Raw genomic sequence first — 57,671 nt, 5'->3', positions numbered from 1 at the left:
CCAGATTATGTTTTAGAGCAGTTATTTCGACACATAAACAATCTTCATAAAGATGTTATACCTATAGTGTGGGTTATGTATAAAACAGGGCTTCGTATTTCAGATGTATTAGGATTAAAACAAGATTGTCTAGTAAAACTAAACGGAAAGTATTGGATAGTAACTGATATTGAAAAAACATATGTAGAAAGACATAGAATGCCTATTGATGATGAACTTGCCAATATACTTGCTGTACTTATTGATAAAGCAAAGAAAAATAGTAATATAGATAATAACCCTGATAACTTAATATTTGTAAGATATACAGGTTCAAGAAAAGGTAAACCTTATTCTCAAAGATGGATACGAAAAAATCTTAATATTTTTGCAAGGGAATATAATATTACAGATGAAAGTGGAAAACTTTATCATTTTAAAAATCATTCCTTTCGTCATACTTATGGAGTTAAAATGCTAAATAACGGTGCTGATATATTAACTGTCCAAGAATTATTAGCCCATGCATCACCAGAAATGACACTTAGATATGCTAAAATACTTGATGATAGAAAAAGAAAAGTACATGATGAAGTAATGAAAAGTGGAGTTTTTACTTTTAATGTTCATGGAGAAATAGAGCAAGAAATAACTGGCGAAATATCACAAGATATATTAGATATGCTTTGGTTAAATCATAAATTAAATGCTATTGATACTCCTTATGGAACTTGCTTACAAAGGAATAAAGGTAAATGTGAGTATGCAAAACAACCTCCATGCCTTACTTGTAATGGCGGAAAACCTTGTAAAAATCTAGGTATTGGAATATTTGAAGGTGATATTAAAAAATATGAAATCCATATAAATTCTGTAAAAGCACTTATTAAACAGGCTAAAGAGTATAACAGATTAGAAATGGTTAAAGAAAATGAAGAACTACTAAAGATATATGAAGAAATATATAACACCATTAAAGATGGAAATATCATTTATGGTAGAATAGATAAATTAATGAAGTAGGTGATACATATGTCTAATTTTAATCGAAAAGAGTTTTTAAAACAATTACATGAACAAAGAAAGGCTGAAACAAGACGAAAAGTAGATGAAGCAATAAAAAGGCTTTTAAAGGCAAATAAAAGCATAAATTTTAATAGTGTGGCTAATGAGGCTGGTGTATCTAAAAAAACTTTATATAACAATCCAGATATTAAAGAAAGAATCGAAACTTTAAGATACCAACAATCACAAGTACCAACTCCAGCCCAAATTAAACGAGAAATGGATGAAAATAATAAAGATGCTTTAATAGCATCTCTAAAGCGTAAAATTAAAAAACTTGAAGAAGAAAATAAACATTTAAGAAAGCAGTTAAAAATTGCTTATTCTGACGTTTATGAAAAATTTAAAAATTATTTAACACAAAATTAATAAGGTTAACTATATATAACACACATAAAATTGTAAGAATTTTCAATTTAAAATATAATTGAAAGTAAAATAAGATCTTTGAGGAGGAATTTTATGGCTAAAAAATATACAGTAATTATAATAATTATTTTATTTATTTCCAGTATAGTTTTAATGGGTAGAAACAATAAAGATAAATATTATCCAGAAATGTCTTATGAAATACTTTCTTGTGAAAAAGTTCCAGAATTTATAAAAGACAGAATTGATGAAAATATAGAACCAAACAGTAGTAGGTTTATTCTAGGAGATGGTGAATCATATATTGTATTAATACCTCCTGAAAATAAATCAGTTGAAGTTTTAACAGTAGAAAAAAATGAGAATGTAGTTAATGGGATAGTTTATAGATATAGATATGTAGATAAAGTTAGTGACAATATATTAGATAATATCAAGATAATAAAAGTAAGTAATTTTAATGGTAGTTTTACTGGTAAACGTGTTGATAATTAAAAAATAAGATATCAATTGTATAGTAAATATTTTTTGTACTTTAATTTATGTTTAAAAAATTTAAAGTAGAATTTAATAAAGGTATACTACACATGTGTAGTATACCTTTTTACTTATTTTTTAACGATTTTATAAATTTACTCTTGACAATGATACATCAAGGGTTAATACTTATATACTACATTTACATTTGCTCTTATTTCAAGTTCTCCTTGTGAAATAGGTGTACTTACAGCATCTTCTTTTAGGTATGCAAATGAATCTCTATATCCTCCTACTACAGAATAATTCATATTAGATAACTCATTAACTTTATATGGTTTATCTAATTTAACTCCAAAAGTACTAGCAATAGCAGCCCCTTTATTTTTTGCATTTTCCATAGCCATTTTTAAAGCTTCTAAATAATATTTTTCTTTATCTTTTACACTAAAAGTAATATTAGTTATATAGTTTGCTCCAACTTCAGAAACTCTATCAATTATTTTGCCTACATTTTCTATGTCTTTTATAGTAATTTGTACAACATTTCTAACCATATATCCAGTTATAATACTCTTACCTTTTTCTCTGTCATATTCTCTCATTGCTATAATATTATATTCTATAGTTTTTATATCATCGTCTTTTATTTTGAAGCTTTTGATTTTGCTCATTATACTTGTCATTTTATTCTTGTTTTCTTTCTGTGCATCCTGACTATTCTTACCAATAGTTTCAACTCCAATATTAATATAAGCAATATCTGGTTTTACCTTAATTATACCCTCTCCACTTACTGTAATTGTATTTTCCAAATCATTTTTTTCATCAGCTAATACATTATCTACAGTTTGAGAAGTAGAACCTAAAATATAGCCTCCAATTAAAATTAAAGCAAATAATATACTCAATACAGCAATCTTATTTCTCATATTTATCCCTCCTAAAATTATATTTGTATAAAAAGTAAGCTATTGTAAACAAGATAGATATTAAAATAATTATCGGTAATATAGTTATTAAAAATATAATTATTTTTTCAAACAACTTAATTATATTATTTACTGTTGTAATAAAACCTTCCTTAGATTTCTCAAATATACTTTTATCTACATTTTTTATTTCCTTATTTAAAACTTCAACTTCATTTAAACTTATATTAATCGTAGCTAAAGCTACTAAACTATCCCATTTCTTTAACATACCTGTATTTTGATCTATTTCAGTCCTTATTCTTCTTAATTCATTTTCAATCATAAGTATTTCTTCTACTTTTTCAGCTTTTCTCAAAATCTCTCTTAATCTTTCTTCTTGTATTTTCAAATTCTTAACTCTATTTTCAATATCATAATACTGCTCTGTTACATCTCTTCCAGTTAAATTTTTCCTCTTCATGATACCTAAGCTTTCAATATATTTAATAGTATCTTCAAATTTATCAGATGGCACTCTAATCCTTAAATAACCTCTTTTTAACGGTTCTTTCTCTTCTCTAGAATTATTATACTGATATCCTGACTCTGAATTTTCTACAAAACCTCCTAAGAATTTTACATAATCCATTATTTCATTGAAAACTTTATCATAATCTTCTACATCTAATTCTATATAAGCTTCATCAATTATCTTTCTATTTTCCAATTTACTTTGTTTATTTCCATCTTTAAGTGTAAACGACGCTGATTCATTAGAATCTGCACTATAGTTAGAATTATTATAATCAGTAACTTCTTCTCTACCTAATTCTGGTTGGCTTGGTTCAAGTCCTTTAGCCATTTGATTTTCCATAGGTGCTTCTTGTGTATCATATTGCATTCTTTCTTCCATTTTAAAATTATTACCAAAAAAATCCATTGACATTGAAATAGCAATTATTACTATAAAAAAAACAGCAACTATTGTAGATAATACCTTGAATTTATTTTTATAACCTTTTGGTTTCTTAATTTCTTTAAGTCTTATTCTAAGCTTTTCATTAAAGTCTTTAGGCAATTCTATTTCTTCACATACACTAGCATAATTAACAATACTATTCATGTTTTTAAATAAGATTTGGCATTTTTTGCACTCATTTAAATGCTGTTCAAACTCCTTTTTTTGCACTTCATCTAGCATATCATCTATATAAAGAGACATTCTTTCTTCAAAGCTTTTACAATCCATAGTCTCCCTCCTTTCATTTTTTTTGACTTAAATTCACTTCTTCAAGTTCCATTTCTTTTAAAATAATTTCTTTTAAAGCAATTCTTCCTCTACTTATCCTAGATTTAACAGTTCCAAGTGAACAACCTAATATCTCTGAAATTTCGTCATAACTAAACCCCTGTATATCTCTCAATATTATAACTATCCTATGTATATCATCTAATTTATCTATTGATTTTTGTACTAATTCTCTAGTAAGCTTTCTTTCTAACTCAATTTCAGGAGTATTTTGATAATCTGCAATTTCTCTTTTTATATCGCCTTTTTCAGATTTAATATTTTCATCAAGTGAATAAATTGCTTTTTTACTTCTTGTAAAATCAATTGAAGCATTAACTACAATCCTGTAAACCCAAGTTGAAAAGCTAGATTTAAACTGAAATTCTTTTATTGATTTGTAAATTTTGATAAAAGCTTCTTGCACAACGTCCATCGCATCTTCAGAATTTCTTAATAATCTATAAGCTATATTGTAAGCCCTTTTTTCATAGTCTTTAATCAACTCTTCAAAAGCATCAACATTCCCTGATGCACTCTTTTTAATTAAAATACGTTCAGATTTTTTCACAGATTCACCCCTTTCTACTACACTTATACAATATAGACGAAAAATATATAAAAAAGTTCCCAAAAATAAAATCTTAAATCTAAAAATTTAAAGAGCTTCCCAAATACAAAGAAGCTCTTTAATATATTCAATTCAATATATTAAATATCCTTTTATATAAAACAATCTTAGTCCCATAATCATTCATTATTAAGTTAAACATATTTTTAACTTTCTCAAAAGGTATATACTTAGTATCTTCTAAATATATAACAGGTATCCTCTCAAAATTTACAAAAATATTATTTGCATCATTTAGATTGTAATCATCTTTCATTAAAACATTTAGTGGTATGTACATCTCATTATTATATAAAATACTTTCATAAATAAATCCATCAAATATTATCATCGGACTTTTAGTTATTGTTAATTGATTTTTAAATGTTGATATATTTAATATTAATTCAGTATTTTCCTTTAAGTAGTTTACATCTACATAAGGTATTCCTTCATAAAGTTCATATGATAATTCTTTTCCATTTTTTAAATAATACTTAATTTCATTTTGCTTAAACTGAATACTAATATCTAAATATTTATTGATAACTGATAGGCGTATTTTGGGATTTGTAGTTATATTCAAAACTTGATTACTTAAATATTTGTTGTTAAGAAATATTGTATCTGCGTTTAATTCAATCAAATTAGCGTCTTTATCTATAACTAATTGCCCTCCTAAAAGTTTCTGTATATCTGCTAAAGCTATATAGTATTTATTATCTACATATACTGTTTTAATAAAGCTTCCCATTACATAAGCATAGTTTTCATTGTACATAATTGGTACATTTATATTTAACCATTTTTCGAACTTATTTAAGTTTATATAATATATTCCTTCTATATTTTTTATATCATTAGTTATATATTTTTTATTTATAAAAAAAATTAAATTATTAGAAAAAATTATTTTTTCATTCTTAGCTAGGTTAGCCACTTCTTCTAACCTTTTCTCTGACATCTCATTATATAAATTCAAGTCTTCTAACTTCTGTTTAATTAATTCTTTTAAATTGCGTACTTTATTATAATAATCTGGATAAATAATTAAAATAGGCTCTTCTCCATCTATATCATCTACTTTTTCTATTAAGTCATATTTTATCTGAACAGGTGTTCCTAAAGGTACTATCTGGAATATTTCTTGAATGTCTCTTTCGTACATTCTGATACATCCACCTGAGGCAAAAGTACCAATTGAACTAGGATCACTATTTCCATGTATTCCATAATGTATCTTAAAACCCATCCATCTGCTTCCTAATGGATTTTTCGGACTTCCACCAGGTATTTTTTTCTTAGCATAATAAGGATTTATAACTTTATTTATTATTTTAAATTCACCAATAGGGGTTTGAGATTTTGATTTTCCTACAGCAATTGGATATTCTTTAATAATCATGTCATTTTTAAATAGAGTTAATTTTCTAGAAGGTATATTAATAACTATTTTATACTGAGCTTCAGTACTCTCAGCATAGCCATTAACATTTAGTGTAAAAAATAATATCACCAATATTATAAGTATTAGCTTTTTGCGCAATAATCTCAGCCTCCTTAATTTTAGTCTCAATCTATAATATTTGTGTTGTAAATTATTTATGCAAATTATAATATTTACCAATACAACTCAAAAAATACAAAAAATTAGAGCTGCATTTGCAGCTCTACGCAATCTCTCTTTCTTCCACTAATATTTCTCTTTTTAAACTGTATGGGTGAAATATAGTTTTAACTATTTTCTTTTCAAAATTATAAACAGCCGTAGCATGATGCATAAATTCATCTCTTAAATAATATCTCAAGTCTATTACTCTTAATATAATTTCTTCTCCCTTATCTATAACTTTAATATGCTTGATAGGTGTAAATTCTGAGAAATATCTGCCAAGTTCAGTTTTATCGAATTGCTTAATAAGTTTATGGTTAGTTTTCTTAAATTTCTTTCTTATTGTGATATTTTTATTTAAATAATAAACTTGTCCCACAATATTCGAGCCTTTAGTTTCTACAATAAAATCCCATTTCAAAGGATTGAAAAACGAAGGTAAAATATTGATTCTTTTAATACTATTTTTATCTTTAAAGCTATTGTAAAGTACTTTGGTAACACTACTTCTCATATGAATTCTAAACAATAAATAAACTACAAAAATTAATGAAAATACAATTCCTTTAATAACTGTGTCTTTAAATAAGAATACCATCCCTACTGGTAAAAATATTATAAAAGGATCAAATAACATTAATAAACTTGCTGAAAATTTTCTCTTTGTAAATGGTAACAAAAACCTCGCACCATAAGAATTAAGCATATCAAATACAGAGTGTGATAAGCTACCTAAAAAAGTCCAAATAAATATTCTAAAAAATGAATAGTCTCTGAATATTAAACTTAAAGCTGCAGATATCACTAAAGAAATAAAGCCTATACCAAAAATCGAATGTGTCATTCCTCTATGATGTTTCAAATATTCATATTGCCCTTTTAATCTAAATACTATGTCAATATCAGGCGACATCGCCCCTATAACGCTACCTAACATTAAGGGGTTTGTAATATTAATTGGCTCTCCACTTAAAGTAGATAACCCTAATCCTATTATTCCATGTGTAATTGGATCCATTTAAGCACCTCCAAACCATCTACGTATAAAATTATAACACAAATTACTCATATATTTCTTTGGTATATAATAGTATTTGTAACTAAAAATTTAACAAAACAACTTGACTTTTATATGTTTTTTTGGTAACATACAATCTGTAGCTAATATGCCGAAGTGGTGGAATTGGCAGACGCGCCGGACTCAAAATCCGGTGGTAGCAATACCGTGTGGGTTCGAGTCCCACCTTCGGCACCAGAAAAAAAGAGGGCTAAAGCCCTCTTTTTTATTTGTAAAGTCCAGCTAATTGGCTGGACTTTATTTATTTGTTGAAAAAATCACGTCCAAAGTATTAGCTTTGTATCTCCCATAAAATATTTCATAAACAAATTTTGCACATATTGTTGCTAATAAATATCCTCCTACAACGTCTATTACATAATGCTGCTTTATAGTTATTGTAGACAATATAACCATTGTAGAGAATATATAAGAGAAAATTTTTGTTGATTTCTTTATATCTTTTATATTTAAAATGGCCATATGAGTTAATACTGACTGTAAAACATGAATGCTTGGAAAAGCATTTACTGGATTATCGTTTGTATATATTAAAATTATTAGCTTGCTAAAAATATCATTGCCAACTACTTCAGGTCTAATAACATATGTCGGATATAATAAAAATATTATTAACGAAATAGTTTGTCCCAAAATAACCGCTATTGAATGTGTAACAAATAGCTTTTTGTCTTTAATTAATAAATATAATAATGTAATCCATATATATAAATACCATAACACATAAGGTATAACCATCCAACTAATAAAAGGAATATAATTATCCAAATGGCTTACTAAATGATGTTTTCTCATATTTAATGTGTTTATTACTAGATACAAAAATTTAAGCATTATCAATACTAATATAAGTAATATATATTTATTTTTTTTAAAAAATTTCATCATTTGTGCTCACTCCTTCTTTAATATTCTAAATAAGCTTAAAAATAAAATCAAGTTTAAAACAATTTATTGACAAATTGTAATTTATTAATTACGATAATTAAAGAATATGAAAGTGGTGATATTATGGATTTTAGACAACTCGAAACTTTTGTTGAAGTAGTTAAATTAAAAAGTTTTTCTAAAGCTGCTGAAAAACTATATTTAACTCAACCAACTGTTACAAATCATATTCAGAATCTAGAAAATGAATTGGGTACTTTATTATTAAATAGAACTGAAAGAAAAATAACTCCAACAGAAGCAGGTAATATTTTGTATAAATATGCAATTGATATTCTAAACATCAGGGACATGGCTTGTTTTAATTTAGGGGCATATAGAGGTAAAATAGAAGGACATCTAGAAATCAGCGCTAGCTCTATACCAAAGTTATATATTCTTCCACAATTAATAAAAAGTTTTTCTAAAAAGTTTCCTAATGTAACATTCTCAATAAATAATAAAGATTCAAAAGAAGTTGTAAAAAATATATTAGATGGAATAACAGACTTCGGTATAATTGGAGCTAAATATTATTCTAAACATCTAGAATATATAGAACTAATAGATGATAATATAGTCTTAATTACTCCTAATAATGAAAAATATTCATGGGAAAATAACAAAGAAATAGACCCTAAAATATTATTAAATGAAAGAATAATTCTTAGAGAACTAGGCTCTGGTACAAGACATGTAGTTGAAAAGGCTCTAAAAGAAAATAATTATAACTTAAACAATTTCAATATTGTAGCTTGTGTTGAAGATAATGAAACTATTAAAAAGTTTACAGAATTAGGAATTGGAATTAGTTTTATATCTGAAAAGGCTATTGAAAAGGAAGTAATTAATGGTACAATAAAAAAGTTTAAATTGAAAGGTATAAACTTAACAAGAAAATTCTACTTAATTTATCATAAAAATAGACAACTTTCCCCTTTAAATCTAACTTTTAAGGAGTTTATTCTCAATTATATTAATGGAGAAAAATAGGTACTGGGTACTTGGTACTAGGTACTGGGTGCTTGGCACTAGAATTGAAAATGTAAAAAAGATGGCGGCATCAATTGCCGCCTGTCTTTTATGCATTAAAGAAAGCTTTATAACCTTTATATGTCATATATACATCTGATTTACTTACAAGTTCATATGGAGCATGCATGCTTAATACCGGCACACCGCAGTCAACAACTTCCATTCCATAATTAGCTAGAATGAAAGCAATTGTTCCTCCACCACCTTGGTCTACTTTACCTAGTTCACCCATTTGCCAAACAACATTGTTTTCATTAAATATTCTTCTAATTTCACTAATGTATTCAGCATTAGCATCATTACAGCCTGCTTTTCCTCTTACTCCTGTATACTTAACTAAAGTTACCCCTTTTCCGATAAATGGTGCATTCCTCTTATCTAGTACTTCAGGATAGTTAGGATCAAAAGCTGCACACACATCAGCAGAAAGAACTCTTGAATTAGCTAAAGCTCTCTTTGTTTTTAATTCACTATAGCTTTTAGTTGTAAGCTCTATTAATTCTGACACTATGTTCTCAAAGAACATTGAATGCATTCCAGTATTACCATAACTTCCTACCTCTTCTTTATCTACAAATAGAGCTACAGCTGTTTTTTGTGGCTTATCAATTTCTAATATTGCTTTTAGTGATGCATAAGCACAAACTCTATCATCATGTCCATGAGCAGCAATTAACCCTCTATCTATACCAACATCTCTAGCTTTTCCCGCTGGAACTACTTCTAATTCAGCAGTAGTAAAATCTTCTTCTTTTATATCGTACTTTTCATTTAATAACTTAAGTACATTTAATTTAATTTTTTCATTTAACTCTTTATCCCTATATGGAATACTTCCTATTATTATGTTTAAACCTTCACCAGTTATACCTTCACCTAACTTTTTAGCTACTTGATCTTTCGCTAAATGAGGAAGTAGATCTGTAATAAAGAATACAGGATCATTTTCATCTTCACCAATAACTATATTCATTTTCTCACCATTTGATTTAATTACAACCCCATGTAAAGCTAAAGGTATTGAAACCCACTGATATTTCTTTATTCCTCCATAATAATGAGTTTTAAGTAATGCTAACTGTCCATCTTCATAAAGAGGATTAGGTTTTAAATCAATTCTAGGTGCATCTATATGTGAACCTATTATATTCATCCCTTTAGTTAAACATTCTTTACCAATAACAAACATTACTACTGCCTTTTCTTTGTTAACAGCATAAATTTTCGTACCAGGCTCAATTTTAGTACCTTTTTCAATAATCTCTTCTAAAGATATGTAACCATTTTCTCTAGCTATTCTAACTATTTCTAATGCTGATTCTCTTTCAGTTTTTCCTTTGTCTAAAAATTCTTTATACCCCTCAGCAAATTTGAAAACCTTTTCCTCTTCATCAGTTTCTATAACTTCCCAAATATTATTCCATTTATGTGTTAATTTTTCTTGTAAAATTTTACCTTGTAACTTTTCGCTCATCTTATCCCTCCCATTTAGTTTTGCCTATAAATATTATCTTACTTTTTGTCTACAATTGTCAATAAAATAGATTTTTTTCTTAGTATTATTACTAAAAATTAAAATTTTATTTGTTTTTAAAGCTTTTTAATATTATTTTTATAAGCGTATATTGCTGCTTGTATTCTATCGTTTACATTTATTTTTTTAAAAATATTTGAAACGTGATTTTTAACTGTCTTCTCACTTATATATAATCTTTCAGCTATCTCCTTATTATTCAAACCTTCAGCAACTAAAGTCAATACTTCGTATTCCCTTCTAGTTAATACGTCCTTAACTGTACTTTTATCGCTATCTTTTTTTGCAGTTTTATACTCCTTTGCTAAATATATAGCAAGACTTGGTTGAATAAAAGATTTTCCTCTATAAACATCTCGTATCGCTTTTATTAAAGTTTCTGAGTCTGCATCTTTTAATACATATCCATCTGCACCTATATTTAAAGTTTCATATAAATACTCTCTATCATCATGAATAGTAAGCATAACTACTTTCGAATCTACTCCTATATCTTTTAACCTTCTTAAAGTCTCTATACCATTTATCAATGGCATATTTATATCCAATAATACAACATCAGGTTTGCATTCAAGAGTCATATGAATTGCATCTTCACCATTAGAAGCTTGTCCTATTACTTTAATGTCGCTTTCTAGCTCTAATATTTGCTTTAATCCCTGTCTCATTAAAGAATGGTCATCAACTATTAGTACTTTTATCTGTTTTTGCAATTTAATCATCCTTCCCATCTATTGGTATTCTAAAAATAATATTAGTTCCTCTTCCAATCGAAGAAATTATTTGAAACTCTCCCTTAAGTAGGTCTACTCTTTCTTTCATACCTAAAATTCCAAACCCACCTTCAAACATATCAGTATCATTTAATTTTTTCTCTACATCAAATCCAATACCATCATCCTTTACAACTATATTAATACTTTTTAAAGTAGTTTCGATTTTTATCTGTACATTTTTAGCTTTTGAATGTTTTTTTATATTATTCAGAGCTTCTTGTATAATTCTAAATAGCGTAATTTCAACAATGGACTCCATACTTTTAAACTGTCCTATTACTAAAACTTCTGCATTTATACCTGTTTCTTCAGAAAAATTATACGCATATCGTTTTATAGTTGGAATAAATCCTAAATCATCAATTGACATAGGCCTTAAATCATATATTATTTTTCTTATATCCTTAAGACTTTCTCTAACTATATGTTTTAAGTTCTTTAACTCATTTCTAGCTTTATTCACATCAATATCTAAAAGTCTTTCACATACTTCTGTTTTAATTACAACATTTGCAAGTGACTGTGCTGGACCATCATGAATATCTCTTGCCACTCTTTGTCGTTCTTCTTCCTGAGCTTTCAAAATTTTTATTCCTAGCAATTGTTTCTTCTGCATATCTTCAATAGTTTCGCTTAAATCATTTAAATTGCCACTTAAGTACTCTAAAGCTACGCCAACTTGTGTAACTAACCTTTCTGCCTTTTTAAGAACTTTTTCAGCATTAATTAACCTTATTTCTAGCTCTTTTCTTTTATTTATAAGATCTTTTTCTTCCTGCCTCTTTAACATTAGTAGTACCTGTAAGTTTTTCGCATTATCATATGCCTTTTTAATATCTTCTTCTGTATAATGCTTAAAATTCTTACTTACAGCCATTAATTTTTTTCTACTATTTTTTTCTTCAATTTCCAAGACATCTACTTCTTTTACTAATTTTGCAACTCTTTCTTTTAATACAGCTAATTCTCTTTTTATAGATTCACATTCTTTTCTAGCACTTTCTGCTATATCAAATATTTCTTCTTTCCCCTTGTTAATTGATTCTATAGTTTTTTTTAGGACTTCATTTATACGATTAATATCAACTACATTTTTTTTCATAATTACACCTCAAATATTTGCTTTATATGTAATATTACATATTTCGATTTTATTTTACTTATATCCTGCTTTTTTATCTTTGTAATATATGGTACTTTTGTACTATTTTTTACATAAAAAAAGCCGATAATTTATCGGCAATATTAACTAAGTGGCTTAAATTTTGTTAATAAAAATTTATTATCTGACTTTAACAGCTCTATTTTATACTTAACCACCTCTGTTAAATCATTTTCATAAAATTTTATATCCCACTCAATTTCAGCTATAAAGCTAATTTTTTTTATATCATTATCAATTAAAGATATATTTAGTATTCTCAAATCATTTACAAATTCAAAATCTGTTGAATTCTCTTTTAAATAAGTTAGATATTCTAAATCATCTTTTACTAGAGTACCGTCTTCAATTTTTATTAGCTTCTCTTTTACTATATCTAAATCTAAACCTTCATAAATACATGAATTCATTATATCCATTCTATTTAACAATATTGTTCTAATTGTTTTTATTATAAAATCCTCATTAATTATATTATTAGAATTTTGAGCCTGTCCAACGCTAAAAAACAAAATAATGACTATTAAAGCAACCATAATAATTAAATTTTTTTTCATCCCTATCCCCCTAACTTTACTTTCCATAATTCTAGTATAGAGGAATAGGACTGAAAATTTTATCATATGTTGGCAGTATTAAAAATTTTCGTAATACACATTACTACATCTTAATATCCATTTCGTCAAAAAATCTACACTTGCATAGATTCTATTTTTTGCTTTTCCTCTTCTGTTAATATTTTTTCTAAATCAACTAAAATTATCAGTCTTTCATCAAGTTTACCAACGCCTGTAATATACTTACTATCTACTCCTGCTACAATATCAGGTGCTGGGTCTACATCTTTATCATCTAGTCTAATAGTTTGAGAAGCTTCATCTACTATAAAGCCTATTTGCTTATCTTTCAAATTTATTACAATAATTCTTGTATTACTATCAATTTCTTTTTGTTCAATGTTAAATCTTTTATGAAGGCTTATTATCGGTATAACATTCCCTCTATAGTTTATTATTCCTTCAACAAAAACTGGTGCATTAGGCACTTTGACACTTTTTTGATATGGTCCTATTTCTTTAACATTCATAATATCTATACCATACTCTTCATTACCTATTTTAAAAACTACATATTGCTTCTCAGCCATATAGAATACCCCCTATTTTTTTACTTACTATTCATTTATTCTACATATTTTTCATTTATCCTCTATTCTTTTTCTTCTACAAACTTAATTGAGTTTAACTGTTTTCTAAAACTTTCTCTAAAATTCTTTAGATATTCTTCTCTTAGAGCTTTCTGTTCTTTTTTCTCTTCTTCTGTTAAACCTTCTATTTTAGATTTTCTAGCTAAATAGTTTATTCTATTTAATTTTTCCTTTGATAACATAATAACTCTCCCTCCAATTAAATAGATAACAATAATTTATAAGAATAAAACTACCTATATACATAGTCTCAAATTGATTATAAAGAAAAAACATATGTAAGTCAAAAACTTACATATGTTTGGCTATTGGCTGTTAGTCTATTTTTATTCTAATTCACCTATATATGATTCTACTTCTCTTAAAATATCGCCTGAACTAATTAATTCAAAACTCTTATTAATATCTTTATATAAAATCCTATCTTTATCTACATAAGATATATTTTCTCTAATTTTATTATATGCAGCTTTCGTACCTTTTCCTAATTTCTCACTTTCATTAAAATCTATAGCTTGAACAGCTGTTATCATTTCAATTGCCAGCACATTTTGTACGTTAAATAATATTTCTTTTGCCTTTCTTGCTGCTATAGTACCCATACTAACGTGATCTTCTTGATTTGCAGAAGAAGGTATTGAATCCACACTAGCAGGATGCGCTAAGACTTTATTTTCCGATACTAGCGAAGCAGCTGTATACTGAGCTATCATAAATCCAGAATTCAAGCCTCCCTTTTCGGCTAAAAATGCTGGTAACCCACTTAACTGTGGATTTACTAGTCGTTCAATTCTTCTTTCTGAAGAATTAGCTATTTCAGATAAAGCAATTCCTAGGAAATCCATGGCCAAAGCAATTGGTTGCCCATGAAAATTACCTCCTGAAACTACAAATTCATCTTCACTAAAAATCAAAGGATTGTCTGTCGCTGAATTTATCTCTATACTTATTTTTTCTTCTACATATTTTATGGCATCTTTACTTGCACCATGAATTTGTGGTATACATCTTAAAGTGTATGCATCTTGAACTCTTATCTCGCCTTGTCTTGTTATATTTCTGCTATCTTCACATAATCTTCTAATATTACTAGCTGTTTTAATTTGTCCTAAATGAGGTCTAACTTTATGAACTCTTTCATCAAAAGCATCTATTATCCCGTTAAGCGCCTCAATTGTCAACGCTGCAGATATATCTGCAATCTTCATTAATTGTTTTGAGTCATAAACTGCTAAAGCCCCAATAGCTGTCATAATTTGAGTACCATTGATTAATGCTAAACCTTCTTTTGATGTCAACTCAACTATTGGTATGCCAGCTTTGCTCATCGCTTCTTTTCCGCTCAATCTTTCGCCTTTATATATTGCTTCTCCTTCGCCTAAAAGAACTAAAACCATATGTGACAGAGGTGCTAAATCACCACTTGCACCTAAAGAACCTTTTTCTGGTATTATCGGATGTACTCCTTTGTTCAACATATCTATTAAGGTTTGAAGAGTGCTTAGCCTAATACCTGAATTTCCTTTAGCTAAAGCATTTGCTCTTAGAAGCATTACAGCCCTAACTACATCTTCGTTTAAAGAATTTCCTACTCCACACGAATGGCTCATAATCAAATTTTTCTGCAATTGTTTTGTTTCTTCTTTTGAAATAACCATTTCACTAAACTTCCCGAATCCAGTTGTAATCCCATATACAACCTTTTCATTTTCAACAAACTTATCTACAAGCTCTCTAGCTTTTTTAACTCTTAAAACCGCATCATCAGATAACTCTACAATGTATCCTTTTCTTGCAACATTCATTACGTCATCAATCGTTAAGCTGTAGCCATCTATAATCACTTTCCCCATTTTTTCAACCCCTTCTAAAATTTTTACTCATTTTTTCACTCCTTTCTTATTCTTCAATACTTAATATTTTTCCTTCAAATAAGTTTAAATTTTAAGAAATATTCAAAATTTTAACAATTTAATGTTTTATTGCACTAAACTCTTATAGTTAACCTAAACGGAAATTTCCTATAGGGGTGTATATTCTCTTGCCACCTATTAATTCACTATTCATTAATGTCAAATTTTTTAATGTAAAACTATAATCTAAATCCTTCTCTATTAAATCATCTACAAAGTGCTTTCTTGATTCAAACACTACATCTCTTGCTAAAGTTATATGAGGTGTATATTTTCTTTTTTCTTTTGGAAAACCATACTTTATTAATTCTTTATCAACTGCAAGTTTTATTTGTTTAACCTTTTCTACTTCTCCTGAAACACCTAGCCACACAACTCTCATCATATCCTTTCCTGGAAAATAATCTAACTTGTCCAATTTAAGCTTAATTTCATCAAAATTAGAAGCGATTTTTCTAAGACTTTTGTTTATGTCTCCAACATAGTTTTTATCAACACTACCTAAGAATTTCAAAGTTAAATGAAAATTGTCAATATATACCCACCTTCCCTTTGATGAGTTATTCTTTACCTTCTTTTGTATTTTCCCTAATCTTTCTTTTAATTCTCTATCAAAAGATAAAGCAATAAACAATCTCATTTTAAAAACCTCCTTCTGTAAGAACGAAATCTTCGATTAAAATAAAAGCAGCTTAAAGCTGCTTTTATTTAAGTAATCCCTTTAATTGATTATATACATCTTGAGGTGATTTCCCAGTAGCATCTATAACAGGTTTTTTAGTAATACTATCATGTATCCCCATAAAATTACTATCTTGACCTGAAACTACAATAGCATCATAGTTATCTATATTATTTATACTTTTACTTAAACTTTCTACATCATAACCTCTACTTGAAAGGAAATCCCTCATATTTTTTAATCCTTCTTCAACTGCAATTTTCTTTTTCATAGTATCCACCTCCAAATACTCTCATATTTATTATGAGTATCTGGAGATGCATTTATTCCTATTTATTTAACTTTATTGTACTATCTCTCTTCTGTAGATGAAATGGTAATAATGTACGTTTTTCTTCTAGTGGTTCTTTTTTAAGCTCTTTAATTATTCTCCTTATTGCAACAGCTCCTATGTCATAAAATGGAATTTTAATTGTTGTTAATCTAGGTCTTAAATTAGAAACAATACTAATATCTCCAAATCCTACAACCGAAATATCATCTGGTATTCTTATTTTATTATCATAACAATAATTCATAACACCAATAGCTAATTCATCATTACTGCAATATATAGCTGTTAAATCGTCATGATCTTTAAAAATTTGTTTGGCAGCTTCATATCCATCTTCTATCTTATATCCATTTGCAAAATAAATATTGCTATTTATATCCTCTTCTGCCGAAGCTTTTTCAAATCCTTTTATTTTCATATTTTCCAATGAGTTAACATCTTCCTTTAATCCTAGATATAATATATTTCTATGACCTAAATTAATTAAATACTTAGTCATTTCATAAGAAGCATCAATATAATCTATAGTTACTGTTGCATATTCATCTTGATGTGAAAATCTACTTAAAAATACAAAAGGTATATCATATTTATCAATTTGTTCTTTAGTTTCTGAATTTAAAACGTCGGACACTAAAATTATACCTTCAACCTGTTTTCTATTAAGCAACTGCATATATTTTAGCTCTGCTGTCTTGTCGCCATACGTACTACATAAAAGAATATCATAATTGTACATTTTCCCAACTTCTTCAATACCTCTTACCATATCTGCTATATATGAATTGCCGATATCTGTTACTATTACACCAATTAAAAATGATTTTTTTGTAACTAAAGTTCTAGCAATTTCATTTGGCTTATATCCAATTTCTTCTATTACATCTAGAACTTTTTTTCTAATTTCTGGGCTAACAGGCTTAGAATTATTAATAACTCTTGATACTGTTGATATAGATACACCAGCTATCCTGGCTACATCTTTAATAGTAACTGACAATAAATCACCTCCAAAATATCTTCTTTAGTATTTACAAACAAATATATGATATTATATTCTGTTCATTAATTCAAATAATAGCTGCAATTATATCTGCTATTTTACTAATAAAATTATATGAATTGTAATCAAATTCCTTTTCCTTTATTGGCACTGAAAGATATAAAATACCCTTAATCTTTCCATTTATAATTGAAGGTACAGCAATCACTGACTGCCAATCTGGTTTGCCTGTTACAGGATCAATTTTGCCTATATCTTCCCAATCTATTAAAAATTCACCCTTACCACTATCTATTACTTTATTTATAATATTTTTATTATATCTAGGGTTATTGTCCCATTTTTGTTCCATTCTTTTTCTGGCATACATTTTATTTATACTTAAATCTTCCTCAATTGTAAATAATATTGCCTGATAAATTTCCATAACTTCAATTAGTCTACCTAAAATTTCAAATATCTTGTATTCTGTTTCTATATCTAATTTTAATAGATTTAAAACATCAATCATTAAAGAAACACTGCGTTGATCCTGTACTGTATTTCCAGTTACTATACCAGCAAGCTTATCAAACCTTGCTACTTTATCTCTAATAGAACTATCCCAAAGGACAGACTTATTCCTTCCTGTATTTTTTGCATGATATAAAGCTTTATCAGCATTTTCTATAAGTTCATCTTTAAATTTCCCATGTTGTGGATAATTTGATACTCCTAAACTAATAGTAACCGGATAATCTTTACTTATTAAGTTAGCACTTTCTACTTCTTTTCTTATCTTTTCTGCAACTTTTAATCCTTCATCTCCTTCAGTATCATGTAATATAATTATAAATTCTTCACCACCATATCTCCCAACAATATCAGTATTCCTAATATTATTCTGTATTATTTGTGCAACTCTGCTTAAAATCTCATCACCTTTCTGGTGGCCAAATACATCATTTACATTTTTGAATTTGTCTATATCTGCCATTATCACCGAAAAATTAAAGTTGTTAACTTTTGAAAATCTTAATATTTCATCAAATAGAAAGTCAAAGTATTTTCTATTATAAATACCAGTAAGTTTATCTGTTGATGAAGAAATTTTTAAATAATAATTTTCAATATTCAAATAAGCTATATAGGATAACATTTTCATTAACTCAAAAGTTCTTTGATCAAATCTGTTAAAAATCATATCTGAATCTAAGTAAAAATATCCTATAATCTTATCATTTGAAAAACTCTTTATCTTTTTTCTTCTTTCTACTTTATTTAATAAACTTTCTTTTCTATTTCTACAAATCGGAATGCATATCATAGATTTAATATCACCAAATAAAAGTCTATCTGCTTCACTTCTTATCTCTTCAAAAATATTTTTTAAAATAAAAGCTTTCTGTCTCTGTTTAACTATAAATCTTATTTTATCTAATTCTACCTGATCGATATTATCTATTGTAGAAGCAATAACTTCTAATTCATTTGTAGCTTCATTGTTTATGAAAATAAAACCTCTACTAGCTAAACTTTGGTCTACTGCAAAACTTATTAAGCTGCGTAAATTACTTTCATAATCATCATTAAATTTTTCTATCAATTTTGTTGCCTGCAGCATATTTAAATATGCCTTTGTATTTTTACTATGGCCTTCTATTGTTCTATTAATTTTATTAAATAAATTTATTAAAAGATCTATATCTTTAAGATTATTATCTTTCATTTTTTCAAGTACTTCATTTGATCTTCTTAATAATGATTTATCTTTATTCTTCAATAAAATATCTATTATCGTACTTACTTTTTGTATTATCTTATGCTTTCCATGGCTATTAAAATAAGTTGATCTAAAACTTTCATCTGGTATCTTTTTTGAAAGCCTTTTTAATAAGTCCAAAACCATAAGATAATAATTAGCTGCTTTATAGTAATCTTGTTTCTTAAAATACTTTTCACCAATCATATAATAAACAAACAATTCAAACTCTAAAAATCTATTATCTCTAACCAATTTAAGTACTTCTAATAATCTTTGAATCCCCCAGTCTTCTATACATATAATCAGCATTTTTCTAACTAAATCTAAATAAATTGTAGATACTCTTTTTGCTATTTTAGCATCTTCTTCTAGTAATTCTAATGCATAGTCTATATCGCCCTTTTGAATAGCAACATATGATATCCTTAAAAGGAAATCTCTTCGACCGGTATTACGATTTCTAAGTTTAAATTCATTTCTTATTTTATTAATTTCTTCTTTGTCTAATATACCAGTTTCATAATATTTAATAAGAGCTTTTAAAGATATCGCATTAAGCTTATATTTGATATCAAATTTAGTACTATTTTCTATTGTCTTATTACAATATTCCTTCGCCTTGTCCCATTTGCCGAATTTATAATAAAATTCGCTTAAAAAGTTATAATATTCAGTAGCATTTATTTTACTTATTTTAGATTTTTCAAATTTTTCTTCTATAATATAATAACAATCAAAACACTTATCGAACTCTCCCATATGAAGATATATAGCAGTTAAATTTTTCATAGCAAGAAAATATGTATCTTCATCTTCAAGTTCTTTTGATAGTTTAACAGCTCTTTCAACTACTTCTTTAGCCTTTTCATATTCATTAATACTTAAGTATAATTCACCTATATTATTTAAAAATACAACTTCACTTTGTGTAGAATTATACTTCTGAGATATCTCAATTCCTTCTCTCATGTACTTCATTGCTTTATCAATTTCATCAAAATAATCAGCATAAATTATACCAATATTATTAATAGGACCAGTAGATTCTACAAACTCATTAGCTTTTTGGAATAGCTTTATGCTTTTTTCAAAACATTCTCTAGCTAAGTCGATTTTTTCTATAAACATATGAACAAGTCCCATATGATTATAAAAACTACCTGCATATCTATATAACTTTTCTTCCAAAGCTAATTGTAAATATTTTTCACTAAACTTTAAAACCGAATCATATTTACCTCTCCAAATATTAATTTTATTAAGTAAAATTACAGCATCTAAAATATCTTCTATTGACTCTATATCTTTTGCCTCTAAATATGCTTCGATTGCTAGTTTTTTGCATGTATCCAAATCATTTCTTAAATATGAAATGTTTGCAATGTTTATCTTGCATCTAACAACTAACTGTTTTTTATCTGATTTCTGAGCTCCTTGCAAAGCTTTTTTATACATGTCTATAGCTTTACTATTTTCACCTTGATAAGCATATAATTTACCCATATTTATTAATACATCTAATTCTCTTATATCATTTGGTTTCTCTTTTAAAAGCCTATATGCTTTTTCCCATAATAGCATTGCACGTGAATTTGCAAGTAAACTCTGCATTTTTTTAGCAAATATAATAGCATAATCAATAGCTTTATCTGTTTCATTAGACAGAGTTAAATGAAAAATTAATTCATCAAAATTCACTCTATTTTGTTCTCTATATATATCCTCTAGGATTTTAGAGGCTTGCTTATGCAGTTTACTTCTTTCATTTTTATCAATACTGTTATATATATATCCTTTAATATTTCGATTATAAAAAGTATAAGTATAACCCCAATCTTCTACTCGTTTATCCAATAGTTTCATTGAAACTAAATTATCTATTAACTTTAATAATTTTTTCTCACTAATCTTAACCATTTTCTCTATAATTTTTTGGGAAACTGGACTGTTAAATACAGAAATTATTTTAATAATACTGTATAAATCTCTATCTAACAGTTCAATTTGTTCTTTAATGGCTTTATCTATATTTTCAGGTATAGGGAGCTGATCAATACTTTCAATGTCTAATTTCCATATACCTCTTTTGTCCAAATAAAGCTCTTTTGCTACATACAATTTTTTCAAAACTTCTTCTATATATCTTGGATTACCGTTAGTTTCTTTTATTATTCTTGCTGTAAAACTAATGGGTTTATAACCAATATTTAAAATATTACCTAATAATTCTGCTGTTTCATGTAAATTAAGTTTAAGCAATTCAAGTTCCTTAACTTCATTCATTTTATTCCATTCATCAATAATATTTTTTAACTCTGATCTATATCTTATTCTTTCTTCATCATAGGTGATAATCAATAATAAAGGAATTGACCTGCTATTCTTTATAATAAAATTCAACATTCTAAAAGTTTCTAAGTTTGCATTATGTAAATCATCTATCATTATATAAGTTGGCGTATTATTTATATAATCTACAAGAAAGTTAGTAATACGATCATATAACCTTAATTTTTCCTTATCTGCACTTAAAACTGGCGATGGTTTAATATCTTTAATAAGTCTTATATCTGGTATTATTTTTACTAATTCTGGACCATATTTCTCAATCAAACTAACATCTGCATTCTTTACCATCTGTTTTAAAATCATTTGGATTGGTGAAGAGCAATCTGAATTAGATATATCAACTACAGTTTTAAATAATGTTCTATTACTCATTCTTAACCTATATCCTATTTCATTGATAAAACGTGTTTTGCCAATCCCACTTTCACCTTTAACTAATACCAATTTTGTTTTATAATTTCCTATATTAAATTGACTATCAATATTAAGTACTTCTTTTATTTCTTTATCTCTACCTACTATAGGAGTTTTAAATATTAAATTTCGATTTGAAAAGTTAAACTCAAATCGTTTTCCTGAAATAGCATTCAAATCATTAACTAATTGATAAATATTATCGTATCTCTTATCAACATCTCTGTTTATGCATTTTTTTATAATCTTAAAATAGTCATCATCTGAGCTTTTTACTTCATCTAATATGCTCTGATAACTAAAATCTGTTTTATCAGAACCTCTTAACAAAACATAAAATAACATACCAATTGAAAAAATATCTATTCGCCTATCTATATTTTCTTTTTCAAAAGTAAATTCAGGTGCAATAAATAATCTATCATTATAACCAAAAGTTTTGCTTAAAATATGCTCTTTTACTGAAATAATATCTTGTAATTTAACCTTTATTTCATTTTTAGATTTATCTATAAAAATATTTTCTTGGTTTAAAAATACGTAAGTAACTCCTTGTAAATGTAGATAATATAATGCATCACATACTTGATAAACGATATTGATTACTTCTTTTTCTGTAATTTTATCCACAACATCAATAAGCTTTAATCTACTTTTTATTTCAGTTGTATAAAAATATAAAGGTTGTTTTGAAGCCTTATTATCAATTGTTTTAACTATATCAAAACTGTGACTTTTGATTATATTAGGATGTGCAATAGTGCTATATCTAATAAAATTTTGTGTTAGGTATTCTATATATTTACTATTATTTGATGTTTCTTTATATGTTTTTAAAAATTTCTTTGCATTGTTTTTTATTAAGTCTGTTACTTCATATGTAATACTTCTATTATTTTCTTCAATAATATTATTTATAAAATACCGGTTGTTTATTAATTCCATAAAATCCCCTTCCCCACAACAATCAATACTTAATAATACAAGTTTCAGAAAATATTAAATTTAATTAACATTATATCATAAATTAAGTTTTAAGGGTATATTTTACCATGTGTTATTATACTTGTATGCTTTTCCATCTTCCAGATCTAAATCTAATAAATAATAGAAGTCCTCTTATAATCAAATCAATACTCATGGCTATCCAAGCACCAATTAGTCCAAAATTTAAAACTATTACAAATAAGTATGCTAATGTAAGCCTTATTCCCCAAATACCGGTAAAAGTAATTATAAGTACCCATTTAGTATCTCCTGCACCTCTTAATCCACCAGCAAATCCCATTACACCTGCTAGGAAAGGTTGTGATATAGCAACAATTCTAAGACACCATCTTGCACTATCTAATATTTCCTTATCTCTTGTAAAAATCATTAAAAATATATCAGGCCAAATAAAGAAAAAAAGCCCAAATATACCCATCACTATGGAAGCCATCTTTACAGCTATATATCCACTTTTCTGTGCTAATTTAGGATTTTCAGCCCCTAAATACTGACCTACTAATGTGGTTGCTGCTAATGCAAATCCAAAACCTGGCATAAATGATATTGATTCAGCAGTTAATGTGATTCTATGTGCCGCTATCATTGTTGTACCGAGGCTTGTTACTATTCTAAAAAACAAAAGCTGTCCAAATCTCATAAAAAACTGTTCTATTGCAGCAGGTATTCCAATATTAAAAATACGTTTAATAATCTGAAAATCAATTTTATTATTCTCTTTAATATTAACTTTTAATTTGCCTTTACCTTTAATAATAATTAAAAAGATTAATAAGCCAGCAAAACTTCTAGCAAAAGCCGTAGAAATAGCTGCACCACTAACTTCTAAACCAGCACCTGGTATTTTAATAAATATACTTTTATTTATAACAGGAATACTTAGGTCTATTATTCGGGTATGGTAAATCAAGAAAAAGTTACCAACTATATTTATTATATTTGAAATACCATTTACATACATAGGTGTCTTAGTATCTCCTGTTCCTCTAAAAACACCACTCATTATTATACCTATAATCATAAAAGGAAATGACAAACTTACAATTTTAAAATACTCTGTTGCTTGTGAGATTACATCTGCTTTTGCCCCCATTAAAACTACTACCTTTTTAGCTAATAATTGACCTAAAAGACTAAAAAAAACTGCTAATATCAAACTAATAATCAATGCTTGTTTAGCTACATCATTTGCTTTTTTGATATCTTTAGCTCCAATAAATCTTGCAACTAAAGCTGTAGTACCAACGCTTATTGCTGCAAAAAATGTCAATGCAGTCATTATAGGCATATCGCTTATACCAATAGCAGCAATTGCTGAAGCTCCAAGGCTTCCGACCATAGCCATATCAGCAAAACCTAGTAAAGTTTGCATCAACATTTCCATAATTGCAGGAAAAGCTAATCTAATAGTTTGTCTAGTTAAATTTTTATCTACTGATGCTTTGTCCACAACTTTTCTATTGGCATCTTTTATGACTTCCACTATAAAGCCTCCTCTAAAGTTCTCTTTCCATAGCTATATATAACTTTTCTAAACTTTCAACAAGAAATTGTTTTTCTTCTTCAGTAAAAAAATTTAACTTTTTTTCTAAATAATCTATTCTTTTATTAAGAACCTTTTTTAATATTTCAAATCCCTTATCTAACACTTTTATTCTAACCACTCTTCTATCTTTATCATCTCTCACTCTTATAACCAAATCATTTTTTTCCATTCTATCAATTAAATCAGTTATTGTACTATATGCAAGAGACATTTTTTCACTTAGATCTCCTATAGTCAAATTTCCTTCTCTTATCAAATACTGAAGTGCATTAAATTGAGGTCCTGTTATATTATAATCTTTTAAAATCTCTCTCCCTTTTTTCTTTATTATGCAATCAATTTTTCTTAAATATTTCTCAATAGCTTCAACATTATTAAGCTGACACATTTCTTCTACCCCCTAATATTTCGATTCTCTAAATTTTATTACTATAATTATAGTACCATTTGATACACTGTAATTCAACAAAATAACCTTAGCTTTTATACAAAAGGAATAAATATTTTTATATGGACATACATATCTATATAACATATTTTTACCAAATTAATTTCTATAATTTTCTCACAATATAAAGAAGGATTTATAAAACACTTATAGAATAAGTAATTTGTGGCTTTACTTGCCTTAATTACTTATGAAAGGGGGGGAAATTTGAAATATATACATACTAAAACAAAAAAACCAAAATATTTCTCTTTACTTATCGTTCCCCACTCTAACAATATAAAACAATTAAAAATAGCCACGTGGGTTCCTAAGTTCTTGATACTACTTATTATTATCATTTTATCTACGACGGGTTTTCTGTTTTATGCTTATCGAGAATTAAAAAATGAATATTTAGCAAAACTAGATGAACTAGACTATGTAAATGATGTCAATCTAAGGCAAAAAGCTGAAATTGAAACACTAAGACAGAAAACTGCTGAAATACAGGAAAAACTTGATGCTATTTCTACTTTTCAAGAAACAATTAAAAATATGGTTGGCCTTAAAGAAAACAAAAAAGAAAAAAAAGCAATAAATTCTTCAAGAAGTGGAAATCCATTTTTAAAAGACAAATTAATTTTAGAAGAACTTGATAATAGTATAACTGTACAAATGGACGATTTATCAACACTTCTAGATAATAGTAAAGAGGAATTAAGTAAATTAATAGTAGATGTAGAAAAAAGACTAAAGTATTTAGATGCAAAACCAAATTTAATGCCTACTGAAGGTAGGATAACTTCAGATTACGGTTATAGACGTAATCCATTTGGTAGAGGAAGAGAGTTTCATAAAGGATTAGATATAGCAAATAGATCTGGAACAAAAATTAAAGCTGCTGGAAGTGGAGTTGTAACTTTTGCCGGTTATTATGGGGGATATGGGAAAGTCATAATAATCAGTCATGGATATGGTTATCAATCCATATATGGGCATAATAAAAAACTCTTTGTAAAAGTCGGACAGCATGTAAAAAAAGGAGAAGTTATTGCTGAAATGGGCAACACTGGTAGAAGCACAGGGCCACATGTACATTTTGAAATCAGATACTATGGCAAACCCGTCAACCCTAAAAATATAATTAACAACTATGAATAATTTTATAAGGAGCGATTTATAATGTTTAACAAAAAGGAAGTAAAGCTTGATAAAATTGATACGCTTATTGGTAAAAATACGAAACTTGAAGGAAAAATTGAATGCACTGGAACAATAAGATTAGATGGTGAGCTGACAGGTGACCTAATTACAGAAGGAAATGTTATAATTGGGGAAAGTGGAAAAGTTAATGGCAACATAACTTGCAATAATGTTTTTATATCAGGCATTGTAAAAGGTAATATTATATCAAAAGAAATGTTGAGATTAACAAATACAGCTAAATTATATGGAGATATTCAAGTAAAAACCTTCATTGTGGATGAAAATGCTGTGTTCGAAGGCTCATGTAAAATGGAAGTGGCTAAAACTTCAAATGAAACAAAAATTAATAAAGAATCAAAAAAATCAAAATAAGGAGCAGAGTAAAGCTCCTTATTTTTATCTAACAAAAATCCTAAATACTTGTGGGGCTATCTCAAATACAGCTGGTAGCACTCCAAGATATTCTCCATCTATATCAACATGTACTTTATCCTTTGAACTAATTTTAATCCTTTTAGTCTTAAAATAAGCTACATTTGGGTGTTTTATATGTTCTCCCTTTAAAAGATTTATAAAGATAGAAACTATGTCAGTAATTTCGGATTTTTTTATTATTATACAGTCTAAGAAACCATCTTCTACTTCTGCCGCTGGAGCAAGTCTTTTAAAACCTCCAATTGATGAACTATTAGATATTAGAAATAATAACACATCTTCTGTTGCGCTATATTCATCACTTTCAACTGTTAAATTCATTGGTTTAAACTTTTGTCTAGGTATTTCTTTAAGTCCTTCTATATAATAAGCCATCCTTCCAAGAACTGTTTTCAATTCTGATGGTACTTGATGTGCAACATTAGTTAATAATCCACCAGCTGCAACATTTACAAAATACTTATCTCCTACTTTGCCTAAATCTACATCAATTGTCCTTCCTGATAGTATCATATCGCAAAATTCCTTAACATTTCTTGGTATATCCATAAAATTAGCAAAATCATTTACAGTTCCAGCAGCAAGAATACCTACAGGGATCTTCCTACCACCTACTACAATACCATTTGCAACTTCATTTACTGTACCATCACCACCACATGCAATTATTATATCCCAGTCTTCCCTACAGCACTTTACAGTCTCATAAAAAGCATCATTCTTCTTTTTCGTTGCAAATTTACCTACTAAATAACCATTATCCATCAAAATATTACAAATCGTATCTATTCTTCTTTGAACTATCTGTCTTCCCGAAGATGGGTTATATATAACTTTTACTTTTTTCATTCGTATCACCTGCTGCAAGTTTATTGTATTTGGATTTCTACATATACTAAAACATAGTATAACATAATAATCATCTGTATACAAAATCTAAATCCTATTATTTAATTTCAAGATAATTAGCTATATTAGCATCTGATGTAATTTTTCCTTTAATCAACTCTTTCTTACAAGTCATTATAGTCGTTATACCAGGTCCATGTCCCATTTTAATGCAATCACTATGGATTACAATCCCTATACTAACAGCTCCTTTAAGATATCCTCTACCATAAGTATTATCACAATCTTTCAATAATACTAAATCACCAAATTTTAGTTTGTCTAATCCTAGTTTTTTAATTTCCTTTTTATCTAAAGTCATAATATCATAATCTCCACTAAACGAATTCGAAGATCCTATACCTGAACCCATTAGATAAGGTGGTACTTCACATGTAACAGGAACTTCAATTTTACCACCGTCTATTTCTTTAATACCTAATTTCAAAAACAAATCAGGGTCTATATTCATAATCTTTATTTCAGGAAAATCTAATAATTGAAGTCCTTGTCCATAAGCTTTAATTAATATTTTGTCATCTATAGCCATTTTTTCTAAGTCTGCTTCTTTAAAATAGATAAGAACGTGATCAATCCCGCCATGTTTGCCGGTTACAAAGCCTTTTGCCCCTTTAGCGTCACCAGAAATTACCATTGCCTCATTACCTATACAAGAAAATAAATTTAAAGCTACATTTTCATTCTTATTTTCATTACGTATACTAACTCCTGGTTCTACATGGTCGCCAACCCAACCAAAAGCACAATCGCCTACTTTCACATTATATGTTATACCTCCAATAGCTGGTAATACATTTGGTATACCATCTCCACTTATTCTATAAGGGAAACTCTGAATTGGGTGATGTATTTTCCCTTGAACTGACTGCTTAACTAACTTATCTATATTTGTCTTTAGCATACAAGTCACTCCTATCATTTTAATATTACTCTTGTCATTGCAAATGGTACATATAATAAATTTGATAAGTATATATTAACAGCTATAAAAAATACTAAAAAGCTAGTATAATTTAACCTCTTATTTTCTTTATAAAAAATATACGTTATAATACCAGAAATTAAATTTAAAATCAAAGGCATTATATATGGAGCAAGTTTAAACTTCAGGTAATTTGGTAAATAAAATACCGTATAACCACTATAAAATGTACTTTTAAATAATAATAAATTCAAAATTATATATAAAGATGAAAATATTATAAATTTAATATTTTCTTTATTAATTCTATATTTTCTTAAAATAAAGCCTACAGGTAAAAAGATAACCAAAACATATAGCAAACTCTCCATTCCCTTTAAAAATCCAAATGCCAAAGCATAAAAAGGAGAAGCCAATGCTCTATAAAATGCAGTTATATAATCACTTTTTGTAAATTTATTATTTACTAAAATAAAATCTTTATTTTTACTATTCATAAACAATTTATAACCACTTGCTTCAATGTCCAGCCATGTTAAATAATCACCAAATTTAGTTCTTATAAATGAAGGCCTTTTTGATTGAGATGCAGTATTAGAAATAAAAACTACATTTGATATATTACCTTGCTTATCAATCTCTAATTCAAAAATATCTGGATACATTGCATATTTATTGCTTATATTTATCCCTGAGCATATAAGTTTAATTTTTCCATTATCTTTATATACAGATATACTTTCTCCTAATGCTGTTACGCCATCTATATGACTATCCGTAATTTTCCTACTAACTTCAGATTCTAAAGTTTCTGCATTTAAAATTTCTAACTGTAGGTAAGTCCTATTTCCACCTTTCGTATTGGTAATTGGATATACTAAAAATATTTTGTTATCTACTATCTCCACTTTAACATCTCTAATTACTGTATTAAAATTACTTCTAATATCCGTTATTTTCCTAATATCATTATCTAATTTATCTAACGCTCCTAATAGTATATTATTAACATTTAAATCCACTTTATCTACAATAAATACATGCTTCTTATTATTTATATCCTTAAGGTAAATATTTCTTATATTCCACTTATTACTATATTCATTTATTTTTTTCAACTTATCATTTTCAAATTTATATATATCAATATTTTTATTATCATATGTTCCAATATATAATCCATTTTGCATTTCACTTAAAGTAAATCCTTCTATATTGTCAAGTAATTTAACTGGTTTAGTAAATCCTATACCTTCATTGTAATGTGATACATTAAGCTTATTATCTTTAATATAAAACAACTTATTTTCAAACAGATAAATATTTTTAATCTTATTTATATTAATATCTTTGTCAGATAAATTGCTTTCTAGAACTTTTCCTGTTTTTGTGAGTAGATAATATAAGAGTTTCCCCTCTTCATTAAACGTTACGATTAATATGTTATCTTTGTAAGTTCCTATAATAGGTTCTTTATTAACAAAAGATTTTCCTATTTCTATTCCCTTGCCCCATTCATTAGAAAATTTTAATGATTGAATTTTTAAATAATTGTATGTATGAAATCCTATAAAAAGAATAATTGTTAATACAAGTGCAAAAATAGTTTTTATTACTTTTAGATTCCTTTTCATTGATCTCCCCCTCTAAATAGCTATAATATTTTTAATAATAGTACCATTTATTAGCAATCATTTCAATTATCAGAATATTAATAATTATTAATTAAATGTAATAATTTAGTAAATATATTCTGTTTTTTTTAATACGATAATTACATTTATACTTAAGTTAGATGTTAACTACTTTTTTATTTATGTTATAATTATATAGATATAGAAGAAAAACATTGAAATAGGAGTGATACAAATGTACGATTTTCACGTTCACAGCAGTTTTTCAGGCGACTGTAAATATACAATGGAAGATATGCTAAAAGGAGCTTTAAAAAAAGGCGTTAAACAAATTTGCTTTACTGACCATCTAGATTTTGAATATGGAGATGATTTAATAGATTTTGTATTTGATACAAATGATTATTTTAAAGAAATTAATAGATTAAAATATAATTATAAAGGAATAATTGATGTGTTAAGTGGTGTAGAAATAGGTATGCAACCTCATCTTGCTGAAAAAAAGAAAGAGTTTATAAAAACACATGATTTTGATTTCGTGATAATGTCAATTCACACTGCTAAAGGTAAAGGTATCCACGAAGGTACTTTTTATAAAAATAAAAATGTAAAAGATGCTTATTATGAATACTACGAAGAACTCCTTTTCTGTATTGATGCTCTTAAGGACTTTGATGTTATCGGTCACATTAATCTTATTGAGAGATATCAAAGCTTTATGGAAAAAACTTTAGAAATAAAAGAATACTTAGATATTATTGAGACAGTTTTAAATAAAATAATCAATTTAGAAAAAGGAATTGAAATTAATACTTCTGGAATCAAATATGGTATAGGTAGTTTCCATCCAAGTACAGAGATACTTAAACTATATAAAAAACTAGGTGGAGAAATAATAACTTTTGGTTCTGATTCTCATAAACCAGAAGAAATATGTGCTTATTATAAGGAAGCTATTGAATTATTAAAAAGTATTGGTTACAGATATATAACCATATACAAAAACAGAAAGCCTCAATTTATTAAAATAGAGTAAGGTTTTTTACATCCTTACTCTATTTATTTTAACTCTCTTTTCAAAACCGCATTTCTCACACTTAAACAAATGGCAGCATTTTTCATGCTCTACTCCATCTACAAGCTGTGTTATATCATTTGATAGATAAGGACTATATTCATCTAAGTAATCAACTATAGCCCCTGTATCTTTTAACCTGTTGCCACATCCTAAGCAGTATATTTCATAATTTAACATACCATTGCAAAGTGGACAAACCAACTCCATTATCTGCATCTCCTTTTAATTAATATTTACTTCAACAACTTTACTCTTAATTTTTGACATAAGCCTTGAACATATTCTTTACTTCTAAAATAAATGTTAATTTTTTTAAAATAATATATCTTCAGTAATATTATACCTTTAAATAAAATATGTATAATACAGTAAGTATTTTGGGGTGATAACTTGAAAAAAACTAGTTTTATATATGGTTCAATAATTCTTGCAACTGTAAATTTCATAGTGAGATTTATAGGTTTTTGCTACAAGATAATTTTATCAAAACTTATTGGGCCTGAAGGTATAGGCTTATTTCAAATGGTATTTCCAGTTCTTATGCTTTTTATAACTATTACTACTGCTGGAATTCCTATAGCAGTTTCAAAATTAGTTGCTAAACAAAATTCTATACATAATACAAAAGGTGCAAAAAAAGTTTTTAAAATTGCCTTGTATATAACATTTTTAATAGCTCTTATTTTAAGTTTTATCATCTTAATAGGAAGTGACTACATTTCATTAAAGCTTCTTAAGAATAAAGAAATAAACAAAAGCATCATTATGTTAGCACCAGCAGTATTAATCATTTCAATTTCGTCAGTATTCAGAGGATATTTTTACGGTATGAAACAAATAAGCCCGGCCGGTATTGCCCAAATAATAGAGCAAATAACAAGAATTGCCTTTGTGCTTGGAATAATCTATTATATGTATCCAATAAGTTCAAAGTTAGGAGCTTTTATAGCAGTTTGTGGAATAAGTATCGGAGAAATTGCTGGTTTAATTTGGATGGTATTAAATTATAAACTCTTTGGCAAAAATAAAGCTATAAGTTCATCAAAACCTTTATATACTATACAAATACTCTCACAAATATTCTATATATCAGTGCCTATCACTATATCTAGATTAATCAATGTATCGGTACAACTTATAAATGCAGTACTAATTCCTCAGAGACTAATAGTAGCAGGTTATAGCCAAACAGAAGCTGTTTCAATTTTTGGTAGAGTTATTGGAATGTCAATGCCTATCATATTTCTGCCATGTATCGTTACATCAGCTCTTGTAATAAATATTATTCCAAATCTGTCTGAAGAATTAGCTTTAAAGAGATATAAAATGATTAAAAGCAATATCTTATTATCTTTGCGAATAACTTTACTAATTTCCATACCTCTGACATTTATATATATCTTTTTCTCTGAGCCTATAGCTATGTTTTTCTACAGAGATAAGATTGTAGGTATATACTTAGGCATACTTGGTTACTCAACAATATTTTTATCTTTGCAGCATATATTATCTGGTATACTTCATGGTCTAGGAAAACAAATAATAGCAACAATAAATTATCTAATAGGAATACTAATTCAAATATCGTCAACATATTTTCTAGTAGGCAATCCAATATTCGGTATTAAAGGCTTTTTCTTAGGCTTTATTTTAGCAACAATTATAATAAGTCTTTTACATTATATTAGTATAATAAGAATAATGAAAATAAACTTTAATACTATAGATTATATAGTAAAACCTATAATATCTTCAGTTAGCATGACTGCAATAATACTGATTATTTATAATTACCTTAAGTCATTAAACACACAAAACTATATAAATTTCTTAGTATGCCTATTTGTAGGTGGTTTAGCTTATTTTCTAATATTAACATTGATAAAAGGACTTCCTCCTTCTTTACTTAAAAAACTTCTATATAATAAAAATAACCCTTAAGCTAATGCTTAAGGGTTATCCCGTGGTGCCGTCGCCCTTCTAATTCGCACCCGCTGCTCACACAGGTGGGTGTTCTATCTGTAGCTTTTGACTTCCTAATTAATTAGGCATGTCATACACTACAGAACCCGAACTCCCGGATGTCTAATGTCGGTCGAATTATCAAGGGCTTACGGACATCTCAGGATTTTTACTGACTTTATTATAACACAAATCCTAGTATTTTAAAAATCTAAAAAAGAGTTATTAAAAATGTTAAAATGCAAATATCTCAAGTTATGTAAACTTTATTTGCTTTTTTAATGAAATCCAGTGGTTGACAAGCTCTAAAATACTAAGCCCTAAGACAAAGTCTTAAAGTTTCATGCTTAAAAATGAAAGCGAATAATTGCAAAGCTTTAGCAAAGAAAACTTGATGAAGAATTTCAGAAAAATCCGTAGGCTTAGCATGGACGCTAAGCCAGCATCCTACAAGACAGGACGTCTTGATTAGGTGCGTTAGGATTTTTCGAAATTATAAGTCTATGTTTTCTCTAAAGATTTGTCTATGAGCGTTATTTTTCAATTCATTAATGAATATAACTTTATCTTTAATTTAATGATTTATCAATAAATTCAATTCCTCTTCACCAATAGTCTCATTGCAAATCAAATAATTAGCTATTTTTTCTAATAAATCTAGATTATCTCTCAATACCTCCAAAGTTTCTTTATATAGCTTTTCTAGCAAATCTTTTGTCTTACTTACTATAAAATTATTAGTACCTAACTTGTCGCCTAATAATGTCTCGTAACTTACTAAACCTGCAGATTCTTCCATTCCAAATCTACTAATTAATAACAAAGCCATTTTAGTAGCTTTTTGTAAATCATTTGAAGCTCCAGTTGTAATTTTATTTTTTCCAAAAACAATTTCCTCAGCTGCTCTACCACCAAGAGATATTTTTATATTTTTAATTATGTCTTCCTTAGACTGATACATACTATTAGGTGGTATATTCATACTAAAACCCCCAGCACCTTTAGTGCTTGGTATTATCGTAACCTTTGTAACTCTATTTTCTGGAGCAATAAGTTTAGTTACTAAGGCATGTCCAGTTTCATGATATGCTGTTATTCTTTTATCCTTTAAGGATATAGTACTTTTATCCTTCTTTTCCTCACCAGCTATTACTGTGTAAAAAGCTTTATCTATATGTTCCATTTTTATTGTTTTTTGATTGTTTTTTGCGGCTATCATAGCAGACTCATTCATCAAATTCTCTAATTTAGCTCCACTAAAATATACTGTTTGATAAGCTATTTTTTTTAAATCTACATTTTTATCTAAAGGTTTATTTCGGCTGTGTAATCTTAATATCTTATACCTAGCATTTATATCTGGAAGTCCTACTTCAATTTGTCTATCAAACCTACCTGGTCTTAAAAGCGCTTCATCTAAAGTATCAATTCTATTAGTTGCTGCTATCACTACTATTCCTTCATTTCCTTTAAATCCTGACATTTCAGTTAATAAAGCATTCAGTGTTCTATCACTCTCATCACTTCCACCACCTATATTTCCTGACCTTTTCTTCCCTAGAGCATCTATCTCATCTATAAATATTACACATTTACCAGCTTGTCTAGCTTTTTTGAATAAACTTCTAATCCTACTTGCTCCTAATCCTGCATAAACTTGTATAAAATCTGAACCTGTAACAGCAAAATAAGGAACATTTGCCTCTCCAGCTAATGCCTTAGCCAAAAGAGTCTTACCTGTTCCAGGTGGACCATACAATAATACACCTCTTGGCATTCTAGCACCATATCTCTCATATTTTTCGGGATTTTTTATAAAATCTACTAACTCTTTAAGACTTTCTTTTGCTTCATCATTTCCTGCAACATCATCAAAAGTAATAGACTCAGTGTTACTAAAGTCACTTTCTATAGAAGACATATAAGCCATTTCCTTCTGAGCTTGCTTAGCTGTATTTTTACTCAGAAAATACCCTATAAATCCAAAACTACCTAAAACTAACAATAGAGTAAGCAAATTCATTATTATTGCATTTTGCTCGGTTTCTTCGACATTTATCCCTTTCGTTAAAAGACTTTCTTTAAAAGACTCTGATCTTGGATTGTCTGTTATAAAATATGAACCATCCGCTAATTTACCTTTAATCTTAGAATTATTACTTAAATAAACCGTTTCAACATTACCTTTTTCTACATATTCAATAAATTTTTTATATGAAATATTTATATAATCTTTATTATTAATCTGAAAATATATCAAAGCAGAAATTACAATAAGAGCTGCTAATACAAAAAATATTATCTTTCGTTTTTTAAGCATTGCTACATCCCCTCTTTCTAGTTTACATAATACAATTTATAGTATATCAAATCCACCGTTATATGTCTATTTTTTAACCCATGGTAATGTTTACATAATTTTTTTGTACACAGACAACAAAAAAACTTCGAGCTATAATGCTCGAAGTTCCGGACTGTAGACAAACTCCTTTTTTAAATATTTTATGAAAATGAAAGCGAATGCTTGAAAGAATTTAGTTAAAAAACTAGGTGAAAATTTTTGAGAAAATCCGTAGGTTTGACAGGATGTCAAACCAGCATCTTACAAGACAGGACGTCTTGATTAGGTGCGTTAGGATTTTCTAAAAATTTGAGCCTTAAGTTTTTTCTAAATTCGTCCGCATGAGCGTCATTTTCATATATAATTTACTTTGTCAAAAATCTCAAACTTCGAGCTATAACGCTCGAAGTTTGAGATTACTCTTTTATATCTACTTTTTTAAGTATTTCTACTAATTGATCTAATTTTTTAGCCTGTTCTTCATTTAAAAACGGTCTTATTTTCTCAAGTTTTTTTATCTTACTCATATACTCTTCCTTTGTCATATCCTTTGAAAAAATTTTACTATATTTCATAACCTCTAACATTAGTTCTTCTTCTGTCTTGTTTGAGTACTTGCTTGCTAATTCTTTTAATTCTTCTAATTGTTCCTGTTTTATTTCTATTTTACCCTTAAATTTTTCTAATATTTCTTCAAGATTTTTTATTCTGTCGTTACCTAATTCGCTACTCATGTAGACATCCCCCTTTAAACCTTTTTTTCTATATTATGTAAATAAATATGTCCATATTACACAATACATTATATTATATGATTCTCAGCAAAAATTGTGCTTATCAATATATCTACGAAAATACACTATAGAGTAATGTTATATACACAACATAAACTAGCAAAAGTATTAAACCATTTAATCTAGTAATTTCATTCTTCCTTGATAACGGAATTAATAATAATAACATCAATATTAAAGCTATTGGAAAATCGAAAAAAATATTCTGTTTTAAAAGTTTTAATGAAGTTATTACCCCTGAAATTCCAATTACTAGCGTTATATTTAAAATGTTAGCCCCTATTATGTTACCTATAGATAAACCTCCATGCCCTTTCCTTAATGCAGTAATAGCTGTAACTAATTCTGGCAATGAAGTACCTAATGCTATGAGCGTAAGACCTATAATTGCTTCTGGTACACCTAAATATCCTGCTAAAATAACACCATTATCTATAAGTAAATTAGCACCTATTAATATAGCTGTTATTCCAAGTATAAAATTTATCGCAATTTTAATTATCTCTTTAGAAAAAATTCTCTTATTACTTTGAACCGATATTAGTGTCTTTCTACTTTTAATACTATAAGAATTGTATATTACATATATAATAAAGAGTACTATCAATACTATTGAATCAACTCTATTAATAAAACCATTAAAGCCTAGGATAAAAAGTAATATCATATATAAAACCATTAAAAAAGCTTTTCCACTAAATAAACTTTTATCTATCTTACTTGGCATAATAATATTAGTAAGTCCTAGTATTAATCCTATATTACATATAATAGAACCAATAGCATTCCCTACACTAATTGTACTATACCCTTTTACTGCAGCTGCTGCAGAAACCATAATCTCTGGTGAAGTAGTTGCTATACTTACTAATGTTGCCCCTATAAATACTTCTGGTAAACCTGATATTTTTGCTATTTTTACTGAAGAATCTACAAACCAATCTCCACCTTTTATAACCAAGATTAAACCTAATATAAATAGTATTGTCGAGATAAACAACATATATCACCCTAACTTTGTATTTTCTAATCTAAATGAATTGAAAAATAACGCTTATAAACAAATCTATAAATATTATACCTAACGTGTAACAAATTTATAATAAATATCATACTATACTTATGCGAAGTATTTTAATTTTAACTATCTAGGAGGATTAAAAGTGAATAAGTTGCAAATAAGTACACCAAAACAAATTAATATAAGTCCTCTTAATAATAAATTAATATTATTTGCAGCTCTAGTTTTCGTGCCAAAGTTAATTAACCAAGGGTTTTCTTTGCAAAATCTACTAAAAACATCTATACTTAACAACCTTGATAAGAAAATATACGTTCTAAAAAAAGTAGGCCCATATCTACCTGAGCAAATAGTAGGCACATTAAATGTTTTTATAATTAATCTTGAAAAAATAAACAGAATAATGGGACTATATGAATTTATTACAAAAGGAAAAACCTTTGAACCAATAACCCCAGTAACTAATATAACTCCGAAAGAACGTATAAATAAAATTTTCCTATCTTTGCAAGAAGAAATTCCTAATGATAAATTACCTACTATAAAACCTATGCTAGACTTAATGATAAATATTGATAAATTTAAACCTATTATATCAACTCTATCTAAAATTACTTCTGCCAATGATAAATCAGAAATAAAAATTGATAACATGATTGACATAATAAAGCCTATGCTTGGCGATGAAGAAGCAAAAAATATTGATAAAATGAAAGATATGTTCCAAATGATGGAATTACTTAATGTGCTAAATAGCAATGACGAAAGCTAAGAGAAACCTAGATAAACAGATTATCTAGGTTTCTTCATATTTTAGTAAGAAGCTTTAGTATGCTCATTATTTTCATATTTAAGTTGAGTATTAAGTTTTACAACATGTGAATTTTTATCATAATCTATGCTTATATTAGCTGGTCTTCCATCATCCTGATGATACTCTAAATATAAATTAATTATATCTTTTGCGTGACTATCGTCTATATCCTCATAAACATTAAAATACTCTCTTTCTGGTATTGTAAGCTGGAGATGATATATTCCATTATTATCTCTTATGCGTGTTTCTAAAACACTATTTAACATTAAATCACCTCACATATTATTATTTTCCCCAAAAAAGTTTATTTTCCGTAATTATTATTTGTTATATCTTCTATTTATTAACTTTAGAACAAACTCGCACAATATTACTTTTTATAGTTTAATCATATTCTTAAAAATATATAGTATAATAGAATAAAAGGAGGAACGAAAATGGTAAAATTTTTTAGTTGGGTTTTAGTGTTTTGTTTCGTTTTATATTTAGTTGGAACAATAATCCTAATTCCAATAAATGAAAAAATAATCGGTCCTTTTCTATTTGTGTTATTTATAATAGCACTTATAAGCTCTATATGCTTATTAATTACAGTTATTAGAGAAAGAATAAAAGATAGAAAGGAGGAAAGCAAAGATGATTTTAGTAAATACTAGTGATATTGTAGGCAAAGAAATTATAGAAACTTTAGGTATTGTTAAAGGTAGTACAATAAGAGCAAAGCATATAGGAAAAGATATAGTAGCTGTTTTTAGACACTTAGTTGGCGGTGAATTAAAGGAATATAGTGATATGCTTAATGAAGCTAGACAAATTGCTACTAAGAAAATGGTTGAAGAAGCTGAAAAACTTGGTGCTGATGCAATTATTAATGTACGTTATTCTACATCTGCAGTTATGCAAGGAGCTGCAGAAATTTTAGTATATGGTACGGCTGTAAAAATTAAAGATAAAGATTAACTAAGCGGCTTTTTTAGCCGCTTAGTTTTTCTATAAGTAACTTCATATCTTCAGGTAGCTGAGCAAAAACTAATTTTCTCTCTTTTTTTCTAGGTGTTATAAACTTGAGAGAGTAAGAATGTAGTGCCTGTCTATCAATCAATTGACTAGGTTTATTATATAATGAGTCACCTATTATTGGATGCCCTATATGACTTAAATGAACTCTTATTTGATGAGTTCTACCTGTTTCTATATGTATTTCTAATAATGTTGCATTTTTATAGCGCTCTAATACTTTGTAATTCGTTATTGCTATTTTACCATTTTCTAATACAGTTCTTTTTATAGAAATATCGTCATATCGTCCTATAGCGTTTTTTATTGTGCCTTCATCATCTTTTACTATACCTTCCACTATAGCTAGATATCTTTTTTCAACTATATTATATTCAAATTGCTGCGCTAACTGCTGATGTGCAAAAGGATTTTTAGCAATAACAAGAATTCCAGATGTATCCATATCAAGTCTATTTACAAATCGCACCTTCTTTTTTATCTTTTTTTGCTTAAAATAATATGCAACTCCATTTGCAATCGTATTATCTGGATGACTTTTAGTAGGATGTACAACTATTTTAGGTGGTTTGTTTAATATAAGTAAATCAAAATCTTCATATATAACTTCTATTGGTATTTGCTGAGGTATATTTTCATCTGTTTCATCATCCATAACAATAGTTATTTTATCTCCCTTTTTAGTAATTTTATTAGTTTTTATTCTTGAACCGTTTAAAAAAACCGATTTAGTCCTTTCAAGTTTTTTTAAAAATCTATCTGAAATGTTGTATTTCTCTTTTAAAATTTCTTTTATTAACAAACCATCCTCGTCTACATAAAAATCAATTACACTTTCACTTTCTTTTTTTGTAGTCATAAATTGCCTCCAATCCATTATATTCTAGTTTGTTGTTAAGATTAGTATTGTTTTATGCTATAATTATTATAGCATAGTAATTATATATAGTTATATAAGCAGATTTGTTGTTTTAAATTATTAATTTAAATTGGAGGGATAATTTTGTCCTTTGCACGATTTGACAATAATATAATCAATATTATACATAATAATAAAAATGATTCTATTAAAACAGCTGATATTTTGAAAAAAAAGTTAACACAAAAAGGTTTTAAAATAGCTGAAGGTTATGACTATAGTGCCGCATTAAATATTTGTATTGGTGGAGATGGTGCTTTCCTTAAAGCTGTACATAATTACGACTTTCCTGATATACCTTTTATCGGAATAAATACAGGACATCTCGGTTTTTTTCAAGAAGTTTGTCCTGAACAAATAGATAATTTTATAGATAATCTGGTTAAAGGCAAATATAAGATTGAAGAAATTTTTCTCGTAGAAGCATTGATTTGTACTAGAACCAGTTGTATTGAATTAATTGGAGTAAATGAAATCGCGATTAAAGGAATAGAATCAAAGACAATTCATCTTGACATATCAATCGATGATACTTACTTAGAAAGACTTAGTGGCGACGGTGTAATAATATCTACTCCTGTAGGCAGTACTGCATATAGCTATTCCGCTGGTGGAAGTATAATTCATTCATCTTTAAGAACCCTTCAAATTACTCCTTTAGCACCTCTTAACTCTAATGTTTATAGAGCATTAACTTCTAGTATAATTGTACCTGAAAATATGTCTATTAAAATTAATCCTGAATATAGATTTGAAAATTCTATTCTGATTGTAATGGATGGTCAGCAGTATAAATTTGATAATATAGTTGAAATTAACTTTAAATTATCAGACATGACAATAAAAATGCTTACTTTAAAAAGTAAAAACTTTTGGAATAAAATAAAAGAAAAGTTTTTATAAATGCAAAAAAGGCGGCAATGCCGCCTTTTCTAAATTAAACTCTCCATTTCATCAAGTAATTTGTTAAATAGTTTTAAAGCATTATCTACAGGTTGTGGTGTAGTCATATCTACTCCTGCCTTTTTAAGTACGTTAATTGGATAATCTGAGCTACCACTTTTCAAGAAATCAATATACTTGTTCACTGATTCTTTACCTTCTTTTAGTATTTTCTGTGATAATGCTATAGCAGCAGAAAAACCAGTCGCATACTGATATACGTAGAAATTATAATAAAAATGTGGAATTCTTGCCCATTCCATTGCTATTTCATCATCAATAACAATATCTGGTCCATAATATTTCCTATTTAACTCTTTATACATTTTGCATAAACTATCAGCTGTTAATGACCTTCCATTTTCAACTTCTTCATGAATCAATTTCTCAAATTCTGCAAACATAGTCTGTCTATAAACTGTTCCTCTAAACTGCTCTAAATAATGATTTAAAAGATATAGTTTTTCATCTTTACTTTTAGTTTTGTTAATCATATACTCCATCAATATAGCTTCATTAACAGTAGATGCAACTTCTGCAACAAAAATACTATAGCTACCATATATATAAGGCTGATTTTCTTTTGAATAATAGCTGTGTAAAGAATGTCCTAATTCATGTGCTAATGTAAATACACTGTCTAAATTATCCTGATAATTTAATAGTATAAACGGATCTGAATCGTATGTACCCCAAGAATAGGCTCCACTTCTTTTTCCCTTATTTTCATAAACATCAATCCACCTTGAATTAAATCCTTCTTTAACTACTCCTATATATTCATCTCCTAAAGGTTTAAGCCCTTCTAATACTATTTTCTTTCCTTCATCGTACGGTATTTCCATCTCTATATCTTTAACTAAAGGTGTATATAAATCGTACATATGTAATTCATCTAATCCAAGTACTTTCTTCCTTAACTTTACGTATCTATACATTGAAGGAAGATTATCATGTACTGCTTTAATTAAATTATCATATACATCAATAGGAATATTGTTCACATCAAGTGCAGCTTCTAATGAAGAGTTGTATTTTCTTACCTTACTGTAAAAAATATCTTTTTTTATGTTAGCTGATAATGTTACGGCAAAAGTATTTCTATATTTGTTATAAGTATCGTATAATCCTTTGAATGTATCTTTTCTAACTCTTCTATCTTTACTTTCCATTAGTTTTATGAATTTTCCATGAGTTATGGTAATTTCATTCCCTTTTTCATCTATTATAGTTGGGAACTTTATATCAGCATTATTTAACATCCCAAATATTGTTTCAGGTGAATTAGCTAATTCTCCAGCTTGTGCAATAATAGCTTCTTCTTCTGGTGAAAGATAGTGTTTCTTCCTTCTTATTATTCTTTCAATATAATGTTTATACAATTTTAATCCTTCAACATTATTTAAATAATCATTCAAAACACTTTCTTCTATCGAAAGTATTTCTGGCACAATAAAAGAAGTACTTTCTTCAACTTCTACCATTAAACTTGTTGCTCTGTCTGTTAAAGCCTGATACTTATCATTTCTTGTATCTTCATCTTTCCTCATTTTTGCATATGTATAAACATTTTCAATCATTCTTGATATTTTACTTTCTAATTCTAGTACTTCTAATAATATTTCTCCATTTTCCCTTACTTTACCCTTATACTGCTTAATTTCGTTAATAAGTGATTTGATAGTTTCAAAGTCTTCCTCCCACTTATCATCATTTTCATACATACTCTCTAAATTCCATTTAAATTTTTCCTCGATTTCATTTCTTTCCTTAAGTACATCCTTAGTACTACTCATTAAAAATTCCCCTTTCCCAACTTAATTAAAATACACCTAACATTATTTTATACTTTATTAACAAAGTTTACCACTTTTTTCTCGCTTTTCGACCAAAAAATAAACAACAGACTATAAACAAAATAAATCTATACTTTCCCTATAGCCAAAATTAATATATTGCATTAACTCAGACTATTGACGAACTTGTCTTTTTAAATATTTTATGAAAATGAAAGCGAATGCTTGAAAGAATTTAGTTAAAAACTAGGTGAAAATTTTTGAGAAAATCCGTAGGCTTAGCATGGACGCTAAGCCAGCTTCCAGAGTCAGGACGACTCACCCAACGCGTTAGGATTTTCTAAAAATTTGAGCCTTTAGTTTTTTCTAAATTCGTCCGCATGAGCGTCATTTTCATATATATTTTGCTTTGTCAACAAACTCAATTAATGTATAGCATTAACTCTTTAGTTTCTGTAATTTTTCACATTTATTACTTAAAGTTAAACTTTAACTTTAAATATACGACTATGTCGCCTTTAGTTTCTTCATCCTAATATAACCTCTACAAGATGTTTTCTATTATCATTAACTAAATGTATAAATTTCTCTTTTACAATATTACCATCTATATATATATTACCTACTCCTCTGTTTACTTTATTTGGATTTGTAACCTTTATATTGTAAATTGTATCTTTATATCTATACTCAATCTCATATTCAAACCAATTTTTAGGAATACATGGATCTATAATAAGTTTATCTGCTTCTTTTTTTAATCCTAAAATATATTCAATCCCAACTCTATACATCCAACCTGCTGCACCTGTATACCATGTCCAGCCTCCCCTGCCAATATGTGGACTTACTGCATAAACATCTGCAGCCATAACATAAGGTTCTACTTTATAAGTAACACATTCAATAGATGTTCTTGTATGATTTACAGGGTTTATCATGTTATATAATCTCCATGCCTTATCACCATCTCCCATCATTGCAAAAGCATTTACTACCCACGTAGCTGCATGTGTATACTGTCCGCCATTTTCTCTTACTCCAGGCACATATCCTTTTATATATCCAGGATCTAACTCGCTTTTATCAAATGGAGGTGTAAAAAGAAGTATTAGCCCTTGGTCTTCTTTTATTAAATATCTTTCTACAGAAGCCATTGCTACTTTTACTCTTTCTTTATTTCCATACCCTGATATTACAGCCCAAGATTGTGCCAATGAGTCAATCTTGCATTCTGTATTTTCAAAAGAACCTAATGGTGTACCATTATCAAAATAGGCTCTTCTATACCACTTACCGTCCCAAGCATTATCCTCAATAGCTTTTGCAATTTTTTTAGCTTCTTCTAGATATCTTTCTGCTTTTTTGTCATCTCCTTTTTTTTGGCATATTGGAGCAAATTTATTTAAAATACTACATATAAACCATCCTAGCCAAATACTTTCCCCTTTTCCTTTGTTACCAACCTTATTCATTCCGTCATTCCAATCTCCTGACCCCATTAGAGGGATTCCATGCTTTCCAAACTTTAAAGACTTTTCTATCGCTCTAATACAATGTTCATAAACTGTTGATATTTCATTCGATGCTCTTGGTATTTCATATCTTTCATCTTCATATTCTTTCAAAGGCTCACTTTCAATAAATCTAACCTTTTCATCTAATATTTTAAAATCGCCCGTTTTATTAATATACTCAACAGTCGCCAAAGGAAGCCACAACAAATCATCAGAAAACTTCGTACGAATTCCTTTGTCTACATTAGCCGAAGCTGTCGGATGCCACCAATGCTGTACATCTCCTTCTACAAACTGATGTGAGCAATGAAGTAAAATCTGCTTTCTAACATCCTCTTCTATAGCATATATTGAATTCATAGCATCCTGAAGCTGATCTCTAAAACCATAAGCACCTCCTGATTGATAAAAAGCAGATCTTCCCCATAATCTACAAGATATAGTTTGATATAAAAGCCAGTAATTCAACATTATATCCATTGATTTATCTGGTGTTTTAACTTTAATAGCTCCAAGAATACTTTGCCATTTACTCTTAACTTCTTTTAGAGCTTCTTTGCATTTATTAATATTCTTGTATTTATGCACTGCATCCTTTATATCATCTAAATTATCATATTGCCCTAGCATAAAAACTAATTCTTTTTCTTCACCATCGTCCAAGTCAACAATAGTTTGAATTACAGCACATGGATCAAAACCTGCTCCTACTGTATTAGATAACCCTTCTCTTTTTAAAGCTTCTGGCGAACTTAAATCTCCTTTATATCCAATAAATTCTTCTCTATCGCCTGTATAACTTCTCGCTGACTGAGAAGTATTTATAAAAGTAATACGATCAGGAAAATCTGTATTATACGGATTTTTTATTATCAATGTGCCTGTTTCGTTTTCAATCTCGGTAATTATATGCTGCTGTGTAATTTGGTCACTTACTCCTAATACAGGACGTACATAGTATGTTAGCGTAAGTTTCCTACTAAATCCAGAATTATTTTTTAATTTTATTAAACTAATTTTAACTGAATCTTCTTTAGGAACAAACACAGTAAGTTCTTGCTTTATTCCGTTACTATTATGTTTAAATTTTGAATAACCAATACCGTGTATTATAGTATAAGCTTCACTTTCTCTTATTGGTAGTGGAGTTATAGACCAAACCTTGCCTGTCTCTTCATCTCTTAAATAAATTACCTCTCCCGGTGTATCACTTACAGGATCATTTGACCAAGGTGTTATTTTATTTTCTCTGCTATTTTCTGACCATACGAATCCTGAACCACTCTCTGTAACTAAAAACCCAAATTTTTTATTAGCTATTACATTTATCCATGGGGCTGGTGTATATTGATTTTCCTTAAGTTTAATTACATACTCACTGCCGTCCTTTGTAAATCCTCCATATCCGTTGAAATAAAATAAATCGAAATCTTCCTCATCCTTATTTATAAAAATCACATTATTTTCATTAAATATTTTTTCCTTCGGATAATTAACTTTACCTATATTTCTATTTATCTGCACTCTTAGTAATCCTCTTTCACCTTTTAAAACAACTCTAGCTACTGTATACAACAGTATTTTATCTTCATTAACCATATGACTTGCATTTAAAATAAATATTCCACCTCTTCTATTTATCATGTCTTTACTTCTGCTATTTAATACTGTATCTCTAATTAAGTTTTCTAAAGGTTTAATATAGCTACTTTCATATTCATTGAGGATAACTAAATCTACCTCTAGTCCTTTTATTCTAAAGAATTCATGCATTTTTAAAGCTTCTCTTAAAACATCTATTTGCTGTTCATCATTTATCGTAACAAGTAAAATAGGAATATCCCCAGAAATACCATAAGACCATAATCCTGACTGACCTTTTCTATTTTTAGATATTTTCTCCTCATCATCTCTTCTTAAAGGACTTAAATAAACAATATGAGATAATAATTCTTCATAAGTATCAAATTCTTCGTTTTCTAAACCTAAATAACTAGTCTCTACCTGACTTCTTAAATCACTAAGCTGGAATGCTCGTGATATTGAATAGATATCATGATACTTTCTTACAAGCTCAACAACTTCCTTTCTGCTATTTCCAACACCAACAATAAATGATATTTTAATACTTTCTCCACTTTTGATTTTAACTAATCTTCTTAAGCTCATTATTGGGTCTAATACTATGCCTGTTGTATTACTTAAAGGCTGGTCTAAAGATCTCGCATTTTTTAAACTTCTACACCTACCAATAAAACTTGTTCTATTAGTTTCATATTGCAGGCCACCAATACTTTCACCATCAACTAAAACTGAATGAAATGCCCAAATAGACTTATTACCATGTTCTCTTGGTCTTCTAGAAGCTATAATACTATCATACTGAGGTATAATCTCTGTCCTTATGAACAAGTTATTAAAAGCTGGATGAGCAATATCTGCCATATGCTGCGAAATGATTGATTCTAAATAGCTAGTAACTTCAAGTGTGACTTCTTTTGTATTATGATTGGTTATTGTAACTGTTCTGATTTCTACATTATCATCAGATGAAGTTATAATTTCTGTTCGTGTCTCAATATCATCATCTTTTCTAAAAAACTTAGCTTTATTATACTCAAATTCCACCTTATATTCATCAGGTTCTTTATAAAATGGTCTATACGTTGTAGACCAAACTTTATTGTCCTTCAGAGATTTAATAAGTATAAAAAATCCATAATCGCCTGTAAGTAAATCCTCTCTCCATCTTGTTATCTGTATATTCTCATATTTGCTATAACCACAACCTGTATTTGTAATTAAAATTGTGTATCTACCATTAGAAATCAAATGACATTTCGGCAAAGTTCTCTCAGGCATTTCAAATTGTCTTATAAAAATCCTGTTCTTAGTTCTTACCCTTCTTTTAGATTCAATTTCTTCTTCATTTTCATTTGTAATAATCGCATATTGAGGAACTTTTTCCTGCAGAAGTATTTCTCCTGCCTTTATCATCGGTTCAGAATGAAAATATGAAATAATAATATTATTATTTAAGAGATTATTAATTGAAGTTAATATCATCCCTTGATGATGGGCCATATAACTTTTTACAATACCTTTCTCAATTCCAAAAGGTATTCTTTTTTCAGTATAATCAACGGCTTCATAAAATCCATATTCACCCTCTAATCCTTCTTCAATAAGCATATCCATATTCTTAAGAGTTTCTTTTTTGTTAAAAATTAAAGCTAAAAAAGTTGAATATGGTGATACCACTATATCTTCAACAAGTCCTCTCTTAAACCCTAAACATGGTACACCAAAAGCTCTATATTGGTAATTAAAATGCATATCAAAAGTATAGTATCCTGACTCAGAAATCCCCCATGGTATACCTCTTAATAAGCCATATTTCATCTGTGCTTTTAAAGCTGTATGATAAGTTTCATGTAATAATGTATTTTTGTAGGTTTTCATAATTAAAGCAGGCATGAAATACTCAAACATTGTGCCAGTCCATGAAATGAGACTTCTAAATCCATCTACTACTGTTAAAGACCTACTTAACTTAACCCAATGTTTTCTAGGTATCTCTCCTTTAACTATTGCAATGTAACTTGTAGTTCTTGCTTCTGATGCAAGCAGATCATAAAATGTAGTAGTAAGATGTTTTTCTGAAACATTATATCCTATTGCAAAAAGATTTCTTCTATAATCATATAGAGGCTTAAATTTAGTATTATCAATTATTTTTTCTATTCTATTTACTAATGACTTAGCTTTATCTATTAAAATAAGCACATTTTCATAAGTTCTACTTAATTCTTCTTTTATATCAAATAAAGTTTCTCTATTTTCATCTAAAAAACTGCTATCAATAAATATATTTATTTCTTTTATCAAATTCCTATAAATATCTTCTAATTGTAACATAGAATATTTTTCAAGTTCTTTTAATCTTTGAAAACTACTCGATATTTCTTTATTGTTATCTAAAAACTGTTTAAATAAGCTTTCTATATGCTTTCTATCTACATACAAACTCCTACTTTCTTCATTAAAGTATTTAAGCATATTAATTAATCTTAAACTTAAATTTTCTTCCTCTCTTAAAGACAATAATTGCTCTAATATATCATTCCATTTACTATAAGTTAAGTTCTCTTCATCTTTCAATTCTAGAAGTATTGGAATCAAAATATTATCTCTCTGTTCGTATATATAAACTGTATCTAATAATCCTTTAACATAATTAATATCGATTAACGGTTTATTTAAATAATATAATAATCCCTGCTTAACAGTTATTAAATAAGCAATAAAATTCCCACTATCAACTGTAGATACAAAATATGGTCTTAAAGGCTCTAAAGTTCTAGTATTATACCAATTATATAAGTGACCATTCCAAGTTTCTAATTTTTCTACAGTTGTTAATGTTTTATCTATTCTATTTAGCATTTCTATAGTAGAAATATAACCTAAATCTCTTGCAGTAAGTATTGAGAGCAATAAAAATCCTATATTAGTTGGAGATGTCCTATATGCCAATCCGTTTGGTGGATATTCTTGATAATTGTCTGGAGGTAAGTAATTGTTTTCTACATCTGCAAAGTCATCATAATAAGCCCATGTTTTTCTTGCAATCCTTCTTAATTTTTTCTCATCTACTTCATTTATATCATCAATTGAGTTACTTTCTATAGTACTTAATTTATAAGCTAAATAAGGTGATAGCACCCAACTTATAGTTATTACTGCTGATATTATTGTATTTTCAGGTCTTACAAATATTGTTAATACAAGAAACAATATTGTAATTAAAACTGCCTTATACATTCTTTTTATATAACTGAAAAAATCATTAGCAAGCCTTTTTTCAACATCAGTTGCTGTTGTCCATTCTAGTAAATTCCTTTTAGTTATAACCATTCTCCATAAAGTTCTCACAATAGCATCTAACATCACATATGCCTCATATGGTAAAAATACAAATCTATAAAATGTTTGATAAAAATTTCTTTTAATATCGCTAGTTAAACCTTGATTGAACTTTTTCCCAAACTCTAAATAACCGTTTAACAAATAATCTAATAGTCCTAAAAATAATTGAACAGTAAGAGATAGTCCCGCTAACCCTAGCCAAATCAACTTATTTCCTGGGAAAAAAGCAATTGAAATGATAATTAAAATTAGTGTAAATATAGGAACAAGACTTCTTCTTAAATTATCTAGTATCTTCCATTTAGATAATGTAGAAATAGGATTATGTATAATATTACCTTTTCTATCTCTAATTTTAGGCAATAGCCAACTTATAAGCTGCCAATCACCTCTTACCCATCTGTGAAGTCTCATTATATATGAGCTATATTTGATTGGGTAACCATCTATAAGTTCGATATCTGTAGCTAATCCTGTTCTTAAATAACTTCCTTCAAGAAGGTCATGACTTAATACAGTATTATCTGGTATGGCATCTCTTAAAGCTTTATTAAAAATCTCTACTTCATATATTCCTTTACCTGTAAATATTCCTTCATTAAACAAATCTTGATAGACATCAGAAAAAGCAGTAATATATGGTTCTAATCCTACTTGACCAGAAAAAATATTGGCAAAAGACGAGCTGTTTGAGCTTTCTATATCGACATTAATTCTTGGCTGTATTATTCCATAACCTTGTTTAACAATACCACTTTTTTCATCAAAAACAGCTCTATTAAGAGGATGGGATATAGTTCCTATCAGTTTTTTTGCTGTTTCTAAAGGTAGTTTTGTATCAGAATCTATCGTAATTACATATTTTATTTTACCTATCAAATTTTCTATGTTTCCAACTGTATAGAAAAATGAAGTGTCATCAGCTCCTTTTAAGAGCTTGTTCAATTCTACTAAAGCTCCTCTCTTTCTTTCCCACCCCATCCATCTGTTCTGTTTTTCATTAAATTGTCTCTTTCTATGCAAGTAGTAAAATATGTCTTTTTCTGCAGCATACTTTTTATTAAGCTTGTCAATTTCATATTTAGCCTTCTCTAATATTTCATCATCATAAATTTCTTTTTCAAAATCAGAATCTTTAAAGTCTGCAACTATAGCAAAGTATATGTTATTTAATCTGTTAGCTAAATAAAAAACCTCTAATTTACTAGTTAACTCTGTTATCATTTCCTTATTTGATACTAATGTTGGTATTATTACTAAAGTGCTCAACTCTTCAGGAATATTTCTTTTAATATCTATTTTAGGTAAGAAAGTAGGTTTTATAGTATGTGTAATTAACCAATTCATACACATTACAATAATATTACTTACTGGTATAGATATAACTATACCAGCTAATACACTTAAAATAGTACTTTTTCTCTCTGATGTATTATAATGATAAAATACTAACATTACAGTAATTAGAAGCGTTAATAATAAAATAGGTGTAATATAAACAAAAATGGATTTTGATTTGAATCCATTTGTACCTTTTTCCCCTAGTGTTTTAAATAAATCATCCCTGCCCTTGTCTATAATATAATAGCCAATATGCCTCCTCTTTTCATCATCTATATCAGCAACTTCAGATAACTCAAGAGTCCTTCTTGCTACAATTAATTCTGATATGTTACATAATCTAGAAATATACTGTATCTCTCGCCTATAGAAATCCCTTGATTCATAATCCATTTTAGGATATATACCACTAGGGTCTTTCTTAAGTACATTTTCTACTACAGAAATTGATTCAAAAATTTCATTCCAGTCTATAGTTGATATCAGCTTTAAACTTAAAATTGCATTACCCATAGATATTCTTCTAGCTGATTGTTCAGTATGTTCATCTTTAATAATAACATCTAAATTCTTATTAATATCTAATAGTATTTTATTTAAAAACTCTCGTATTTCACCCTCATCTTTTTTAGTTCTTTTTACTTTTCTTATAAAATATTCAAAAAACGAAGGCGACAATTCATTTATACCATCTAAATAATCTTCTAATATTCTAACTAAATCACCATGTTTTTTATACATAAGATTATTAACTTTTTCCCAATCATTATGTGTTTTCTCAATTTTTTCACATATTATTCTAATAAACTCTATTAACGCAAGTCTTATCATTACTGATAAAGACCATATTTCACCTATAGAAAGTATTTTTTTAGTTTGATATTTATTGATATATTTTATTAATTGATTCTCATCTAATCTGCCATCTGTATGTGATATAATCTCAAGTGCTACTGCATATATTCTTGGATATCCTTTCAGATATCCATCAGCTAATACTTCTAATACCATATATTTATCGTTTCTAAGCCTTTTTTTCATCTCTTTATACTGTTGCTTAATTATATAAAAATTGTCAAGTAACCATTCTGAAGCATAACTTACCTCTTTGCCTCTTTTAAAATCAAGATTTAACCTTTCATATAACTTAGATATATATCTAAAGTTGTCTTCAAGCCTATGTAAAAGCAGTTTATTTGCTTTTTTCCTAGAAGAAACATTATGCATTTTTGCCACCTCTATAATATGTCCTTCTAACTCTTCTGGACTTAACAATATATCTTTTACGCTAACCTTTTTTACTAATCTTTGCTTCTTTTCAGCAAATATTATTATAAAAATGACTACAGCTAACAAAGTAAAAGCCACACTCATAGGCCCGATTCCTCCTTTGTTACGAACAAAATCAAAGGCTTAATGCCCTTGATTTTGTAATATTTTCTTTACTTTATCGATATAGAAAGTAGATATTTCTTTAGCATACTCCTCTGTTAATCCTTCTGCATAAATATTAAATACAGGTCTTTCACTATCTGGCAATATTAATGCCCAGCCATTTTCTGAATTAAATCTAACCCCTTCAAACATCTCTATACCTGGATCTTTATTTTCCTCAATAATTTGTCTAATCACTCTACCTTTGTCTTGCCAATCACATATAACCTCACTTTTTATATAATGTATATCTGGTATTTCATCGTAAAGATTTGCTAATGTTTTGTTTGAACTAACTAAATAATCTATTATCTTACCTGTTCCCCATATACCATCAAAATTTAAAGTATATTGAAGCATAATTGATTCTTCATCATCTTCAATTTTTAAAATACTGTTTATAATATCAGAAGGATTATTTTTGCTTCTGATCACGTTAGTATAATACTTGTTAGCAATCTTGTCTATAACTTTAGGTGCATTATATGGAACTACTAAATTCTTTACTATACCACTTTTTAGTATGACTAAAGAAACTAAAACTACATATCTCGCTTTATCTATTATTCTACCTAATTCATCTATTAAAATGGTATTCTCCGCATTCTCGCTATAGATTATGCCCATTTTATATACGCCATTTCTAACCTTCTCAGACATATAATTCAAATAATCATCAGTTGAATCAAAATCTACAATTGAATAATCTAACTTGACTTTACAGCCTAAATCAGCCAGATAATCTTTTGCTAATTTCATAATATCTTCAGATCTAGAGCTTATCAAAATTCTAAAATTTTCTCTTTTTATTTCATTTATGCTTTTGAGAATATCTTGACCTTTTTTTATATAGTAATAATAAAAATTATCTATATGCATGACTTTTTTTATAGCCTTAAATTTGCATCTTTGAAAATCTCCTCTGTTAAATAGATTTTCAACTTTTCTTTCCATAGCTCTATTTAAGTTAGAACCATTTCCATCTAATAACTCAATACGAATCATATCTGGCTCTATATTATCTGATCTAACATGTAATCCTCCATCAGCTTTGAAATATCTAATAGCAAATCTACTCATTGGTATAACTGAATTATCTATCTCAATTACACCTGCTCCTGTTGATAATATGCCTGATATTAAAGACTTTCTAATTAAAATAGAAGCATCTGAATTATCACTAGCAACTACATATATCCCATTTTGTTCCTTAGTAGAAGCAAATGCTGAAGCTAGACGTGAAGCAAATTCAGGAGTAATATCAATATTTACAACTCCTTTTATATCTCTATAACCAAAAATATTCTTTGAATACTTTGTACCCCAAACTAAATTTTCATTTATTATAGTATTCTCTTCAATTTTTTTATCAGGCCAAATCTTACAGTTAGGCTTTATAATACTACCAGATAATATATTACAGCCCTTTCCCACTACTGAGCCTTCAAAAGTTGATATATTTTTTTCAAGTTTTGTATTGTTGCAAATAACTGTCCCTCTTAATTCTGAATTATTACCTACTATAACATTTGACCAAAGTACACTTTTCTTTATAGAACAACTGCTTTCTATCTTGCAATAATCACCTATAACCGTATATGGTTCTAGCTTAACTTTTTCTTTTATAACTGTATTTTTACCGATATAAACAGGTGGTATAATACTAACTTTATCTCCTAGTGTTACTCCTTCTTCTATCCATACTCCATCATTTTCTTCTTTGCATTTTAATTGTATGTCAACTTTTTTACTAAGAATATCAAAATGAGTCTGTACATAAGATTTTAAATCACCTATATCGCACCAATATCCATCTGCGATATAACCATAGATATTTTCTTTGTTTTTTAATAATTTGGGAAATAAATCCTTGCTAAAATCAAAATTATCTCCTTTTTTATAATAAGATAATGCTTGAGGTTCTAATATGTAAATTCCTGTATTAATTGTATCGCTAAACACCTCACCCCAACTAGGTTTTTCAAGAAAGCTTTCTATTCTGCCTTCCTCATTTGTTATAATTACTCCATATTCAAGAGGTACTGGTTCTTTTTTTAATACAATCGTTGCTAAAGAATTCTTAGTTTTGTGAAATTCTATAGCTCGTTTAAGATTTATATCTGTTAAAGCATCACCACTTATTACGATAAAAGTATCATTTAAGAATTCTTCTGCATTTTTCACACTGCCACCTGTACCTAAAGGGATTTCTTCAATAAAATATTTAATATTAACGCCCCATTTAGAACCGTCTTCAAAATAGTTTATTATTACATCTGGTAAATAAGCTAAAGTAACAGCTATATCAGTAATTTCATATTTTCTCAACAATTCTATACTATATTCCATAACAGGTTTATTAAGTATAGGCACCATAGGCTTTGGTAAATCACAAGTTAGTGGTCTAAGCCTTGTTCCTTTCCCACCTGCCATAATTACAGCTTTAATAATAATCACCCCTTATAAAGCCATTAGTTACACAATGTTATTTTATGGAGGTTCAATTATTTTATACATAAGAAAGCTACTAAGAACTTACTCTTAGTAGCTCAGACTGTAGACAAACTTATTTTTTTGAATTTCTATGAAAATAAAAACGAATGCTTGAAAGAATTTAGTTAAAAAAACTAGGTGAAAAATTTTGAGAAAATCCGTAGGCTTAGCAGGACGCTAAGCCAGCATCCTACAAGACAGGATGTCTTGATTAGGTGCATTAGGATTTTCTAAAAATTTAAGCCTATAGTTTTTTCTAAATTCTTTCACATGAACGTTATTTTCATAAATATTTTATTCAAAAACCTTAACAAACTTAATAGAATACAAATCACAAACCATTAAATCATTTGTTTCTGCCTGTCTTAAAACTATATGATCAATTCCCACTTCTTCCAAGGTTCCCTCTTTATCTACAAACATATTAGTTCCAACAATAAAATCTACTCTAATAAATTTTCCTATTAATGTTTTTAAATACCCTTGTAAATAATTTTTATCAATCATTACTGGTGGTCCAGGTTCTATTTCAAAATCTACTGGATTCTCTGTTTGAGGTGGCATACCTACTGGATAACCAGGACAAGGCATTGGCATCATTGGCATTTGTGGTATCATTGGCATCATTGGTTGCATTGGAGTACTAGGTTTCTTCATATCTTTTGGAACTTGATTTATCTTTCTTCTCATATAATCCCTCCTTATAATGTAAAAATCAAATTTACATCAAACTAAATAACATGAATTAAGTGTCTTTATACAACTCAGTTGGTGAATAAAAACAATGTTTTCTTATTCTAGTTCTCAAACTTCCTGTTCCATTCCAAGGAAAAGTACTTGGACATGTTGGTCTAAATGGGTTCATATACCATAGACAATCTCCTATATTATAAACTTTATTGCCTGATAAAGCCCAATCAGCAATATCATAATGTATCTTTTCTGGTGGACTAGCCCAGATTGTCTGTGGATTTGCTCTACCAGCTATTGTGCCTCTAACACAATCAAATTGTCCTTTCTGATAAATAACTTTTCTTAAATCTCCCTGACATACTCTTTGATATTCTCCATAAGCTACGTGTACCCTGTTCATTACTACTGTTGCAACTGCCTTCATTCCTAATTCACCTTCTCCTCCTGCTTCACATTTGATTATCCTAGCAAACAACTCACGTGTAGAGTATGGCATATTCACACCTCCTTTATGCCTACTGCTACTAATAATATATTTTATGAAAATATAAACTGGTACACGTATTTAACAATTTATTGCCAAAAGTTTTGAAAATATAGTGTTTTTTAGAGGAATTCTTTCAAAAAAATTTAATAAATATAATAGAAAATATAAAAGAAGGGAGTTTTAAAAATGCAACAAAAATTATATCGTTCAACTAGTGACAAAATGATTGCAGGTGTTTGTGGAGGTATAGCTGAGTATTTTAACATTGACTCTACTTTAGTTAGATTATTTTGGCTTATACTAGGATTTACTATGGGAATAGGCTTTTTCGCATATATAATATGTGCTATAGTAATTCCTGAATCACCTATATTTTCACACGAATATAATTTACAAGATAAGGATAATAACAAAAATAATAATGAAAAAAATAAAATACTTGCAGGTTCAATCTTAATTCTACTTGGAGCTATATTTCTATTAAAAAAAACATTATATTGGATTGACTTCGAAAAATTATGGCCTATTTTACTTATAATTGCAGGTATATATATAATATATAGTCAGAAAGTGGGGGATTGATTTGAAAAATAAAAATTTTACAGCAGGTTTTATATTAATATTCTTAGGCATCTTTTGGCTCTTAAGTAACCTTGGTATTTTAACTTTTTCTGTTTGGGCAGTTTTATTTGATTTATGGCCAATAATTTTAATTATTTTAGGATTAAATTTAATATTTAGAAAAAGCAAAAGTATTATTATCATTACTTGGATATTATTCATAATCTTTGCTATATTTTATGGACTTTATTTGGAAAACTCAGACTCATATAAACTAGAAAATCCAAACATTGTTTTAGAAAAAAGAAATACTATAACTAATGGTATTTTAGATCTTAAATTATTAGCAGGTAACTTTAGTTTAAAATCTACAGAAAATGAACTTCTTAATGCTTATATAACCGATCCAAATATTTATTATGAATCTAATATTAACAACCATTCAAAAACTGCACAAATTGAATTCAAACACAAAAAAAATAAAAAAGCAGCAACTAATAGAGGATATGAATACAAATTTAATATTGATGAAGATATGATTTGGGATATAAATTTTGATATGGGAGCTGTAGATGGCACTTTTGATTTGCAAAGTATCATTTTTCAAAACTTAGATATTGAGGCCGGTGCTGGAAGTATTGATATTTTATTAGGTCAAAAATTAAAAAACTCAAAAATAGATATTGATATGGGAGCTGGTAATATTGATATAACTATTCCAAAAAATTTAGGAGTTAAAATTAAATTCGATGGTGGTGTAAAACACAGTAATCTAAAGAAGCTTAATTGGATACGTAAAGATAGTTATTATATGTCTCCTAATTACGATAATACTGATAAAAAAGTTTATATAACTATTAATATAGGAGCTGGTAATCTTAATATTAGATATAAATAAAACCAAGGTCACATCTTTTTTGGTGAGGTAAGTTTTTTGATAAAGTTTTCTTTGCTAAAGCTTTGTAAT

47 protein-coding genes, 1 tRNA gene and 1 other RNA gene (1 of these 49 running past the window's edge) are annotated in these 57,671 nt (G+C 27.9%); 15 read left to right on the top strand and 34 right to left on the bottom strand.

Annotated features, from left to right (window positions below):
• The 3 genes from TR13x_RS11205 to TR13x_RS00230 form a co-directional block, all read left to right on the top strand.
• A protein-coding gene (locus tag TR13x_RS11205; protein ID WP_200905797.1) for a tyrosine-type recombinase/integrase crosses the window boundary here: on the top strand, positions 1-1,002 show its 3' portion. It extends 162 nt beyond the left edge of the window; the window shows 1,002 of its 1,164 coding nt (coding positions 163-1,164); its start codon lies beyond the left edge, outside the window; its stop codon occupies positions 1,000-1,002.
• A gap of 9 nt (positions 1,003-1,011) precedes the next feature.
• Positions 1,012-1,413 carry a DUF6262 family protein gene (locus tag TR13x_RS00235; protein WP_054869880.1) on the top strand — a complete coding sequence of 134 codons (402 nt, stop codon included), beginning with the start codon at positions 1,012-1,014 and terminating at the stop codon, positions 1,411-1,413.
• Positions 1,414-1,506: 93 nt separating this feature from the next.
• Complete coding sequence (locus TR13x_RS00230) at positions 1,507-1,908, top strand: hypothetical protein (RefSeq protein WP_054869879.1); 402 nt, start codon at positions 1,507-1,509, stop codon at positions 1,906-1,908.
• 164 nt (positions 1,909-2,072) lie between these two features.
• Here TR13x_RS00230 and TR13x_RS00225 read toward each other — a convergent pair whose 3' ends face one another.
• The 5 genes from TR13x_RS00225 to TR13x_RS00205 form a co-directional block, all read right to left on the bottom strand.
• Complete coding sequence (locus TR13x_RS00225) at positions 2,073-2,822, bottom strand: SIMPL domain-containing protein (RefSeq protein WP_054869878.1); 750 nt, start codon at positions 2,820-2,822, stop codon at positions 2,073-2,075.
• Positions 2,812-4,053 (bottom strand): DUF4349 domain-containing protein, encoded by a 1,242-nt coding sequence (locus TR13x_RS00220; protein ID WP_054869877.1) that lies wholly within the window; start codon positions 4,051-4,053, stop codon positions 2,812-2,814. The genes TR13x_RS00225 and TR13x_RS00220 overlap by 11 nt, the downstream gene beginning before the upstream one ends.
• 13 nt (positions 4,054-4,066) lie before the next feature.
• Entirely contained in the window at positions 4,067-4,663 is a 597-nt protein-coding gene (locus TR13x_RS00215; RefSeq protein WP_054869876.1) for an RNA polymerase sigma factor, read from the bottom strand.
• Between the two features lie 127 nt (positions 4,664-4,790).
• Positions 4,791-6,248 carry a L,D-transpeptidase gene (locus tag TR13x_RS00210; protein ID WP_054869875.1) on the bottom strand — a complete coding sequence of 486 codons (1,458 nt, stop codon included), beginning with the start codon at positions 6,246-6,248 and terminating at the stop codon, positions 4,791-4,793.
• A gap of 124 nt (positions 6,249-6,372) precedes the next feature.
• Positions 6,373-7,332, bottom strand: coding sequence for a metal-dependent hydrolase (locus TR13x_RS00205; RefSeq protein WP_054869874.1), 960 nt, complete (start codon positions 7,330-7,332; stop codon positions 6,373-6,375).
• 150 nt (positions 7,333-7,482) lie between these two features.
• On the opposite strand from TR13x_RS00205, the gene TR13x_RS00200 reads away from it, so the two are divergent.
• Positions 7,483-7,569, top strand: a tRNA-Leu gene (locus TR13x_RS00200).
• A 60-nt stretch (positions 7,570-7,629) separates the two neighbouring features.
• On the opposite strand, the gene TR13x_RS00195 is transcribed toward TR13x_RS00200, so the two are convergent.
• Positions 7,630-8,280 carry a phosphatase PAP2 family protein gene (locus TR13x_RS00195; protein WP_054869873.1) on the bottom strand — a complete coding sequence of 217 codons (651 nt, stop codon included), beginning with the start codon at positions 8,278-8,280 and terminating at the stop codon, positions 7,630-7,632.
• Between the two features lie 123 nt (positions 8,281-8,403).
• On the opposite strand from TR13x_RS00195, the gene TR13x_RS00190 reads away from it, so the two are divergent.
• Positions 8,404-9,312 carry a selenium metabolism-associated LysR family transcriptional regulator gene (locus tag TR13x_RS00190; RefSeq protein WP_054869872.1) on the top strand — a complete coding sequence of 303 codons (909 nt, stop codon included), beginning with the start codon at positions 8,404-8,406 and terminating at the stop codon, positions 9,310-9,312.
• A gap of 88 nt (positions 9,313-9,400) precedes the next feature.
• Here TR13x_RS00190 and TR13x_RS00185 read toward each other — a convergent pair whose 3' ends face one another.
• From TR13x_RS00185 to TR13x_RS00125, 13 genes are all read right to left on the bottom strand, one after another.
• Positions 9,401-10,828, bottom strand: a complete 1,428-nt coding sequence (locus TR13x_RS00185; protein ID WP_054869871.1) for an aminopeptidase — start codon at positions 10,826-10,828, stop codon at positions 9,401-9,403.
• A 116-nt stretch (positions 10,829-10,944) separates the two neighbouring features.
• Positions 10,945-11,610: a response regulator transcription factor gene (locus tag TR13x_RS00180; RefSeq protein ID WP_054869870.1), complete on the bottom strand. Its 666-nt coding sequence runs from the start codon at positions 11,608-11,610 to the stop codon at positions 10,945-10,947.
• Positions 11,603-12,766: a sensor histidine kinase gene (locus tag TR13x_RS00175; protein WP_054869869.1), complete on the bottom strand. Its 1,164-nt coding sequence runs from the start codon at positions 12,764-12,766 to the stop codon at positions 11,603-11,605. The genes TR13x_RS00180 and TR13x_RS00175 overlap by 8 nt, the downstream gene beginning before the upstream one ends.
• 143 nt (positions 12,767-12,909) lie before the next feature.
• Positions 12,910-13,383: a hypothetical protein gene (locus TR13x_RS00170; protein ID WP_054869868.1), complete on the bottom strand. Its 474-nt coding sequence runs from the start codon at positions 13,381-13,383 to the stop codon at positions 12,910-12,912.
• 134 nt (positions 13,384-13,517) lie between these two features.
• Complete coding sequence (locus tag TR13x_RS00165; RefSeq protein WP_054869867.1) at positions 13,518-13,973, bottom strand: chemotaxis protein CheW; 456 nt, start codon at positions 13,971-13,973, stop codon at positions 13,518-13,520.
• Positions 13,974-14,035: 62 nt separating this feature from the next.
• Positions 14,036-14,215: a DUF896 domain-containing protein gene (locus TR13x_RS00160; protein WP_054869866.1), complete on the bottom strand. Its 180-nt coding sequence runs from the start codon at positions 14,213-14,215 to the stop codon at positions 14,036-14,038.
• 144 nt (positions 14,216-14,359) lie between these two features.
• Positions 14,360-15,886 (bottom strand): histidine ammonia-lyase, encoded by a 1,527-nt coding sequence (hutH, locus tag TR13x_RS00155; protein ID WP_054869865.1) that lies wholly within the window; start codon positions 15,884-15,886, stop codon positions 14,360-14,362.
• A 148-nt stretch (positions 15,887-16,034) separates the two neighbouring features.
• The gene (gene thpR / locus TR13x_RS00150) at positions 16,035-16,586 is read right to left on the bottom strand and encodes an RNA 2',3'-cyclic phosphodiesterase (protein ID WP_054869864.1); all 552 of its coding nucleotides are present in this window, start codon (positions 16,584-16,586) and stop codon (positions 16,035-16,037) included.
• A 64-nt stretch (positions 16,587-16,650) separates the two neighbouring features.
• Positions 16,651-16,899: a YkuS family protein gene (locus tag TR13x_RS00145; RefSeq protein WP_054869863.1), complete on the bottom strand. Its 249-nt coding sequence runs from the start codon at positions 16,897-16,899 to the stop codon at positions 16,651-16,653.
• A 58-nt stretch (positions 16,900-16,957) separates the two neighbouring features.
• Complete coding sequence (locus TR13x_RS00140) at positions 16,958-17,962, bottom strand: LacI family DNA-binding transcriptional regulator (RefSeq protein WP_054869862.1); 1,005 nt, start codon at positions 17,960-17,962, stop codon at positions 16,958-16,960.
• A gap of 70 nt (positions 17,963-18,032) precedes the next feature.
• A complete protein-coding gene (locus TR13x_RS00135; RefSeq protein ID WP_054869861.1) occupies positions 18,033-23,417 on the bottom strand; it encodes a diguanylate cyclase in 5,385 nt (1,794 codons plus the stop codon).
• A 115-nt stretch (positions 23,418-23,532) separates the two neighbouring features.
• Positions 23,533-24,963: an MATE family efflux transporter gene (locus TR13x_RS00130; RefSeq protein WP_054869860.1), complete on the bottom strand. Its 1,431-nt coding sequence runs from the start codon at positions 24,961-24,963 to the stop codon at positions 23,533-23,535.
• Between the two features lie 13 nt (positions 24,964-24,976).
• Positions 24,977-25,414, bottom strand: coding sequence for a MarR family winged helix-turn-helix transcriptional regulator (locus TR13x_RS00125; protein ID WP_054869859.1), 438 nt, complete (start codon positions 25,412-25,414; stop codon positions 24,977-24,979).
• A gap of 267 nt (positions 25,415-25,681) precedes the next feature.
• On the opposite strand from TR13x_RS00125, the gene TR13x_RS00120 reads away from it, so the two are divergent.
• Positions 25,682-26,617, top strand: coding sequence for a M23 family metallopeptidase (locus TR13x_RS00120; protein WP_054869858.1), 936 nt, complete (start codon positions 25,682-25,684; stop codon positions 26,615-26,617).
• Positions 26,618-26,638: 21 nt separating this feature from the next.
• Positions 26,639-27,034, top strand: coding sequence for a polymer-forming cytoskeletal protein (locus tag TR13x_RS00115; RefSeq protein WP_054869857.1), 396 nt, complete (start codon positions 26,639-26,641; stop codon positions 27,032-27,034).
• Between the two features lie 24 nt (positions 27,035-27,058).
• On the opposite strand, the gene TR13x_RS00110 is transcribed toward TR13x_RS00115, so the two are convergent.
• From TR13x_RS00110 to TR13x_RS00100, 3 genes are all read right to left on the bottom strand, one after another.
• Positions 27,059-27,946, bottom strand: coding sequence for a YegS/Rv2252/BmrU family lipid kinase (locus TR13x_RS00110; RefSeq protein ID WP_054869856.1), 888 nt, complete (start codon positions 27,944-27,946; stop codon positions 27,059-27,061).
• A 97-nt stretch (positions 27,947-28,043) separates the two neighbouring features.
• Entirely contained in the window at positions 28,044-28,907 is an 864-nt protein-coding gene (locus tag TR13x_RS00105) for a DUF4438 domain-containing protein (protein ID WP_054869855.1), read from the bottom strand.
• Between the two features lie 14 nt (positions 28,908-28,921).
• The gene (locus tag TR13x_RS00100; protein ID WP_054869854.1) at positions 28,922-30,562 is read right to left on the bottom strand and encodes a hypothetical protein; all 1,641 of its coding nucleotides are present in this window, start codon (positions 30,560-30,562) and stop codon (positions 28,922-28,924) included.
• A 235-nt stretch (positions 30,563-30,797) separates the two neighbouring features.
• Here TR13x_RS00100 and TR13x_RS00095 point away from each other — a divergent pair, with 235 nt between their 5' ends.
• Positions 30,798-31,598, top strand: coding sequence for a histidinol-phosphatase HisJ family protein (locus tag TR13x_RS00095; protein WP_054869853.1), 801 nt, complete (start codon positions 30,798-30,800; stop codon positions 31,596-31,598).
• Between the two features lie 6 nt (positions 31,599-31,604).
• Here TR13x_RS00095 and TR13x_RS00090 read toward each other — a convergent pair whose 3' ends face one another.
• Complete coding sequence (locus TR13x_RS00090) at positions 31,605-31,847, bottom strand: hypothetical protein (RefSeq protein ID WP_054869852.1); 243 nt, start codon at positions 31,845-31,847, stop codon at positions 31,605-31,607.
• 183 nt (positions 31,848-32,030) lie between these two features.
• On the opposite strand from TR13x_RS00090, the gene TR13x_RS00085 reads away from it, so the two are divergent.
• Positions 32,031-33,581, top strand: a complete 1,551-nt coding sequence (locus TR13x_RS00085; protein ID WP_054869851.1) for a polysaccharide biosynthesis protein — start codon at positions 32,031-32,033, stop codon at positions 33,579-33,581.
• A 13-nt stretch (positions 33,582-33,594) separates the two neighbouring features.
• On the opposite strand, the gene ssrS is transcribed toward TR13x_RS00085, so the two are convergent.
• The 4 genes from ssrS to TR13x_RS00070 form a co-directional block, all read right to left on the bottom strand.
• A non-coding RNA gene (ssrS, locus tag TR13x_RS10855) (6S RNA) lies at positions 33,595-33,772 on the bottom strand.
• Positions 33,773-34,176: 404 nt separating this feature from the next.
• Entirely contained in the window at positions 34,177-35,922 is a 1,746-nt protein-coding gene (ftsH, locus tag TR13x_RS00080) for an ATP-dependent zinc metalloprotease FtsH (protein ID WP_054869850.1), read from the bottom strand.
• Positions 35,923-36,359: 437 nt separating this feature from the next.
• The gene (locus tag TR13x_RS00075; protein WP_054869849.1) at positions 36,360-36,677 is read right to left on the bottom strand and encodes a hypothetical protein; all 318 of its coding nucleotides are present in this window, start codon (positions 36,675-36,677) and stop codon (positions 36,360-36,362) included.
• A 112-nt stretch (positions 36,678-36,789) separates the two neighbouring features.
• Positions 36,790-37,737: a calcium/sodium antiporter gene (locus TR13x_RS00070; RefSeq protein ID WP_054869848.1), complete on the bottom strand. Its 948-nt coding sequence runs from the start codon at positions 37,735-37,737 to the stop codon at positions 36,790-36,792.
• 163 nt (positions 37,738-37,900) lie between these two features.
• On the opposite strand from TR13x_RS00070, the gene TR13x_RS00065 reads away from it, so the two are divergent.
• Positions 37,901-38,530, top strand: a complete 630-nt coding sequence (locus tag TR13x_RS00065; RefSeq protein WP_054869847.1) for a hypothetical protein — start codon at positions 37,901-37,903, stop codon at positions 38,528-38,530.
• 41 nt (positions 38,531-38,571) lie between these two features.
• On the opposite strand, the gene TR13x_RS00060 is transcribed toward TR13x_RS00065, so the two are convergent.
• Complete coding sequence (locus TR13x_RS00060; RefSeq protein WP_054869846.1) at positions 38,572-38,841, bottom strand: hypothetical protein; 270 nt, start codon at positions 38,839-38,841, stop codon at positions 38,572-38,574.
• A gap of 171 nt (positions 38,842-39,012) precedes the next feature.
• On the opposite strand from TR13x_RS00060, the gene TR13x_RS00055 reads away from it, so the two are divergent.
• A complete protein-coding gene (locus TR13x_RS00055; RefSeq protein WP_054869845.1) occupies positions 39,013-39,231 on the top strand; it encodes a hypothetical protein in 219 nt (72 codons plus the stop codon).
• On the top strand, positions 39,212-39,535 hold the full coding sequence (locus TR13x_RS00050) for a YbjQ family protein (RefSeq protein WP_054869844.1): 324 nt from the start codon (positions 39,212-39,214) through the stop codon (positions 39,533-39,535). Before TR13x_RS00055 ends, TR13x_RS00050 begins: the two co-directional genes overlap by 20 nt.
• A 13-nt stretch (positions 39,536-39,548) precedes the next feature.
• Here the strand turns inward: TR13x_RS00050 and TR13x_RS00045 are convergent, their stop codons facing one another.
• Positions 39,549-40,451, bottom strand: coding sequence for an RluA family pseudouridine synthase (locus tag TR13x_RS00045; protein WP_054869843.1), 903 nt, complete (start codon positions 40,449-40,451; stop codon positions 39,549-39,551).
• A 144-nt stretch (positions 40,452-40,595) separates the two neighbouring features.
• Between TR13x_RS00045 and TR13x_RS00040 the strand changes: the two genes are divergently transcribed.
• On the top strand, positions 40,596-41,414 hold the full coding sequence (locus TR13x_RS00040) for an NAD(+)/NADH kinase (RefSeq protein WP_054869842.1): 819 nt from the start codon (positions 40,596-40,598) through the stop codon (positions 41,412-41,414).
• Between the two features lie 29 nt (positions 41,415-41,443).
• On the opposite strand, the gene pepF is transcribed toward TR13x_RS00040, so the two are convergent.
• From pepF to TR13x_RS00015, 5 genes are all read right to left on the bottom strand, one after another.
• Positions 41,444-43,249 (bottom strand): oligoendopeptidase F, encoded by a 1,806-nt coding sequence (gene pepF, locus TR13x_RS00035; RefSeq protein WP_054869841.1) that lies wholly within the window; start codon positions 43,247-43,249, stop codon positions 41,444-41,446.
• A gap of 527 nt (positions 43,250-43,776) precedes the next feature.
• Positions 43,777-52,410: a GH36-type glycosyl hydrolase domain-containing protein gene (locus TR13x_RS00030; RefSeq protein ID WP_054869840.1), complete on the bottom strand. Its 8,634-nt coding sequence runs from the start codon at positions 52,408-52,410 to the stop codon at positions 43,777-43,779.
• 39 nt (positions 52,411-52,449) lie between these two features.
• Entirely contained in the window at positions 52,450-54,927 is a 2,478-nt protein-coding gene (locus TR13x_RS00025; RefSeq protein WP_054869839.1) for a sugar phosphate nucleotidyltransferase, read from the bottom strand.
• A gap of 330 nt (positions 54,928-55,257) precedes the next feature.
• Positions 55,258-55,653 carry a hypothetical protein gene (locus TR13x_RS00020; RefSeq protein WP_054869838.1) on the bottom strand — a complete coding sequence of 132 codons (396 nt, stop codon included), beginning with the start codon at positions 55,651-55,653 and terminating at the stop codon, positions 55,258-55,260.
• A gap of 55 nt (positions 55,654-55,708) precedes the next feature.
• Positions 55,709-56,152: a cell wall hydrolase gene (locus TR13x_RS00015; RefSeq protein ID WP_054869837.1), complete on the bottom strand. Its 444-nt coding sequence runs from the start codon at positions 56,150-56,152 to the stop codon at positions 55,709-55,711.
• A gap of 177 nt (positions 56,153-56,329) precedes the next feature.
• Here TR13x_RS00015 and TR13x_RS00010 point away from each other — a divergent pair, with 177 nt between their 5' ends.
• Together TR13x_RS00010 and TR13x_RS00005 are read left to right on the top strand one after the other, a co-directional pair.
• The gene (locus TR13x_RS00010; protein ID WP_054869836.1) at positions 56,330-56,725 is read left to right on the top strand and encodes a PspC domain-containing protein; all 396 of its coding nucleotides are present in this window, start codon (positions 56,330-56,332) and stop codon (positions 56,723-56,725) included.
• Between the two features lies 1 nt (position 56,726).
• A complete protein-coding gene (locus tag TR13x_RS00005) occupies positions 56,727-57,602 on the top strand; it encodes a LiaF transmembrane domain-containing protein (protein WP_054869835.1) in 876 nt (291 codons plus the stop codon).
• Positions 57,603-57,671: the final 69 nt, after the last annotated feature.

The organism is Caloranaerobacter sp. TR13 (genome assembly GCF_001316435.1).
Lineage (GTDB): Bacteria > Bacillota > Clostridia > Tissierellales > Thermohalobacteraceae > Caloranaerobacter.
Note: the sequence above shows the minus strand (reverse complement) of the source record. Positions and strands in the feature narration are given on the sequence as shown.

Bases quoted from the DNA above. Each gene is read 5' to 3' on its own strand.
- TR13x_RS00060 (WP_054869846.1), bottom strand. From the start codon at position 38,841: ATGTTAAATAGTGTTTTAGAAACACGCATAAGAGATAATAATGGAATA.
- TR13x_RS00160 (WP_054869866.1), bottom strand. From the start codon at position 14,215: ATGTTATCAAAGGAAAAATTAAATAGAATAAACTATTTAGCTAGAAAA.
- TR13x_RS00170 (WP_054869868.1), bottom strand. From the start codon at position 13,383: ATGAAAAAAAATTTAATTATTATGGTTGCTTTAATAGTCATTATTTTG.
- ftsH (WP_054869850.1), bottom strand. From the start codon at position 35,922: ATGCTTAAAAAACGAAAGATAATATTTTTTGTATTAGCAGCTCTTATT.
- TR13x_RS00110 (WP_054869856.1), bottom strand. From the start codon at position 27,946: ATGAAAAAAGTAAAAGTTATATATAACCCATCTTCGGGAAGACAGATA.
- TR13x_RS00225 (WP_054869878.1), bottom strand. From the start codon at position 2,822: ATGAGAAATAAGATTGCTGTATTGAGTATATTATTTGCTTTAATTTTA.
- TR13x_RS00180 (WP_054869870.1), bottom strand. From the start codon at position 11,610: ATGATTAAATTGCAAAAACAGATAAAAGTACTAATAGTTGATGACCAT.
- TR13x_RS00190 (WP_054869872.1), top strand. From the start codon at position 8,404: ATGGATTTTAGACAACTCGAAACTTTTGTTGAAGTAGTTAAATTAAAA.
- TR13x_RS00235 (WP_054869880.1), top strand. From the start codon at position 1,012: ATGTCTAATTTTAATCGAAAAGAGTTTTTAAAACAATTACATGAACAA.
- TR13x_RS00100 (WP_054869854.1), bottom strand. From the start codon at position 30,562: ATGAAAAGGAATCTAAAAGTAATAAAAACTATTTTTGCACTTGTATTA.
- TR13x_RS00105 (WP_054869855.1), bottom strand. From the start codon at position 28,907: ATGCTAAAGACAAATATAGATAAGTTAGTTAAGCAGTCAGTTCAAGGG.
- TR13x_RS00090 (WP_054869852.1), bottom strand. From the start codon at position 31,847: ATGGAGTTGGTTTGTCCACTTTGCAATGGTATGTTAAATTATGAAATA.
- TR13x_RS00020 (WP_054869838.1), bottom strand. From the start codon at position 55,653: ATGAGAAGAAAGATAAATCAAGTTCCAAAAGATATGAAGAAACCTAGT.
- TR13x_RS00175 (WP_054869869.1), bottom strand. From the start codon at position 12,766: ATGAAAAAAAATGTAGTTGATATTAATCGTATAAATGAAGTCCTAAAA.
- TR13x_RS00220 (WP_054869877.1), bottom strand. From the start codon at position 4,053: ATGGATTGTAAAAGCTTTGAAGAAAGAATGTCTCTTTATATAGATGAT.
- TR13x_RS00135 (WP_054869861.1), bottom strand. From the start codon at position 23,417: ATGGAATTAATAAACAACCGGTATTTTATAAATAATATTATTGAAGAA.
- TR13x_RS00205 (WP_054869874.1), bottom strand. From the start codon at position 7,332: ATGGATCCAATTACACATGGAATAATAGGATTAGGGTTATCTACTTTA.
- TR13x_RS00115 (WP_054869857.1), top strand. From the start codon at position 26,639: ATGTTTAACAAAAAGGAAGTAAAGCTTGATAAAATTGATACGCTTATT.
- TR13x_RS00145 (WP_054869863.1), bottom strand. From the start codon at position 16,899: ATGAAAAAGAAAATTGCAGTTGAAGAAGGATTAAAAAATATGAGGGAT.
- TR13x_RS00185 (WP_054869871.1), bottom strand. From the start codon at position 10,828: ATGAGCGAAAAGTTACAAGGTAAAATTTTACAAGAAAAATTAACACAT.
- TR13x_RS00050 (WP_054869844.1), top strand. From the start codon at position 39,212: ATGATTTTAGTAAATACTAGTGATATTGTAGGCAAAGAAATTATAGAA.
- TR13x_RS00095 (WP_054869853.1), top strand. From the start codon at position 30,798: ATGTACGATTTTCACGTTCACAGCAGTTTTTCAGGCGACTGTAAATAT.
- TR13x_RS00010 (WP_054869836.1), top strand. From the start codon at position 56,330: ATGCAACAAAAATTATATCGTTCAACTAGTGACAAAATGATTGCAGGT.
- TR13x_RS00055 (WP_054869845.1), top strand. From the start codon at position 39,013: ATGGTAAAATTTTTTAGTTGGGTTTTAGTGTTTTGTTTCGTTTTATAT.
- thpR (WP_054869864.1), bottom strand. From the start codon at position 16,586: ATGAGATTGTTTATTGCTTTATCTTTTGATAGAGAATTAAAAGAAAGA.
- TR13x_RS00030 (WP_054869840.1), bottom strand. From the start codon at position 52,410: ATGAGTGTGGCTTTTACTTTGTTAGCTGTAGTCATTTTTATAATAATA.
- TR13x_RS00045 (WP_054869843.1), bottom strand. From the start codon at position 40,451: ATGACTACAAAAAAAGAAAGTGAAAGTGTAATTGATTTTTATGTAGAC.
- TR13x_RS00015 (WP_054869837.1), bottom strand. From the start codon at position 56,152: ATGCCATACTCTACACGTGAGTTGTTTGCTAGGATAATCAAATGTGAA.
- TR13x_RS00075 (WP_054869849.1), bottom strand. From the start codon at position 36,677: ATGAGTAGCGAATTAGGTAACGACAGAATAAAAAATCTTGAAGAAATA.
- TR13x_RS00195 (WP_054869873.1), bottom strand. From the start codon at position 8,280: ATGATGAAATTTTTTAAAAAAAATAAATATATATTACTTATATTAGTA.
- pepF (WP_054869841.1), bottom strand. From the start codon at position 43,249: ATGAGTAGTACTAAGGATGTACTTAAGGAAAGAAATGAAATCGAGGAA.
- hutH (WP_054869865.1), bottom strand. From the start codon at position 15,886: ATGGGGAAAGTGATTATAGATGGCTACAGCTTAACGATTGATGACGTA.
- TR13x_RS00125 (WP_054869859.1), bottom strand. From the start codon at position 25,414: ATGTGTCAGCTTAATAATGTTGAAGCTATTGAGAAATATTTAAGAAAA.
- TR13x_RS00165 (WP_054869867.1), bottom strand. From the start codon at position 13,973: ATGGCTGAGAAGCAATATGTAGTTTTTAAAATAGGTAATGAAGAGTAT.
- TR13x_RS00230 (WP_054869879.1), top strand. From the start codon at position 1,507: ATGGCTAAAAAATATACAGTAATTATAATAATTATTTTATTTATTTCC.